At 47.7% G+C, this 57,671-nt stretch carries 40 protein-coding genes and 1 pseudogene (1 of these 41 running past the window's edge); 17 read left to right on the forward strand and 24 right to left on the reverse strand.

The window, feature by feature from the left end; all coding sequences use genetic code 11:
- Both COW15_RS11635 and COW15_RS11640 read left to right on the forward strand, forming a co-directional pair.
- A partial coding sequence (locus COW15_RS11635) for a NapC/NirT family cytochrome c (protein ID WP_293632726.1) occupies nucleotides 1-410 on the forward strand: 410 nt, incomplete at its 5' end.
- Nucleotides 411-584: 174 nt separating this feature from the next.
- Nucleotides 585-1,745, forward strand: coding sequence for a cupin domain-containing protein (locus tag COW15_RS11640; RefSeq protein WP_293632727.1), 1,161 nt, complete (start codon nucleotides 585-587; stop codon nucleotides 1,743-1,745).
- Between the two features lie 85 nt (nucleotides 1,746-1,830).
- On the opposite strand, the gene crr is transcribed toward COW15_RS11640, so the two are convergent.
- From crr to COW15_RS11665, 5 genes are all read right to left on the reverse strand, one after another.
- Nucleotides 1,831-2,340, reverse strand: coding sequence for a PTS glucose transporter subunit IIA (gene crr, locus COW15_RS11645; protein ID WP_198783324.1), 510 nt, complete (start codon nucleotides 2,338-2,340; stop codon nucleotides 1,831-1,833).
- 70 nt (nucleotides 2,341-2,410) lie between these two features.
- Entirely contained in the window at nucleotides 2,411-4,117 is a 1,707-nt protein-coding gene (gene ptsP / locus COW15_RS11650) for a phosphoenolpyruvate--protein phosphotransferase (RefSeq protein WP_293632728.1), read from the reverse strand.
- A 44-nt stretch (nucleotides 4,118-4,161) separates the two neighbouring features.
- Nucleotides 4,162-4,419: an HPr family phosphocarrier protein gene (locus COW15_RS11655; RefSeq protein WP_293632729.1), complete on the reverse strand. Its 258-nt coding sequence runs from the start codon at nucleotides 4,417-4,419 to the stop codon at nucleotides 4,162-4,164.
- Nucleotides 4,420-4,443: 24 nt separating this feature from the next.
- Nucleotides 4,444-4,839 carry an ACT domain-containing protein gene (locus COW15_RS11660; RefSeq protein WP_293632730.1) on the reverse strand — a complete coding sequence of 132 codons (396 nt, stop codon included), beginning with the start codon at nucleotides 4,837-4,839 and terminating at the stop codon, nucleotides 4,444-4,446.
- A 162-nt stretch (nucleotides 4,840-5,001) separates the two neighbouring features.
- Entirely contained in the window at nucleotides 5,002-6,639 is a 1,638-nt protein-coding gene (locus COW15_RS11665) for a methyl-accepting chemotaxis protein (protein WP_293632731.1), read from the reverse strand.
- Between the two features lie 350 nt (nucleotides 6,640-6,989).
- On the opposite strand from COW15_RS11665, the gene COW15_RS11670 reads away from it, so the two are divergent.
- The 4 genes from COW15_RS11670 (at nucleotide 6,990) to COW15_RS11685 (ending at nucleotide 10,967) form a co-directional block, all read left to right on the forward strand.
- On the forward strand, nucleotides 6,990-7,718 hold the full coding sequence (locus COW15_RS11670) for a DUF3334 family protein (RefSeq protein WP_293632732.1): 729 nt from the start codon (nucleotides 6,990-6,992) through the stop codon (nucleotides 7,716-7,718).
- A gap of 104 nt (nucleotides 7,719-7,822) precedes the next feature.
- Nucleotides 7,823-8,869 (forward strand): LacI family DNA-binding transcriptional regulator, encoded by a 1,047-nt coding sequence (locus COW15_RS11675; RefSeq protein ID WP_293632733.1) that lies wholly within the window; start codon nucleotides 7,823-7,825, stop codon nucleotides 8,867-8,869.
- Nucleotides 8,870-9,072: 203 nt separating this feature from the next.
- On the forward strand, nucleotides 9,073-9,429 hold the full coding sequence (locus COW15_RS11680) for a hypothetical protein (protein ID WP_293632734.1): 357 nt from the start codon (nucleotides 9,073-9,075) through the stop codon (nucleotides 9,427-9,429).
- Between the two features lie 362 nt (nucleotides 9,430-9,791).
- On the forward strand, nucleotides 9,792-10,967 hold the full coding sequence (locus COW15_RS11685) for a serine hydrolase domain-containing protein (protein WP_293632735.1): 1,176 nt from the start codon (nucleotides 9,792-9,794) through the stop codon (nucleotides 10,965-10,967).
- A gap of 182 nt (nucleotides 10,968-11,149) precedes the next feature.
- Here COW15_RS11685 and COW15_RS11690 read toward each other — a convergent pair whose 3' ends face one another.
- The 11 genes from COW15_RS11690 to rmuC form a co-directional block, all read right to left on the reverse strand.
- Entirely contained in the window at nucleotides 11,150-11,788 is a 639-nt protein-coding gene (locus COW15_RS11690; RefSeq protein ID WP_293632736.1) for a 3'-5' exonuclease, read from the reverse strand.
- A gap of 88 nt (nucleotides 11,789-11,876) precedes the next feature.
- Nucleotides 11,877-12,071 carry a hypothetical protein gene (locus tag COW15_RS11695; protein ID WP_293632737.1) on the reverse strand — a complete coding sequence of 65 codons (195 nt, stop codon included), beginning with the start codon at nucleotides 12,069-12,071 and terminating at the stop codon, nucleotides 11,877-11,879.
- A gap of 9 nt (nucleotides 12,072-12,080) precedes the next feature.
- On the reverse strand, nucleotides 12,081-14,195 hold the full coding sequence (gene recD / locus COW15_RS11700) for an exodeoxyribonuclease V subunit alpha (RefSeq protein ID WP_293632738.1): 2,115 nt from the start codon (nucleotides 14,193-14,195) through the stop codon (nucleotides 12,081-12,083).
- Nucleotides 14,192-17,980: an exodeoxyribonuclease V subunit beta gene (gene recB / locus COW15_RS11705; RefSeq protein WP_293632739.1), complete on the reverse strand. Its 3,789-nt coding sequence runs from the start codon at nucleotides 17,978-17,980 to the stop codon at nucleotides 14,192-14,194. The genes recD and recB overlap by 4 nt, the downstream gene beginning before the upstream one ends.
- Nucleotides 17,977-21,690 carry an exodeoxyribonuclease V subunit gamma gene (gene recC, locus COW15_RS11710; protein WP_293632740.1) on the reverse strand — a complete coding sequence of 1,238 codons (3,714 nt, stop codon included), beginning with the start codon at nucleotides 21,688-21,690 and terminating at the stop codon, nucleotides 17,977-17,979. The genes recB and recC overlap by 4 nt, the downstream gene beginning before the upstream one ends.
- A 124-nt stretch (nucleotides 21,691-21,814) precedes the next feature.
- On the reverse strand, nucleotides 21,815-24,007 hold the full coding sequence (locus COW15_RS11715; protein ID WP_293632741.1) for a DUF3488 and transglutaminase-like domain-containing protein: 2,193 nt from the start codon (nucleotides 24,005-24,007) through the stop codon (nucleotides 21,815-21,817).
- Entirely contained in the window at nucleotides 24,007-25,059 is a 1,053-nt protein-coding gene (locus tag COW15_RS11720; RefSeq protein WP_293632853.1) for a DUF58 domain-containing protein, read from the reverse strand. Before COW15_RS11720 ends, COW15_RS11715 begins: the two co-directional genes overlap by 1 nt.
- Before the next feature lie 66 nt (nucleotides 25,060-25,125).
- On the reverse strand, nucleotides 25,126-26,037 hold the full coding sequence (locus COW15_RS11725; RefSeq protein WP_293632742.1) for a MoxR family ATPase: 912 nt from the start codon (nucleotides 26,035-26,037) through the stop codon (nucleotides 25,126-25,128).
- A 138-nt stretch (nucleotides 26,038-26,175) separates the two neighbouring features.
- Complete coding sequence (locus COW15_RS11730; protein WP_293632743.1) at nucleotides 26,176-26,880, reverse strand: EAL domain-containing protein; 705 nt, start codon at nucleotides 26,878-26,880, stop codon at nucleotides 26,176-26,178.
- Between the two features lie 238 nt (nucleotides 26,881-27,118).
- Complete coding sequence (locus tag COW15_RS11735; protein ID WP_293632744.1) at nucleotides 27,119-29,044, reverse strand: transglycosylase SLT domain-containing protein; 1,926 nt, start codon at nucleotides 29,042-29,044, stop codon at nucleotides 27,119-27,121.
- Nucleotides 29,045-29,148: 104 nt separating this feature from the next.
- Nucleotides 29,149-30,741, reverse strand: a complete 1,593-nt coding sequence (gene rmuC, locus COW15_RS11740) for a DNA recombination protein RmuC (protein WP_293632745.1) — start codon at nucleotides 30,739-30,741, stop codon at nucleotides 29,149-29,151.
- 262 nt (nucleotides 30,742-31,003) lie between these two features.
- Here rmuC and msrP point away from each other — a divergent pair, with 262 nt between their 5' ends.
- Nucleotides 31,004-32,038, forward strand: coding sequence for a protein-methionine-sulfoxide reductase catalytic subunit MsrP (msrP, locus tag COW15_RS11745; protein ID WP_293632746.1), 1,035 nt, complete (start codon nucleotides 31,004-31,006; stop codon nucleotides 32,036-32,038).
- A gap of 28 nt (nucleotides 32,039-32,066) precedes the next feature.
- The gene (gene msrQ / locus COW15_RS11750) at nucleotides 32,067-32,705 is read left to right on the forward strand and encodes a protein-methionine-sulfoxide reductase heme-binding subunit MsrQ (RefSeq protein ID WP_293632747.1); all 639 of its coding nucleotides are present in this window, start codon (nucleotides 32,067-32,069) and stop codon (nucleotides 32,703-32,705) included.
- Between the two features lie 27 nt (nucleotides 32,706-32,732).
- Here msrQ and gloA read toward each other — a convergent pair whose 3' ends face one another.
- The gene (gloA, locus tag COW15_RS11755; protein ID WP_198783343.1) at nucleotides 32,733-33,143 is read right to left on the reverse strand and encodes a lactoylglutathione lyase; all 411 of its coding nucleotides are present in this window, start codon (nucleotides 33,141-33,143) and stop codon (nucleotides 32,733-32,735) included.
- A gap of 681 nt (nucleotides 33,144-33,824) precedes the next feature.
- On the opposite strand from gloA, the gene COW15_RS11760 reads away from it, so the two are divergent.
- The 4 genes from COW15_RS11760 to COW15_RS11775 all read left to right on the forward strand — a co-directional run bounded on the left by COW15_RS11760 (nucleotide 33,825) and on the right by COW15_RS11775 (nucleotide 38,824).
- Nucleotides 33,825-34,940 carry a cation diffusion facilitator family transporter gene (locus COW15_RS11760; protein ID WP_293632748.1) on the forward strand — a complete coding sequence of 372 codons (1,116 nt, stop codon included), beginning with the start codon at nucleotides 33,825-33,827 and terminating at the stop codon, nucleotides 34,938-34,940.
- Nucleotides 34,937-35,401, forward strand: coding sequence for a MarR family transcriptional regulator (locus COW15_RS11765; RefSeq protein ID WP_293632749.1), 465 nt, complete (start codon nucleotides 34,937-34,939; stop codon nucleotides 35,399-35,401). Before COW15_RS11760 ends, COW15_RS11765 begins: the two co-directional genes overlap by 4 nt.
- 573 nt (nucleotides 35,402-35,974) lie before the next feature.
- Nucleotides 35,975-37,600 (forward strand): phosphoethanolamine--lipid A transferase, encoded by a 1,626-nt coding sequence (locus COW15_RS11770; RefSeq protein WP_293632750.1) that lies wholly within the window; start codon nucleotides 35,975-35,977, stop codon nucleotides 37,598-37,600.
- A 195-nt stretch (nucleotides 37,601-37,795) separates the two neighbouring features.
- Nucleotides 37,796-38,824 carry a GGDEF domain-containing protein gene (locus tag COW15_RS11775; RefSeq protein WP_293632751.1) on the forward strand — a complete coding sequence of 343 codons (1,029 nt, stop codon included), beginning with the start codon at nucleotides 37,796-37,798 and terminating at the stop codon, nucleotides 38,822-38,824.
- A 28-nt stretch (nucleotides 38,825-38,852) separates the two neighbouring features.
- Here the strand turns inward: COW15_RS11775 and COW15_RS11780 are convergent, their stop codons facing one another.
- From COW15_RS11780 to COW15_RS11790, 3 genes are all read right to left on the reverse strand, one after another.
- Nucleotides 38,853-41,558 carry an acetate--CoA ligase family protein gene (locus COW15_RS11780; protein WP_293632752.1) on the reverse strand — a complete coding sequence of 902 codons (2,706 nt, stop codon included), beginning with the start codon at nucleotides 41,556-41,558 and terminating at the stop codon, nucleotides 38,853-38,855.
- Between the two features lie 155 nt (nucleotides 41,559-41,713).
- Nucleotides 41,714-44,638: a DEAD/DEAH box helicase family protein gene (locus COW15_RS11785; protein WP_293632753.1), complete on the reverse strand. Its 2,925-nt coding sequence runs from the start codon at nucleotides 44,636-44,638 to the stop codon at nucleotides 41,714-41,716.
- Nucleotide 44,639: 1 nt separating this feature from the next.
- Nucleotides 44,640-45,224 (reverse strand): methyltransferase domain-containing protein, encoded by a 585-nt coding sequence (locus tag COW15_RS11790; protein WP_293632754.1) that lies wholly within the window; start codon nucleotides 45,222-45,224, stop codon nucleotides 44,640-44,642.
- A 151-nt stretch (nucleotides 45,225-45,375) separates the two neighbouring features.
- On the opposite strand from COW15_RS11790, the gene COW15_RS11795 reads away from it, so the two are divergent.
- Complete coding sequence (locus tag COW15_RS11795) at nucleotides 45,376-45,831, forward strand: SRPBCC family protein (RefSeq protein ID WP_293632755.1); 456 nt, start codon at nucleotides 45,376-45,378, stop codon at nucleotides 45,829-45,831.
- A 412-nt stretch (nucleotides 45,832-46,243) separates the two neighbouring features.
- Here COW15_RS11795 and COW15_RS11800 read toward each other — a convergent pair whose 3' ends face one another.
- From COW15_RS11800 to COW15_RS11810, 3 genes are all read right to left on the reverse strand, one after another.
- Nucleotides 46,244-47,863 carry an ABC-F family ATPase gene (locus tag COW15_RS11800; protein WP_293632756.1) on the reverse strand — a complete coding sequence of 540 codons (1,620 nt, stop codon included), beginning with the start codon at nucleotides 47,861-47,863 and terminating at the stop codon, nucleotides 46,244-46,246.
- A gap of 246 nt (nucleotides 47,864-48,109) precedes the next feature.
- The gene (locus tag COW15_RS11805) at nucleotides 48,110-50,095 is read right to left on the reverse strand and encodes a phytase (protein WP_293632757.1); all 1,986 of its coding nucleotides are present in this window, start codon (nucleotides 50,093-50,095) and stop codon (nucleotides 48,110-48,112) included.
- A 26-nt stretch (nucleotides 50,096-50,121) separates the two neighbouring features.
- Nucleotides 50,122-52,950: a TonB-dependent receptor gene (locus COW15_RS11810; RefSeq protein ID WP_293632758.1), complete on the reverse strand. Its 2,829-nt coding sequence runs from the start codon at nucleotides 52,948-52,950 to the stop codon at nucleotides 50,122-50,124.
- A 668-nt stretch (nucleotides 52,951-53,618) separates the two neighbouring features.
- Between COW15_RS11810 and COW15_RS11815 the strand changes: the two genes are divergently transcribed.
- The 3 genes and pseudogenes from COW15_RS11815 to COW15_RS11825 form a co-directional block, all read left to right on the forward strand.
- The gene (locus tag COW15_RS11815) at nucleotides 53,619-54,584 is read left to right on the forward strand and encodes a GGDEF domain-containing protein (RefSeq protein ID WP_363700256.1); all 966 of its coding nucleotides are present in this window, start codon (nucleotides 53,619-53,621) and stop codon (nucleotides 54,582-54,584) included.
- Entirely contained in the window at nucleotides 54,584-55,738 is a 1,155-nt protein-coding gene (locus COW15_RS11820; RefSeq protein WP_293632760.1) for an AraC family transcriptional regulator, read from the forward strand. Before COW15_RS11815 ends, COW15_RS11820 begins: the two co-directional genes overlap by 1 nt.
- A gap of 244 nt (nucleotides 55,739-55,982) precedes the next feature.
- Nucleotides 55,983-56,366: pseudogene (locus COW15_RS11825) on the forward strand (hypothetical protein); the annotation flags it as partial.
- Nucleotides 56,367-56,381: 15 nt separating this feature from the next.
- Here COW15_RS11825 and COW15_RS11830 read toward each other — a convergent pair.
- Nucleotides 56,382-57,311 carry a hypothetical protein gene (locus COW15_RS11830; protein WP_293632761.1) on the reverse strand — a complete coding sequence of 310 codons (930 nt, stop codon included), beginning with the start codon at nucleotides 57,309-57,311 and terminating at the stop codon, nucleotides 56,382-56,384.
- 248 nt (nucleotides 57,312-57,559) lie between these two features.
- Here COW15_RS11830 and COW15_RS11835 point away from each other — a divergent pair, with 248 nt between their 5' ends.
- Nucleotides 57,560-57,671 carry the 5' portion of a PepSY-associated TM helix domain-containing protein gene (locus tag COW15_RS11835; protein ID WP_293632762.1) on the forward strand. It continues 1,058 nt past the right edge of the window, so 112 of the gene's 1,170 nt are visible here — the first part of the coding sequence; the start codon lies at nucleotides 57,560-57,562; its stop codon lies beyond the right edge, outside the window.

Raw genomic sequence — 57,671 nt, forward strand, 5'->3', positions numbered from 1 at the left:
ATAACGTCTACCAAGAGTTACAGACGACTATCCATTTCACTAACCGCAGTGGTGTGCGTGCGACTTGTCCCGATTGCCATGTGCCACACAATTGGACCGATAAGATCGCCCGCAAGATGCAGGCCTCTAAGGAAGTGTGGGGTAAAGTGTTTGGTACTATTAATACCCGTGAGAAGTTTGAAAGCAAACGTCGTGAACTGGCGGAGCACGAGTGGGAAAGGTTAAAGGCAAACGACTCTTTAGAGTGTCGAAACTGCCATAACTTTACCTATATGGACTTTACTCGCCAATCACCTCGGGCGGCGCAGATGCACTCCACCTCGCTGGCGAGCGGAGAAAAAACCTGTATCGACTGCCATAAGGGCATTGCCCACCATCTCCCTGATATGAAAGGGGTAGAAGGTTTCTAATCGCTTAGATATGAACCATTAAGACTAAGGCCAAGTGCATTCCACACTTGGCCTTTTTATTGGGGCCACGGTTATCAAAGGACTTAACACTTTGTTGATCCCATCGAGCTTTCTCCCCTTAGGTTCCTGTTAGCATTCATCATTATCAATCCCAGTTTTGTCCGTGAGTAATCCATGCAACTCGATATTAACGGTTTAACCCCCGCAGCGTTCTTAGCCCAGTACTGGCAGAAAAAGCCACTGGTGATCCGTCAAGGATTTAAGCATTTTCAAGATTTAGTGTCCCCTGAGGAATTGGCAGGCTTAGCGATGGATGAATTAGTCGAATCGCGGCGAGTTTACCAGCAGGCGGGGCAATGGCATGCGGAGTTTGGTCCCTTTGATTCCTATGAAAAACTCGGAGAGCGGGATTGGACCTTGATAGTGCAGGCGCTGAATAACTGGCTACCCGATGCCGAAGCATTAATACAATGCTTTGATTTTATTCCCCGTTGGCGCTTCGATGATGTGATGGTCAGCTATGCGACTCCAGGCGGTGGTGTCGGGCCGCATATCGATCTCTACGATGTATTTATCTGTCAGGGTTCAGGACGCCGCCGCTGGCGAGTGGGGGATCGTGGCCCGCACCGTGAGTTTGCCGCCCATCCTGCGCTGCTGCACACCGAAGCCTTTGAGCCGATAATCGATACCGAGTTATTGCCCGGCGATATCCTTTATATCCCCCCTGGGTTTCCCCACGATGGGATAACACTCGAAGAATCATTAAGTTTTTCGGTGGGTTATCGTACGGCTTCGGCAAAGGATATGGTCAGTGCATTAGCGGATCATTTATCTGAACATGATTTAGGTGCCCAGCAGATTGAAGATCCCGACCGCCAGCTTTCCAGCCGCAGTGGTTGTGTCGACAAGGCCGATCTTGCGCGTTTACGGACACAACTCACCCAAGTATTAAATGATGACTTGGTCAGTGAGTTTTCCGGCCGCTACTTAACCCAGTCAAAATGTGCCTTAGACTTACCCGATGAGCCGCTGGATATTACCCAGAATGAGGTGCTTGCTTGGCTAGACGAGCAGCCACTTATTCGCCTGGGCGGTTTACGTTGCCTGTATTTTGAGATAAGCCTTGAGCGGGGCATAGTGTTTATCAATGGTGAACGCTACCAACTGCCTGCTGAATTGGCTGACGTCATCCCGCTACTCTGTGATGGCAATCTGTTAAGTAAGGCGGTGCTGGCACCTTGGTTAAACAATGCCGAATTTCGGGCACAACTGACTGAATGGGTGAATTTAGGCTACTGGTATTTTGACGATTTGAGTGACGGAGAGGATGAATAGCCTGATCCAGCAATAGACCCCATGAATAGATAAGGGCGCAAATATGTGCGCCCTTTACAACTGTTTATGCTTCCCCGACGGAGAATTAAAGCTGTACCGTAAAGATCACATCCTTGCCGGCGGTCACGCTTCCCTGGGCTTTATCTAGGTATTTTACGTCTTCCATATTGGCGAGCACTACGGGGGTGAGCAAGCTATCTACTTGATCTTTTAGATAATCAATATCGAATGACAGGATAGGATCGCCCACTTTGACCTGCTGACCTTCCTCGGCCAAACGCTTAAATCCTTTACCCCTAAGTTCGACTGTGCCGACACCAAAATGAACGAATAATTCTAAACCTTGGGGCGATTCTATGCTAAACGCATGGTTTGTTTCGAAAATTTTACCAATAGTGCCATCAATTGGCGCGAGGATCAGTTCACCCTTAGGGGCGATGGCTATGCCGTCACCGACAATTTTTTCGGCAAAAACCACGTCGGGGACTTTTTCAATGGCCACTATGTCGCCACTCACGGGGGCATAGACCATGATGCCGCCGGCCAAATGGGCCTGTCCCGATACCAATCGCCTTATTCGGCTTAGAAATCCCATGATGTTGAGCCCCTTTTGCTTGTTTTTGTCATTGTTCTTTTGGTTTGTGAAGCAGCATAACGAATAAATTTCAATATTTATAGCTTGTTATACACTGCTGTAGGCTTGCAATGCGATCTTGTTGCAGCGCGGTGTGCGCCAGTTCTGAAAATTGTTCAAAATGACCTTGGCAAATGGCGGCCTTCACTTCTAGCAGTGAGTTTAAATTGACACTGAGTTCATCAAGCCCCATGCCGAGTAACAGCGGGATCATCATGGGCGAGCTGCCCAGTTCACCGCAAAGGGACACTTTTACACCCGCTTGCTTAGCTTGGCTAATGGTCATTTTGATTAAGGTTAAAATGGCGGGTGAGAGCGAAGGATAGTCCCGGGTGAGTTGTGGATTAGTGCGATCCGCCGCCATGGCGTATTGGGTTAAGTCATTGGTGCCAATACTGACAAAATCGAGTCTAGGTAACATGGAGGTAAGATTGAGCACGGCCGCGGGTGTCTCAACGACGATACCGTAACTTAGCTCGCCGTAGCCTTTTTCTTCCTCCTCGAGGGCATCCTGGCATTCGGCGATAAGCTGAAAAATCTGATCGAGTTCTTCTACTTGGTTCACCATAGGAAACATTAGCCGGATAGGGCCGTGGTTGGCGGCCCGCAGAATCGCACGGATCTGGGTCTTAAACAGCTCCGGGTGAGCTAAGGTGTAACGCACGCCACGCAGGCCTAAGGCCGGATTGTCTTCAATCTCTTGGCACAGGCAGGGTAATTCTTTGTCCGCACCTATGTCTAAGGTCCTGATGGTAAATGTTTTTCCCCCTAAGGCATGCAAGGCTTCACAATAGAGGCTGTATTGGGCTTTTTCATCGGGTAGGGTGCTGACGTTCATCAACATAAACTCGGTACGAAATAAGCCAATACCGTCGGCGCCGACATCACTCACATGGGTGATATCGTTTAGGTTGCCAACATTGGCGAGAAGCCCAATCTGGTGGTCATCAAGCGTCTTAGCGGGAACATCCCGATAGGCCTGTAATGCGGCGCGTCTTGCCTGCTCATGGTGCAGGGTGACAGTTAAGCGTGCCTGTTGCTCGGGATTTGGGTTAACGCATAGTTCGCCGTTGAGCGCATCGAGCACTAATGGCGTGCCATTGGGGATAAACTCGGCATCAAACTGACAGCTTAAAATCGCCGGTATGCCCGCGGCTCTGGCCAAAATGGCCGTGTGACTAGTTAAGCCGCCAGTTTTAAGGACGATACCGCTAATATGCTCCTTAGGTAACAGGGCAAATTCGGCGGGGGTGAGATCCTGTGCCAGCAGAATCGTCGGCGCGGTCAGTTTTTCTAGCCCTTGATCTAATCGGCCATTAATGGCGGCGACGAGGCGTTGCCCTAGGCAGCGGACATCCTGTGCGCGATTGGCAAGGTAAGGATCGTCTAATGATTCTAATTCGTTGGCTTGATGCGCAAAAATACGTTCTACCGCAACGCTTGCCGATAATTGCAGGGTGCGGATGGCCTCCTTGACTTGATCGTGGAGTTCTTCATCCTGCAGCAGTAACAAATCGGCCTCGATCAACTGAAAATTTTCACACCCACTCTCGAGTTTGGCTTGGCTGTGGCTGAGTTGCTGTTGAAGCGCTTGTAATGCTTTGACAAATTTGCTTTGCTGTTGCGGGATCCGTGACAGGGGAATAGGGCGATAATCGAGGTGATTTTCGGTGTGGTTAAGGTGCAGTGCCTGTCCAAAGGCAATACCCGATGACACTATGATCCCCGTAATCGACATATTTATTCCTACAATCGAGTCTTAGCTGCCAGTAACAGCAAAGTTTAACTTAAGGTAATTAAGAGTTCAGACACTTTTTCAACGGCTTCCTGTGCCTGCTCGCCATCGGCAAACACTCTCACAGTAACCCCCTGGTACAAACCTAAGGTTTGTAATTTAAACAAGCTTTTAGCACTGGCTTGTTTACCGTTGCATTCCACTAAGACATCGCAATCAAAGGTCTTAGCTTCTTTAACTAAGAGTGCCGCTGGGCGGGTATGGATACCATGTTTTGCGGTGATAGTGACAGATTTTTCGTACATATTGGATAGACTCTTATGGGCGTATTACGGTGCAGCTTCTGGCTCGATAATTTGGTAGCCCTGTTTTTTTAAGGCGGCAATCGCACTGGTTAAGCGATTCTTCTTCACGAGAATATAATCGGTATCGAAGGTTGAAAGCGCAAAAATACTGATTTGCACGTCCGCTAGGGTGCCTGAAACCTTAGAAAGAATGCCTGTCATTGAAAATCCCAACGGCCCTAAAACCTCTAAGCAGCACCAGTTTGGCTCCTGTTCGAGACTGTCGAGTTTAATGTCGCTGGAAATCACTAGGGTAAGGCCTTCCTCCGTCTTGCCGATAAAATACACGTCCTCTGCAAATACCTCACTGGGTAATTGGGCATTAGGGCTAAAACTATGGATAGTGTATTGCCGTGTGTGGACGGCTAAGGTCATGCGCATTGATGCTTCCTCAATCGGCACTGCAAGTTAGGCAGCCTAGTTTGAATTTGGTTACAGCATACCCTATAACAGCAATTCCAAGATAGGCAGCAGTGTAAACTAAAAGAAGGCGTCCTTAAACGCCTCCTTTTACTACATAAGTGTTTTATTGAGTATCGCAGATCAGATTTTGAATTGGCCTAAGGTATGTGACATATCTTGGCTAATATTTTGGAGTGATTGGGCGGCGCGGCTATTGCCTTCGTTCGCCGTGACTGACACTTCGGTCAACTCCGAGATATTACAAATGTTGCGATTGATTTCCTCGGTCACAAGGGATTGCTCTTCGGTCGCGCTCGCAAGCTGGGTGTTCATGTCGCTGATATGGGCAATAAGCTGTAAAATCGCCGCCATCGCTTTACCGGCTTCACGGGCCTGGGCCTGGAGTTCATCGGATTGATGTTGCGTTTGACTGTTGCTCTTCATCACTGAGCCGACACCGGTTTGAATTTCGGTGATGATTTTTTGAATTTCGTTGGTGGAGTCCTGGGTGCGATTAGCCAGTGCGCGCACTTCATCGGCGACAACGGCAAATCCTCGACCATGACTGCCCGCCCTTGCGGCCTCGATGGCAGCATTGAGCGCTAACAGGTTAGTCTGCTCAGCAATACCCCGGATCACATCGAGAATGCTGCCAATTTGCTCAGATGCAACCCCCAGTTTTTGGGTAATGGCCTCGGAGGCTTTGAGTTCTAGTACGAGTTTTTCAGTGTTGCGCACAGTGTTATCGATAACCACTTGGCTTTGCTCGGCTTGATCTTTAACGCTGGTGGCGGCATCCGCGGCTTGCTGAGTATTACTTGCCATCTCATGGGTGGTCGAGAGCATTTGATTGACCGCGGTGGCAACACTGCCCGTTTCTCTGTGGATATGTTCCGCACTTTGATTGGACTCTTTAACCGCCAGCATTAACTGTTTGGCATCGTTATCGAGGGATTGTCCTAGGGGTTGTAAATGGCCCACCATATCGCCAATTTTTTGCGCAAAGAGATTATAGGCGAGGGCAAGGTGAGCAATTTCATCTTTACCTTGGGTGCTTAAGCGTTGGCTCAAGTCACCTTCACCTTGGGCGATATCCTCTAGTGCGTCGATGGCAGCGTTAAGCGGCGAGGTAATCGAGTGGTTCAGCACAAGGAAAAAGGCAAAAATAGGCACTGAAATTAAAAACATAATAATCAGATAATCAATGATCACCGCCGTTAAGCTTTGCTTAACATCACTCAGATACGCGCCTGTGATAATAGTCCAGCCCCACTGTGGATAATAATGAGCGGTGGCCAGCTTATCCTCAATCACCTTAGTGACAGGGTTGACGATGGGATATTCTAAGGAGGTTTTTGACTGACTGCGGGCTAAGGACAACATAGTCGCTAACGGATTTGTGCCATTGGGTAAGCGATAATTGAGCGCCGATGTTCCGATAAGCTCGCGGGTTTCACCATGGGCCAATATTTGATTGGCATCATCGATCACAATAAAGTAACCGGCACCGGCATAGCGGGTTTGATTGATCAAGGCGGCAGCGGTCTTTTTGGCCTCCTCCTCGGTGGTTTTACCGTTGAGTGCATCCTGACGATATACATCAACAACACTTAAGATGCTGCCTAATTGACCATCAATTTGCAGCCATTTTTGATCGATTAAATTGCTGTACTGTTCTTTAATCGAGAAGCTCGCGAAGCATACAGTGCCAATGGCTGCCATGACTAACATCATCATCAGCCGTTGCAGTATGGTAAATCGACGCAAAAATGTGATCATTTGGGTTCCTTAGACGAGCAAGATATTGCGCCACAATATACCTGCGAATGTTTTTTAAGAGAATCGCGTATGTTCAAATTTCGTGTAAAGCCGTTAGGAATATTAGTGTTTTTTGATCTTAAGCAGGATATTGATAAGGCGAGGATGATGGAATCGCTTGCCAAGTGACCTAGCTTGTTATTAAGTCGTAATAGCCATCATTCAGTTGCACGGTGAATGATTAAATATCAATAGGTTATGGTATAGTTAAATTGCATCGCGGGCAAAACTCAGCTAATCAATTGTTTTAGTTTTGATTTTTTAGGTATTTACGCGCAAGATTAATTTACTGTTTAGTTTGAGAATCGATTATGACTACAAATACAATTGTCACTTCGGATGATATTTTACTGAAGTTATGCCACTCGGTAGCCCATGTGCTATCCCATACCAGCGCTAGCCATGTGAGCCATGCGGGTATGGTACAAAGCATCACTCGTACCCGCCTTAAACCCGATCTTGGCTGCTTTTCTATTTTTGATGGTGGATTTTCGGGCCTAGTTGTCATCAACTTTTCCGCCTCCGCCGCGATTGAAATCTACCGCCGTTATATGTTGAACATGGGGATGCCGGAAGCGGAATTGGCGTTTTCCCACACCTCCGATGAAGTCGGCAACGTGATGGGAGAGCTGATGAACCAGATCCTCGGTGATTTTATCAATAAAATCTCTAAGGAATTACAGACGTCCATCAGCCAGAGTCAGCCAAAAATGTTAACGATTAACAAAGAGTTGACCATTTCTATCGATGCCAATCTCGACGATCCCGTGGCGAGGCGAGTGTCTTTTAAAACCGAGAATAACCATATTTTTTACCTCGAATTCGCCATGGATAAAACTGAATTTATTAAGTTAGATGAGTTTGAATACGATGAAGAATTCGATCCAGATAGCCTGTTGGAACAACATGGTCAAAATGGCAACAATACTGCCATATCGAGCACAGTTTCACCCTGGACTAAGATGGCCGATAAGCCCGTAATCGCCAGCCAATTAAATGATGTTGACGCCGATGATCTGCTGGATCAGTTGGGCATTTAAGCAGATAAGTGCTTGTAAGACGAATGCTAAACCATTCGTCTATACAAGTTGATTGAACTGTTTTAGTATCGTCGCAAAATAATAACTAAGGTTAAAAACCCGCTATGGCATCGAAAGCGACCTCGATCGATATTGCTTATCGTGCTGGTGTATCCCAGTCAACGGTTTCCCGTGCCCTGAGAAACAGCCCGTTAGTCAATTTAGAGACCCGTCAGCGAATTCAAGCGATTGCGAAGGAGTTGAACTACAAAGTCGATAAAAATGCCAGTAATCTTCGCACCCAAAATAGCCATACATTGGCGCTGTTATTATGTGAAGATCCCACCAATGATGACTCATTAATCAATCCTTTTTTTCTGTCGATGTTAGGGTCTATCACCCGGGCAACAGCGCAGCAAGGCTATGATTTACTTGTTTCTTTTCAGCAATTATCCAGCGACTGGCATGCCGATTACGAGGACAGTAATAAGGCCGATGGCATTATTCTGCTCGGCTATGGCGACTATATGGACTACGAGCAAAAGCTCGAACGGTTATTGGCCCAAAACACCCATTTTGTGATTTGGGGGGCTGAACACAACAATAAGTCCGTATTGTCAATCGGTTGCGATAATCATCAGGGCGGTTTAATCGCGACAGAACATTTGATTTCCCTTGGACGTAAAGCATTTGCCTTCTTAGGCGATGCATCGAGCCACAGTCCCGAGTTTAGGGATAGATACCTAGGGCATGTTAAAGCCTTACACATGGCCAATATTCCCGTTGATAGCAGTAAACAAGTATCGGCCATTAGCACTGAAAGCTCGGGCTATGATGCGGCTATGTCACTGCTGGAACGGGGCGCGAAATTTGATGCGATTTTTGCCGCCAGTGATTTAATTGCCATCGGCGCTATTCGAGCACTCAAAGAAAAGGGGATAGCGGTGCCGGAACAGGTTGCCGTGGTCGGTTATGACGATATTCCCGTTGCCAGCTTTGCCAACCCACCATTGACGACCATTAAACAAAATACCCAGTTAGCCGGCGAAATTTTAGTGGAGAGTGTGCTTAAGCTGATCCGCGGTATCGAAGTCAGCCCACAACTTATTCCAACCACATTAGTGGTCCGTAGTTCCTGCGGCATAGACAGTACGCCAATAGCGGCGCTATAAATCTATTTTTAATCAAAACTGCTAGATGATTAATTATGTCAATACTGCCATATTCGATAGCGTAAGAGAGCATAAATTTTTATATCAAATAGCTGCAAAAGCGGCCAGTTTTATGGAGTTAAGCCGATGAGGCCATATTTAAAAGCGATTTATGCCCTGCAAACAGCGTAGCGCATAAAAGACATTAGCCGGTAGGAGGCATTTTGTTAATCATTGCGTCATTATTACTTATCTTATGTGGTTTAGTTCATTCGATCCTTGGTGAACGCTACATTCTGATCCGTTTGTTTAAGCGTGACAATTTGCCACATATTTTCGGAAGTGATCAATTTACAAAAGGTACTCTTCGGTTTGCGTGGCATATAACAAGTTTTGCTTGGTTTGGTTTTGCGGCACTCTTAGTGTTACTGCCTGATTCGAGAATATTACTTTTTACTGTCAGCATTATATTTGCTCTAAGTGGCGTTTTTTCTGCTTACTACACTAAAGGTAAGCATTTATCATGGTTGGTGTTTTGGGTTATCAGCGCATTAACACTAACGAGTGCGGTTAATGGCTAACAAATGCCAGCACAATGCGCCTTCGGCGCTCGACTCGCAGCAAGTTGCGCGCGTGCGCGTTTTCCCGGATGGCGTATTTGATGGAAAACTAATAAGTTCTTTGTAATACAGTTAGTTAACAATACGCGTTTATACTGGTCTAATGAAGTAAACAGTGCAGCGCATAAAAACTAAGGCGTTAGACCATGTCGATGGCTGAAATTTTAGCTCTTGCTCTTAGCGGCTATGGCCGCTCCCGTAACCTTCGAACAAGCTCAACCACTAGAACAGATGCTGGCGTGGGCCTCTGCACTGGGCAATCGGCTACCTTAAGAGCCCTGCCCACATTCCCCTTTAAGCGCCGACGCACGCAAGCAACTTCGATGACGACACGAAACAGGCAGTGGCTTAGCTACTTCGTGTTGTCTGTCGCGCTCTTGACCACGGGCTGTTCGGGTGAGCATGTGCCGACAACGAAAGATCTGGGGACGGAAATCGATGAGGTTGCCGCAACGCTGATCGAGCAGCCGTTGCTCCACTCGGCCTCGATCGGAGTTGTATATAGAGGCAAGGAATTTATCCGTCACCGCGGCGACATGGAAGCCGGAAAGCCAACTCCTCCGACCGATGAGACCCTCTACGAAATCGGTTCGTTGAGCAAGACCATGGCAGGAACCTTAATGGCCAATGCCGTCCTAGAGCACAAGCTGGGTCTTGACGACGATATTCGGATTTATCTGCAAGGAGCCTATCCGAACCTGCAGTACAAAGGCGAGCCAATTCGCATCCGTCACCTGCTCTCGCATACGAGTGGTCTGCCGAACATGTTGCCGGAACGCGTGAACACGGTGCTCGAGAACTTCACTGATCAGCGTACTCCCCTCGAACTCAATGCCGTTTATACGCACTATGGCAAGGCAGATTTCTTCAGGGATCTGCACGCTGTCGAGATCCGCCGGATGCCCGGAAAGGATTATTCCTACTCCAGTTCTGGGACTGAACTGACGGCGCATATTCTTGAAACGGTTTACAAGAGCGACTACGAATCGTTGTTACGCAGTTTTTTACGCGATTCTGCGGCGATGACTGACGTTAGCATCAGGCTGAATGATGCCGAAGCGATCCGGCTTGCGGTCGGCTATCACAGCGATAACCCGGTACCGACCACGCCGATGCCGCAGTTGCCTTGGGGGGCTTCCGGCAACGTGAAAGCGACAGTCCCAGAAATGGTGAAGTACCTTAAATTCCAGCTGGCCGGCGGACCCGTTGTGACGGAATCGCATCGCAGCCTCGTCGAATTCGATTCCGAGTTCAGCATTGGCTACTTCTGGAACATTGTCGGCGGCGATCGCCTGAAGGGCGTTTACTATGCTCATCATGGTGGAGTGCCCCGATCGCAGTGTTACGTCTACATCGTGCCGAAGTACGATCTGGGCATATTTGTTATTACCAACCAGAGTGGCGACCAAACTGCACGCGCCATGGAGGCTGCGATCGATACGCTGGTCGAGAAAATTGCCGCGCGAGAAAATGTCGCTGGTCAGGATCCATCCCGATAGCGTCAACAACCACTAGTCTCTTTTCCAACAAAACGGAAACCAAAAGGGGACATATATGGTCACCTCGGGGTTAGCAAGGCCAATGTCCTACTTTATTCAAACTAATTTGTGCTAATCGATAACTCACCTTTCACAACGGGGTATCGGTCATTAATGGTTCGCGGTCTTGTGACATGATTGGCTTATTTTCCCCCATATTGGCGCAAAAACTTAGGTACATCGGCTTTTGCCTTTTTAGCGATTTTTTGCAGTAGGCTAAATGGCGGGGCAGAAATAGCGAAATCACGTTGCAAGTCATCGAGCATGGCAAGCCACAAATGTCCGGCCATCTGCGCATCGGCTAAGGCGCGGTGAAAGGTGCCGTCGCTGGGGATTTGCTTATAGCGAACTAAGGTGGCAAGTTGATGATTGACGGCTAAGGGGTATAAACGCCTCGCCACCAGCAAAGAGCAACCAAATTGCCCCGCATATTGATGGCCTATATGGGCAAATTCGGCATCGAGAAAGCGTTGGTCAAATGCCGCGTTATGGGCGACTAGATGATGATTGCCGATAAAGTCAGCAAAACGGGCCATCACTTCGTGATTAGGCGCCGCATGCTTAAGCATCTGATTGCTGATCCCCGTGTAATCCTCAATAAAGGCGCTGATCTTAAATCCTGGGTTCATTAACTCTGAAAATCGATCTGTTATCACACCTTGTTCTATGAGCACTGCGCCGATTTCGATGGCGCGATCCCCTTGATTGGGAGACAGACCAGAGGTTTCAAAGTCGAGCACGACTAAGGTATTTGCGGGACTAAATGTGGGTTTTTTAGGCATAAATCTGTCTTAGGTTCGCTATTTTACTCAAGTGTTTGGCCCTTTAATGGGCCAAGGTGGATGCTAAGTTGTCTGCGCTTATCGGGGCTTAAATATCATAGTGCAGATCCATACTTATTCTAAGCCCTAAGTTATAGACCTGCATCGCATCGAATGCTGACCAGGGAATATACCGGGTCTTATCATAGTATTCTGCGGGCAAAATCGCCTCGGGCGCTATGGCAGCAAACAGGGCGGTAACCTGCTGTAAATTTTGAAGTTTAATTATGCCGTTATTGTTCAATGTTGGTCCTTATTCCCAAAGCCTAGCAGCAAGTCCTGATGCCCTTTGGGTGATTTGGCTGCTGGCACGCTCGAAAACGGGCTGGGTGCCAAGGCAGGTAAAATGCGCTTTTGCGCGGGTGATAGCGGTGTAGACTAATTCCTTGGTGAGTAACTGCCACTGGGCTAGGCTAGGATTAGGCGGCAACACTAAGGCTACTTGATTAAATTCACTGCCTTGGCTTTTATGCACTGTCATCGCATAGCAGGTTTCATGGCGTGGTAAGCGCGCGGGCAATACCTTAAGTTGGCTGCCGTCGGCCTTAATAAAGTGGGCCATTAATCGCTCGGGTTTGTCTTCGTCTTGTAAAATCAGTCCAATATCGCCGTTAAAGAGCCCCAAGTTATAGTCGTTGCTTTGGATAATGATGGGTCTACCGAGGTAAAACTCCTGCTGTGGCTGGATAAGTTTCGCCTTGGCGAGGGCCAAAGTGACATAGCCGTTGATCCCTTCGACCCCATAATTGCCCGAGCGCATGGCGCATAAAATACGGTATTGGTTAAAGGATTCGATAATATCAAAGGTGCTTGGGCGGGCGCCTTGGAGTAAGGGATTGAGATAATTGCCATAGAGAGTGACCGCTTGTTCAAGCAGCGCATTGAGTCCGCTGTTGTTTTCAGGCTCACTGATTTTGGCCTGGGTCGCATTAGTGTCCATCCCATGCTCTAACCAGTTAAGTTCGGCGAATCCCCGTTGCCATACCTGTAATATGCCCGGTAAATCGGAGCGATTGACCGCGCTGGCGAGCAGTCCAATTCCCGCATCGCCCTTAAATCTATGGCTATGCATTAACATGCACAGGCTGTCGCCAAGTTTGGGCGAGTCGCTGATATAGGGGCTTAAATCGAAACCCGTTAAGCGGCTAAGCCGGTTTGCCTGTTCCTTGGAATAGCGCATCTGCCAAGGAATGACTTGCTCGCCAAACTGCGTATCTTCACGCTTTAGTCCGGCGCAAATATCGGCGAGTACGGCTCCGGCTTCGACGGAGGCGAGTTGGTCCTGATCCCCAAGCAAAATTAAGCTGGCGCGTTCGGGTAGGGCGCTGAGCAGTTTATCCATCATAGGTAAGTCCACCATAGAGGCCTCATCGACAATCAAGAGATCGAGTCTTAGGGGATTGCCTGCGTGGTGGCGAAATTGGGCAGAATTGGGGATAACCCCCAGTAACCTATGGAGAGTTGAGGCTTCCTCGGGGATCTGATCTAGCGCACTTAACAGTGCCGCGTTATCCCTTAAGGGCGCCGTGCTGGCTTTAGGCAAAGTTAGCAACTCCTTTGCTAGGCGAGCCTTAGAGGCCTTAATGGATTCACTTAAACGGGCGGCCGCTTTGCCCGTTGGCGCGACTAGGCGAATTTCCCTAAGCTTAAGCATTTGTTGCAATAACAACAGTTTAGTCACTGTGGTGGTTTTTCCAGTGCCAGGGCCACCGGTGATCACCGCCAGTTTTTTACCGAGCGCCGTTGCCGTGGCCACTTTTTGCCAATCAATGGCTTTTTTTTCTTCAATACTGCCCGCAATCGCTGGGAACAATTGATCTAAATACGGCCCTAGATTGTCACTAAGCTCCTGTTCATTTTCAAGGCTCGATTGCTGTGAGAGCCGCACTAATGCCGCCGCGACTTTGGTCTCAAACTGGTAATAACGCTGTAGATATAACCTGCCATTATCGAGGATAAGTGGCTTATTACTACCTGCATGACCAATCGCATCAAAGGTTTGCAATCTGTCGTTGAGCGCCTCTAGGCTGAGGGTGAGTTTACAATGGCTATATTGTTCGGCCAGGGGATTGAGTGGCACTAGGTGGGCAAGCACTAGGCAACTGTGTTGGGAGGATAATTGCTGGCTCAGTAGGGCGCACAGCAGGATAAACAGCGGATCCTGTCGATCCTTAGGGTGTAACTGGGCCATTTCGAGGGCAAAATGGCGATCGAGCGGTGTCAGCAGCCTTTCCAATTCCCAGCGTTTGAGCAGTTCCTCGATGGGCGCGGTCAGTTGCACCGCACCATAGTCAAGCCAGTTTTCAGCGGTTTTAGCGTGGATGATACCCCGGTTTGAGGCTAGATTTGGCCCAAGTGTGGTGTTCATGCTATGGCTCCTGCCGCTTTGGGAGTTAATTGACTGCGCTTAAACAAAGCATCAAGGGCGAAAATAAGTGCCTTGGGGGGCTTATCATAATAGACGCCAAATCCCGGCTGCTTCGCTGACATTCCCCGTAAAAACAGATAGTAACAACCACCGATATGCATGTCGTAGTCGTAGTCTGGTAGACGTAAAGCCAGGTATCTGTGCAGAGCCAAGGAATAGAGAATGTACTGCAAATCGTAGCTGTGTTCGGCTATCGCCTGTTGCAGTGCACCCTGATGGTAGGCTTGGAACGAGTCACCTAAATGATTGGATTTATAGTCAGCTATATAGAACTTGCCTTGATATTCAAAGGTTAAGTCGATAAACCCCTTCAGCATGCCCTCAAGTTCGTCAAACTTGAGATTCGATTGGTAGCCATAGTGCAGCAACAGGGTATTGAGCTCTGTATCCTTAAGCGCACTTAAGGGCAGGTAAAATTCCATCTCGACTAAGGTGTCCCTTGGGGCGAGCTTGGCAAGGCAGAGCGGTGAAGCACTAGCATCCGATGGCACGGTTTCACTGGGGGGAAGTGTTAGCGGTGCATGCAACAGATCCAAATACCAAGCCTGCAGCACGGCTTGCCATTCTGGGGCAATAGCGTATTGCAGCATCGCCTTAGGTAAATGCTGTGCTAAATCGATTTCAGCCTTTGTAAAATCAATGAGTTCCAACACTAAATGCATAAAACTACCCGCATTGGCGCCACGCTCGAAGTTAAAGCGGCTCAGGGCGAGGGGATCTTGCTCTGCAGTTTGAGGATCGCTGGCGACTAGCCCTAATAGATTCGGCGTCGCTAGATCCAATGCAGCGCCACTTAGCTCAAGTGATCCAAGGGCCTCATCATCGGCGCCTGGTTTGGCCTTACCTTGGCTGGTATTTTTGACTAAGCCGGAATAACTGCCCACCCGCCAGGGCGTGAGATAGTGGCGGGTGACGGTTTTAGCGCTTAAGACCTGCGCCTCATCTTGGCTTGAGGGCAGTGAGCTTAGGTCGATATGCTCGGGCACTAGGGTAAAATTGATTGCATCAAGGTCTTGAGTAAGATGCTGCACCGCTTGGCACAGGCGGCTAAAGTCGCAGTTATCGTCATCAATGCCCAGCAGATAGCCTATGGCCGTTTCATGCAATTGACTCTTGAGCCCGTTTTTAAGTTGGCGGCTGTGATTGGCAACCGATAAATAACAGAGGTAAACGGGGCGGGTGAGCGACACATATAATAGACGCAGATCTTCGGCTAAGGTTTCCTGCTTGGCCTGCTCCCAGCCTTCGTCCGTGCCCTCAATATCCCATACCAATTCTTGCCCACCCTGGGCATTGGTTCTGTGGTAAAGCATAGGTGAAGGTCTGCGGCGATTGTCCCGCGCAAGACTGACAAAGGGGATAAAACAGACGGGGTACTCAAGGCCCTTACTCTTATGGATAGTGACAATCTGTACTAGATTCTGCTCACTCTCTAGTCGCAATTGCTGCTCGTCTGTGCCTGTATTATCAATCAGTTGCTGTTCATACCAATTGAGAAGGGCGCTTATGCCATCCAGTTCAGTGGATTTTTGCTGTAATAGCTCGGCAAGGTGACGAAAATCGGTTAAACGCCGTTCGCCGTCGATGTTGTCGGCCTGGGTATCTTGCCCATCCTCGGTACTCGAGTTGCCTGTGACTAATAGACGTTCGATCAGATGAGTGCTATTGGCGAGGCTTAATAGGGCGGGCATGATGCCGCGCTTTTGCCACATTTGGTGCAGATTAAAAAACTGCTCTAATAGTTGCTGCCGCTGCTCTTCATCTTGATTAAATGCGTGAATTTGCTCTGCGCTATAGCCTAATAATGCAGTTGCCAGTGCGCTACGTAGGGCGCGCTCATCCTTTGGATCGGCCAATGAGCGCAGCACCAACAGCATTTCCCGCGCCTCTAGGGTGTTAAACACGCTGTCACGGCTTAAAAACACCGCGCCAATTTGGCGTTTGTTTAAGGCGGTTTTCATCACCGCCGCTTCGTTACGGTCCCGCACTAGGATGGCGATGTCCTTCGCCACTAATGGCCCCTTAGGGGTGAGACACTCGCCATTGGCCGCATCGGTCAATAATCGAGTGATTTCTGCGGCCGCATCCTCCGCCAGTATTTGCCTAGCTAAGGTTTTATTGAGGCCATTATCGGTTTCACTGAGCAGCCTTAACCTGAGGGATGCCGCAGTCGGTATTTTCTCCGTTATGACCTTATGCCTGGCGGCACTGGGGGTGTTAACCGCTTCAAAGGGGATGGAATCACTGATAAAGGGATTAGGATGCTGGCTAAACAGATGATTTACCCCCGCGACCATATTGGCGCCCGAGCGATAATTCGTGTCTAAGTGATAGTGCTCGGCCGTGGCCCTGCGGGCCTCGATATAGGTATGGATATCGGCGCCGCGAAAGGCATAAATCGCCTGCTTAGGGTCGCCTATCATCAGTAGGCCAAGTGCCTTATCTGCCGTAGAGGTATCCTTGGAATGTTGCGAGCCATCTAGTTGGTAAATTTTTGAAAAAATTGAAAATTGTAATGGATCTGTGTCCTGGAATTCATCGATAAGCGCCACCGGAAAGCGGCTCGCCACGGCCCTTGGTAACGTCTGGTGGTTGGCGCGCAGCGCGGCCTCAAGGCTCGTCAGCAGATCATCGGGAGTCAGCACATTTTTTTGCTGCTTTTGCTTGGCAAAACGCGCGCTTATCCCCAGTTTGGCACTGTATAAAAAGGCCGGTTTGATCTCGGCGATAAGGGTGGCGAGCTGCTCTATATGCGCCATTAACGGCGCCTCTTCTGTACTTGGGATCACGCCGCCCTTATTGAGTTTTAGCTGTGACAGGGATAACGCCTCTAGGGCTTTTGGCGAAGGCAGTCCACGACCCGAGGCGAGCCAGTTGTCTAGGCTATCGAACATCTCGGCAAGTTTGGGGTATTGATCGCTCGCCTTACCAAATCGGGTGCCATTTAAGGGCAAGCTGTGGAGCAATTCGAGCAAACCATCGCGGCCACGGGGCCAGGCTAATTTAAAGCGCGCTAAACTTTGCTGCAGTGATTGGGCTAAGGTGGCAAATTTTGCCGTGGGCACCAGAGGCGTCGCTTGGCTCGCCCCGAGTAGCGGGCGCAATTGTTTGACTAAGTTATCGGGATCCGTAAATGCCTTGGCAATGATTTCGGCTAAGTCATCGGGCAGGGGATAACAGGTCTCACGCCAAAAATCCCGCACCGCATGGTGTAAAAACTCGCTGTCGTCTAAGGTAAAGTCCGACTCGAACAGGAGGGAAGACTCAAAGGCGAGATCCGCTAAAATCCGCTGACAGAAACCATGGATAGTAAAAATCGCCGCCTCATCGAGGGACTTTAATGCCAAATCGAAGCGCCTTAGGGCAATAGGACGCTGATCCTCTGGGGTATTTTGATAAAGCGCTTCAACGAAGGGGTCATCCACGCTTAGGCCTAAAAAGCACTTAAAGGCGACTTGAATACGGCGGCGAATACGATCCCTTAGCTCTTCGGTAGCGGCATTGGTAAAAGTCACGACTAGGATTTGCTCACAGGTGAGGGGATTGTCGCTGTCACCCATCCCATTGATATCACCTAGGAGTAATCGCAGGTATAGCCCTGAAATAGTGTAGGTTTTACCCGTTCCCGCGCTGGCTTCGATCAGGCGACTGCCACTAAAGGGCAGAGTTAAGGGATTGAGGGTCTGAACCTGTTGATGAGAGTTCAAGCCTGTAGGGCGACTCATGCCTGTGCTCCTTGTTCGCATTCTGGGTTGGCTCCTGCTGCGTGAGCGGCTAAATTCATGCCTTCGTTAAGGGCAAAGTCCTCCAGCTCTGCTAAGGTGCCCTTGTGATATAAGCTCACCATAGGTGCGTAAATGCGCTGCGCCAGTGCCCCAAAACCGGCTTGGGTAAAGTCCTTGGGGAACTGAAACAGTCTTTGATAGTGCGGCTCTGTGCCTTCGCCGATTTCGCCCTGTTCATCTAGCCATTCAGGCTCGGCCTCCTTCAATTTATCAACATGTTCGCCCTCGGCTTGGGCGTAGGCGAGGGAGGTTCTGGGCATAAAGCACAGGGGATGTTGCTGCCCCTCGAAGAATAAGTGCAGTAAATCCCTTAACCGTGCGTGGGCCTGCTCGGGATGAATGGGGGACAGTGCATGGAAATGCCCCATATCGAGCAGGTAGCTGGCCTGGGTGTGGCCCATCGCCATCAAGCATAAATGGCGAATATACAGGCGCAGCAAATCGCGGCCATGGGCACTGCCTGGGCGGTAATTGACCAGCCCCTTAGGGCTTATATCGTCGATTCTACCTTCGAGGAGAAGTGTGCGTATTTGGCCTAGGGGATTATCGAGGTCAAAGTGAAGCTTAATATCTCCATGGTGACTCGGCTGCTCTCCCTTAAGGAATAAGGTTCGGCCAATTAACGGTGAAATATCATGCTGATATTGGCGTAGCAAGAGTTCATCGAAGGGCCGCATGGGGAGATTCCCCTTGGCTTTAAGGCGCTCAATAAAATCGATATCGGCGACTGTAATACCTTGGCTAATGTTATGGTCCAGTAACTCGGCCTGTAGCTGGTAGCGTTCGAGGGCATCTAATCCAAAGGGTTCATCGTTATCATCCGCTTGAATACGAATGCTTAAATCGACTTTCAGGCTGCGGTTAAAGAAGTATTGCGCCGGATTGCGGAAAAAACGAATTAAGGCTGATACATCCACATGGGCTATCTCTAGATTGGCCATATCCACGGCGTTGTCGGTATCGGTAGGCAGGTATTCCAAGCTGTGGATCTGGGTATTGGCATCTATAAAGCGCTGACGAGGCAACAGCTTATTGGGTGGACACCATTGTTTGCTGTAGCTTTGCTTTATGCTGGCATCATTGGGCTTTTCACTGCCCGCGGCAGGTGCGCGGTACAGGCGAGGATCGAAGGGCTGCAATGGCTGGTGGCTGACAATCACGCCGTATAGGGCGGCTTCTGCAGCTTCAGCTGTAGTGGTGTCAAGCTCGGGCAATAGGTTTTCTGGTAGGTAACAAAGCTGACAATACTCAATCAGTTCAGAGACTAACATAGAGGCGATCCGCTCCGAATTGTCCCGTTCACTGCGGCCTATATAGCTGATATAGAGCTGCTCGCGGGCGGATAACAGGGCTTCTAAAAACAGATATCTATCATCGAGGCGGCGGGATCTGTCGCCTTTACGGGCCCCAAAGTGGGCCATTAAATCAAAGCCCACAGGGTGAGTCATCCTAGGGTAAACCCCATCGTTCATTCCCAGTAAACACACCACCTTAAAGGGAATCGAGCGCATCGGCATTAGCGTGCAAAAATTCACGCTCCCGGCGAGGTAGCGCTGGCCAACGCGGGACTCGGTTAAGCGTTGATTAAACCACTGCTGCAATACCTCAATGCTGAGGGTGAGTGTATTGGCGATAGGCAGCCCCATTAGTGCTTCTGACGACAGTGCCCCAGGCGACTGGACGGCTGGGGCGGCGCAGAGCAATTCTTGCTCTAATGCGGCGATGGCATCGCGGATCTCCTGTAATTGCTCGCGTTCATCCTCATCGGTGGCGTAGAAGGCATCGAGCATTTGGCTCAACTCGGCTAAACGTGCCGTCCCCGTTTGGGGGCGTTCAAATTGCTGCGCTGTGTTATCGAGGACTTCAATAAAGTTGAGTAATTTGCCGAGAGCTTGGGCTGACTGACCCTCAACGCCCGTGACTACTAAGTTGTCCAGATAGAGTGGCGCATCGTCACTGAGGGCATAGCCTAAAATTAACCGCCGGATCCCAAAGGCCCAGGAGTTTTGTTCGAAGGCGGGAACTCCTTGTTTAAGGCGACTGTGCTGATCCCGCCCCCAACGGACTCCGGCATCATCCAGCCAGCGGCGGATCAGTTGCAGCTCGTCATCATCGAGTCCAAAGCGGCGCAGAATCGCAGGCACTTCCAGTATGCTCAGAATATCGGTCAGGCCGAAGCGGCTCTGGTTGATGCCCAGTAAATTTAAAAAACTGTTGATCAGCGGTGATTCCTGGGCGGCGCCGCGGTCGGCAATGGCGTAGGGAATGTATTCTAACCCTTGCTTGGCGGCAAAGACGGCATCGATATAGGGGGCATAGGCGGCGACATCGGGCAGCATCACTACAATGTCTTTAGGTAATAGCGGCGTTTGGTCTTGGCTTAGGTTGTGGTTGTGGCGGTCGAGGAGATCGAGCAAGTGATCGTGCAGTGTTTCGACCTCCCGCAGTGGGCTGTGGCAACTGATGATACGAATCGATTCATCGTCCCGTTTGAGGATGCGTCGCGCACGGGTATTTTGGTAAAGCGCGGTATCTGGGCCGAGCACTCTATCTAAGGTTTGCATCTCTAAAATATCGTATTGCACCCCGTGGAGCATGCTGGCCCGACTCTGGGGATCATTCGGGTTATCACAGGGTTCACAATAAACATCATGGCCAAAATCACAGTGATCGCTTGGCAGTTCGAGCAGCATATCGAGCAACTCGCGGCCCATTTTGCCGTTATTGGCGAGCAACGGATTGCCCACCTCAAGTTTGTCTTCCCATTGCTCGGCCAATTGCCGTTTACCGGCATATTGCACCGCCATACGGGCGCGGTGACGTGGATCGACTATATCCCCCCAATAGTGCTGACAGGGGCTGAGCCCTAGGATGACAACATCGATGCGGCCTGCCAAATGATAAAGCACTTCAAGGGTTTGTGGCGCCATTGAAGAAATACCAAACACAAATAAGCGTTGGGGTAACTTGATAAGGGAAGTCGTGGGATCCCCAAGTTTAGCAATCAGGTCAGAGTGCAGGTTGGCCCTGTGGTAATGGCTTTGCTTGAGTTCATCACGGTTAAAGGCCACCAGAGCGCGCCATAACAGTGGCTGCCACGCCTGTTCTTCAGTGAGCTTAATGTCTTCGGGCTGGGTATTTTGCTCCCACGCTAACATCCAGTCGGGACGGTAGACTAAATATTGGTCGAAGATATCGGCGATACGGCCACAGAGCTGGTAGAGCTTAAGCTGATCTAAGGGATCATCGGCTTGGGTGTGTGTGTCGGTGCTCGGTTGCGTTAACTCAGGGGAACTTGACGTTAAATAATGCCTTAAAGGGCCAAAGGCTTCATCGGCTAATCGTCTTGGCAGCAGTTGCATCAGTTTCCAGGTCATGGCCGCCTTGGTAAAGGCATTATCCTTGGGCACATTGGGCAATAGCTCGTGGCAGAGCTGCCAGGTAAAACTCGATGGCAAAGGAAATTCCAGTGCGGCGGCGACGCCATTCTGCTTGGCTATTTCGAGGCGCAGCCAAGTTGACATGCCGGGACTTTGCACCAAAATATGCTCGCTTTGCAGTAGGCGTGCACTTGGCACACGCTGGCGAAGGTATGCGGCTAAATGGGCGCAGAGCACTTCCATTTGATTCGACTGGATTAACGTTAACATGTTCAACCCGTGATCTTGTGTCACTCAAAGGGTGACAATAGTGATAATTATGTGCTTAACAGCAATTCTATGTGTTTGATTTATAAGATTCAACAAGCCTTAGCCGTCGGGCTGAATTAAGCGCTTATTTTAAGTGCTTATTGGGGCGCATCAACAGCCAATGAAGTGCTTTGGCTTTGGTTTTAAATAGGGCTAATTGCTGCTGGTAAGCCTGAGCCGGCAAGTCCTGGTATTTTAGGGCGACGTAACTCTCGGTTAACTCGCTAAACAGGGCGCATAACTTGGGCGCTTTATGCCGATAGTCGCTTAGGATTTGCGCGGCAAAGTGGTTGGGGCCTTGGTTCGGACTGCGGTGGATCCCGTGTTTCGCTAGGCGTTTGCAAATACCTTGGTAACGCTCGCTGATGGGATCTTGCCCCTGTTTAACCCTGAATAAGCCCACACTGTAGGCAATGTACAATCCAATCAGGCCGATACATAGGCTCATAAACACGGCAACCTTTGTCTTAGTCACCTCCCCGAGCAGATTACTCAATACTTTATTTTGCCGTTCTTGGTTAAAGCCAAGCACCCATAGGCTCCAGTAATAATCTATGCTGGCAAACCGCTGCCTTAGCTCATTCAGCCAAGGGAGTGACTTTAAGCGCAAAGGGCTAAATGGGCTTTCTTGCAGGTAACTCTGCTCAGGATCAAATTGGGCATCAAAACCCAGTTCGATACGATTGGGGGCCACCATGGCGGTGGGATCAAACCGCACCCAACCTTCGCCCTCTAGCCAAATTTCTGCCCATGCATGGGCCATATATTGGTACACGCTTAAATATCCCGCCTGGGGATTGTATTCACCGCCCTGATAACCTGTGACCATGCGGGCGGGTAATCCGGTTGCCCGTGCCATAAAGATCAGGGCCGAGGCATAGTGCACACAGAAACCCGCTTTATTTTCAAACAAAAAATCATCTATCTGTTGTGGCCCCAGTGGTGGCGGTGTGAGGGTATAGAAATAAGGTTGACTATTGAAATAACGCATCATGGCCCAAAGGCGCTGCTTAGGGGCGGGGTACTGGCGGTTAAATTGCTGGGCGAGGGCCAAGGTGCGGGGATTGCTGTCATTAGGGAGCGTAAGGTTGAGTTCTCTTTGCCGTGATGTGAGCTGAAGATCCATGCGTGCATTGGGCCAGGACTCCACCCGATAGCTGATACGTTGATCGACATTCCGTAGGGCGTAGAGGCGATAATCGGGAAGATTGACTATGCCTTCATCCTGACTGTAGGCCAGATCTAAACCAAATAACCAAGGTTGGTGGCTGGATTCGGCAATCACCTGGTAGCGATAAACTTTTGTCTGCGGGTTAGGGGAAGCCTGGGACGGCGCGGCTGAGTTTACCTTAGGCTCCTGCGCCAATTTTGATTCTGCTAAGGTGAATTGCTCGGCAGGGTTGGGCCGAGAAGGGGGTAAAAAAAACGCATCCTGCTGCAGCTTTTTAATGCCGATTTCCTGACGCCACGTCAGGCCGTCATAATCTTCCAGTACCAGTGCCCGCCAGTAGAGGTCGGCATTACGCGGCCTGTTTCCTTGAAAACTGTTGCCTTGAGAATTGGTCCCTTGAAAGCTGGCCCGAAAGGCCAGTTCAGTGGAACGGGTCAGTTTAGTAATATCCCCCACAGACACAGTATCGGATAATCCGGTTTGCGTCTCTTTCATATTGGGCACCAACCACAGCGGTGCAAAGCGAGGCAGGACTAAAAATAATAATAATGCTAGGGGCGCACTCTGCAGCAGTAATTTGCCACTCATCCAGGCCGTATGTTGCCATGACTGCTTGGTTTGATACAGGGTCACCAGTACGCAGGTGTTGATCACTGTGACCCCCAATAAATGCACAGTGTTGAGCATAGATTGATGATCGATAAAGCTCAGTGCGATCAGAAAATAGCCTACAATGACCACGGCGCGTACATCTCGAAGACTTCGCATCTCAATGTATTTTAAGGCATAACCTAATATGAGCAGGTTGACTAAGGCATTCAGCAACCCAATTTCCCCAGAAACCAAAGCGAGGGTTACTGCAGCGCCAATGGCAAGGCTAGTGACTAAAAAACGGGGAGGTTTAGCGACTTTTCCCACATAAATGCCGATGCGCCACACGAGGCAAATGGCACAGATCCCCAGTGTCCAAGGCGTGGTTTTATCAAACTGGGGGCTCAATACCGCCAGATTGGTTAATAGCAACCAAAAGAGGGTTTGGCGGCTGATATTCTCCCCGGTCTGTGGTGAGCCTAGGTTGCTCGATATCTCCTGTTTCTTGGTGAACATTAGGACACATCCTCCACCGTGGGGATATCACGTCTTTTGCTAAACATTTTCCCGATAGGATGAGTGGTACCGCCAGATGGTTTGAATAGGACATCGATCTGGGGGTAGAGGGCTAATGCCTTCTGGCAGGCCACTCTATGGCTATTGCCTACGGCTGGGGCGAGGATAATGTCTTCCCCTTCAAGAGTGTGTAGCAGGAGACCAAAATACTGTTCGAGTTGCGAGAGTTTATTGACCTGCCAGCTTAATTGACTCAATTGGAATTCGAGCCGTTTGGGATCGGGCCTTAATCTTAACCAAACGGGATCTCCCTGTGGCTGCTCAAACTCCTTAGTCAATAACCCGCGTCCCTGTGCCCATTGTTTCCATGCCACTTGCTTTAAGGACTCACCGAGCACATAGGGTTTGAGTCCCTTAAATTCATCTATGCCGGCAACGTGTTTCCCCGCAAACTTGGGGGGCATTTCTTCAAGGCTGTCATCTGTGGCTTCAAGGTGAAGTGGCGCTTCGATGGGCGCGGCATACACTAAGTGGCGGGTATCAAGATCGATATGCGACCAGGCCCGACACAACCCTAGGGGGTAGAAAGATTCAATCTTAAGGCGTCCGGGGTTGAGTATACCGCGCTCCCCATGCTCGAAGGGAACTAGGGCCTGAACTTCGTCCGCGCCGACCTGTTTGATCATGAAGCTAAGATTCTGTGGGTAGCTCAAATTCACGTTATGACTCATGTGATTAGAACTGAGTAACACGGGAAAGGTGATGGTTTCCCCGGCATAGACTTCAGGCGGCGGAACGGCCCGTAAATGCAATCCTGCGAGATTTTTATAGCTGTAGAGAATACAAGTATTAAACAGGCTAAGGAGCAAAATACTTAAGCCTATGACTAAATTGTTCTGATAGTTGGTGCCAAACAAATACAAGAGCAGCACAAGTGCAAGCCAAATCAGGCCAAAACCGCTGGGCAGAATAAAGATGCTGCGGTGGCTGAGGGTGATCTCAGTGCTCGGTGGCAGGCGCCGTGCGAGCCAACGCTGCCATATTGGCGCCATCAATCGTTTCACTCTGGTTCACCATCTGGCTTCACCATCTTGGTTTCCTCCGATGATTTGCGCTTGCTACAAAATGGGATTAACGCTGGCGAGGATCCGCTCCGAAATTGCTTCTCCCTGCAGTTGGCTGCTGGTTCTGAGCCTATGTTCGGCGACGGCGCAAAACACCGCCTGCACATCTTCGGGGACCAGATAATGTCTACCCTCTAAAAAGGCCCAGGCCTTGGCGGCTTGTAAAAGCGCCTTAGTCGCTCGAGGTGATAAGCCAACACTTTCAGATTGTGTGCGGGAAAAACTCACTAGGGCCAAAATATAATTGAGCAGGGCATCGGAGGCGCTGATCCTGTCGCATTGCTCCTGCAACTGCATTAATACCATAGGTGTTAAGCATTGGGGCAGTTGATCGAGTGCGAGGTGTGAATGCTGATGCTTAAGCATGGCAAACTCAGCATCGTGGCTGGGATAACCGATGGAAAGCCGCATCATAAAGCGATCTAACTGGGATTCTGGCAGTGGAAACGTGCCAGATTGATCCGTGGGGTTTTGCGTTGCAATCACAAAAAAGGGACTCGGCAGTCTGTGGGTGGTGCCATCGACGGAGATTTGTTGCTCGGCCATCGCTTCGAGCAGGGCGCTTTGGGTTTTAGGGCTGGCGCGGTTGATTTCATCGGCCAAGATCATCTGTTTAAATATTGGCCCAGGGTGAAATACAAATTGCGCTTGATGTTTATCAAAAATCGATACCCCGAGAATATCGGCGGGTAACATGTCGCTGGTAAATTGCACCCTTTGATAGCTTAAGCCTAAGCTTTGGGCGATGGCGTGGGAAAGGCTGGTTTTGCCCATGCCGGGCAAGTCTTCAATCAACAGATGGCCGCGGGCGAGGATGCAGGCCAGAGCCAAACGGATCTGCCGAGGTTTACCCAGCAACACTTGTTCAAGTTGTTGTAATAGTTCGCTGATCCCAGTTTGTGCCACGGAGGACTCCTTGTGTCGTTCGCTTTATGACTATCACATTAGCACTCAAATCAATACTATCACTATGGTGGAATATACCGCGCTTATCCAGCGGATTTGTGTTCGTAAAGCGTTGGTTTTTGGCCCGAGGTGTGTTCGTTAGCCTAAACACAACGCCTGTGTACCGCTGGGGCGGATAAACCAAGGTTTAAATAAAAAGCCTTGCACGAAATCCACCCCAATGGATTTGGCGAAGGCGAGGTGTGCCTCGGTTTCTATTCCTTCCAAAATAGTTTGTTTGCCAGTACGTTTGGCAAACTCCACCAAGGCCGCGAGCAGTTGGATACCTTGGTGTTGCTCAATTAGGGTTAACCAGTAGCGATCAAATTTTAGGAAGTCCACATTCAGCATTAAATCCACCGACAGCAAGGAATGGGGCGCCCCTATATCATCGAGTGCGACGTTAATATTCGCTTCTTTGAATTGACGGAAGAGTTGATTGGCGAGATCCGCATCGCTGATACAGGTATTTTCAATAATTTCAACGGTAATGTGTTGATAGCCTGATAAGAGCGTGAGTAATTTTTCAGTATATGGGCCGTTCACTGCATGGGGGTCGACATTGATAAACAGTCGTTGCTCCCTTGGGGCATGTTGGAGTTGAAAGGCTTTGGCCTGATATTCCACCGCGGCTAAGGCCACACTCGACTCATGCAATTGCTCAAATACCAGATTGGGGGCGACCGCTTGGCCATTGGGTAAATAAAAACGGGCGAGGGCTTCGTAACCATCGATGCTTTGGTCATGCGGATTGACAAAGGGCTGATATTCACAACTTAGGGTCAGGGAGTGGAGATTGATCATTGGCCAGATACAAGACGTAATCTATGGATCGCTAATTAATTACATTTATTCCGTGGCAGTGCAATTAAGTTTACCTTAATGTTGTTTGATTGCTGATTTAATGCGCATCTTTATAATCATTTGAATTATATTGACTAATGTCAAGTTGTTGACTTAGGGACAGAGCGCGATCTTGACGGGTTAGCGTTTGAATTTAAGGTGGCCAAGGCCACCTTAAATGCCCATCCCAGTATGAGTGCTAATAGCTAAAATTAAGCTCTTTGTCACTAAAGAGCGGTTGAGGCTTTTGTTTTTGGGCCTCATAGATCAAACGATAGCTCAGCACGGCTTGCACATATTCCCGGGTTTCTGTGAAGGGGATAGATTCGATAAAGCTCATGGTATCTAGCTTGCCGTTCGATTCCGCCAACCAGCGACGCACGCGGGAAGGACCCGCATTATAGGCCGCCGTTGCGAGCACGCGGTTTTGGTTAAAGTCCTTCAGTAGCTGGGCATAGTAGGCGCTACCTAAGTTTAAATTTAACTCTGCCCCGTACAAATCCTTTGGATCTTTATATTTAGCACCGTATTTTTTGGCGGTTGCCTTAGCGGTGGCGGGCATGATCTGCATTAAGCCACGGGCGCCCACCCCCGATGTGGCATAGAGGTAAAATGCACTCTCGCGGCGGCTGATCGCGCGAATTTCATCGACATTGACCCTATGCTTTTTACTGGCGTGTTCAAAGCCAGTTTGGTGGGCCATAGGGAAGCGTAGGGGGATATCGTCCCACAGCTTACCTTGAATACTGGCTTCGACCCCAAAGTCATACCAACCCTGCTCGTGGGCATAACGGCCATAGCGGGCGCGCATTGGATTATCGCTGCGCTTGAGTAATGACACCCACTCATAGCGGGCATCGAAGTAACGATCCAATGCCATCAGTTCTTTGACTCGAACAAAACCGAGATCATCCTCTAGCTTACTGCTATTTTGATCGACCACAGGCTCAGGACTTTGGTTGAGCGATACGGGTTTATTCAATAATTGCGACGCCGCAAAACCATAAAAATTACGCTCATTGCTGATGGAGGCTAAGGCTTTAGTGGCACTGTCGGGGGCATTTTTGGCATTGGTTCGATATAGCCAATATTGCCAACGTTCCTTGGCGAGGGTTTCTGGCGCGAGTAAGTTCAAATAGCGGGCGATATGGGTGTGATCTTGTTCCCGTATTGCCCAACGCAGGCGGCGCTCAAACATGTCATCGCTTTTCATGTCGGGTAGTACGCTATCGACAAAGTCCTTAAAGTTGCCGTCTTGCTCAATCAGTACTCGGCGGACAAGGAATTTCTGCAATTGTTGTTCTTGGGGCGGGGTGAAGCGTTTAGCTTTTTGATACCGAGTATATAAATTGATGGCTTGGTCGAGATCCTTGCGGGCAAGGCGTTTTAGTCCAGCGGTGACGATATCGCCAACGATGGGATTTTTATCCTTAAATTTCTCGGTATGACGTAGGCTGTTGGGATCCTTAAACACGGCGACTAAGCGTTTGGCTTCGTTACTGTGGCTGGTGATCTTCTGGGATAAATAACTGAGCAAACTAGTTTCACCCTCATCGAAACTCAGTAGCATGCGGGCCCAAATCACATCCTGTGTGCGTTTTCCTGCCTTGGTCCAAGTGTTAAATAGGGGATCGCATTCCTTTGGACGAGAGCCTCCATAGACCCACAACGATTGCGCTGCATTGTAGGCTAACTGTGTTTCCCCCTTGGCGAGCTTGGCTTCATAAAAGTAACATTGCAGGCGCACATCCGTTGGGGCGTCCTTGGCGAGGGCAAGAAAGTCATTCCAGCGTTTTTTACTACCGGCATTGACTAAATACTTAGCACGCAGGCGTTGGTACATAGGCGTGGTTTGATATTTATCGATAAGCGCTTTAGCCGCCTCGCCCCGGAGATCGTTGAGTCTGCCTATATCAATATCATGATCTAAGTAGATCGCCAGTGGATAATCACCCAGTTTGGCACGTAGGGGTTTATAGACTTCATAATCTTGTTTCTTCAAGGCTTTTTCAGCATCGAGAAAGGTTTTTTGCGTTGGGGTTAAGGCCCAAGCCGCAGGGGCATTAAATGCCCCCGCGATGAGGATTGCGCTAGATAAAACCATATGTATTAATGGTTTGCACATGCAGTTTTTGCCTCCGGGCATCAAGGTTACAATCGACATATCCTTATCGATTCAAGGTGAAAGAGATTCAGTGTTTAACGTATGTGCTTAATTCATGTATGTGCTTAATAGTGTTCGAGTGCAGTGGCATCCTTAGACTCAAGTGTCTGAGCTGTGTCCCGCTCTCCTTCAGTTCCTTCGACATTGTTTTCTTCGAGATCATTTTGTTCGGCATCACTGTCGTCCAATGCCTCGTTGAGGGCTTTCTCAAGCAACATTTTATCCAATTGTTTGCTGGTATCTACCCCTAATTGTTGCATCAAGTGGGCTTGGCGGACTAAGTTGCCCTTACCTGAGGCTAACTTATTCATTGCACTATGATAGGTTTTTTCGGCGTTATCTAGGGCCCGGCCCAGTTTTTCCATATCTTCAATATAACCACAGAGCTTATCGTAAATACGGCCCGCTTGTTTGGCTATCGTCTGAGCGTGTTGGTTTTGGTATTCGTAGCGCCAGATATTGTTGATGGTACGCAGGGCGACCAATAGATTCGTTGGGCTCACCAGCATGATATTTTGCTCTAGGGCAAAGTTCACTAGGCTTGGATCTTGTTCTAAAGCCAATAAGAATGCGGGTTCAATCGGAATAAACATCAACACATAGTCTAGGCTTTTGAGTCCATGCAGGCGCTGATAGTCTTTCTGACTCAGCCCTTTGATATGATTACGAATAGAAAGTACATGCTCGTTGATGGCCTGTTGACGTAGCTGGGGATCTTCACTGTTAAAGTAACGCTCATAGCTTAGCAGCGACATTTTGGCATCGATCACGACATCTTTATTCTCTGGCAAATGCACTATGACATCGGGTTTAAAGCGCTTGCCATTATCATCCTTGAGATCCTGCTGGGTATGATACTCATGGCCCTCCCGTAGGCCACTTTCCTGCAGTACTCGGTCCAAAATCACTTCGCCCCAGTTACCTTGTTGCTTATTATCGCCTTTGAGCGCTTTGGTTAAGTTGATGGCGTCTTGGCTCATCTTAAGGTTCAGATCGCGCAGGTGTTCGAGTTGGTGCTTAAGGGCGCTACGTTCGGATTGTTCATGGGTGTAGGATTCTCGAATTTGCTGTCTAAATCCTTCTAATTGTTGCTTAAGTGGCCCAAGCACGCCCTCCAATTGACTGGCATTTTGGTGCTTAAAATTCTCACTGCGCTCCTCAAATATCCGATTAGCGAGGTTTTCAAACTGGGTTTGTAAACGCACTTCGGCGGTTTCGAGTGTGACAATTTTTTCCTGTAGTGAGGTTTGCTGGGCTTCGGCTTTTGCCTGAATGGTTTGTTGCATCGCATTGGATTTTGACAGGGCTAATTGCAATTCCAATTGGCGGCGCTGGCTGTCATTCACCTGTTGCTCTAAACTGGGCACGCGCTCGGCTAAGGCTTCGGCTTTGCCCAGTTGCTCAATTTTCTGCTCAAGTCTTTGCTGATATTGGCGCAGTTGGCTGTCCTTATCGTCGACCAATATTTGTTGCTGCGCGAGGGAAAGTTCGGCGTCTTCATTCACTTGACGCATTTCCTGTTCGAGTTCGTCCTTAAACTGTTGCCAGCGTTGGCGGGTTAAACGTTGATTGAGTAGGGCACCGATCAATAACCCCAAAAATGCGACGGCGAGCAGGCCGATGATGTCGGCAACGGAAAAAGATTGAGAAAATGGCATGGTCACTAGCACTCCTTTAGCTTTGGCGCTTAGGGTCGCATGCCCCCTAAAAGGCTTCAAGTGCTTTAATGAACAATCTGTTTGCGCACTGGCTTGAATGAGCAAGTCTTATACATTTAATTGGGAATGAAAGATTTTCCCGTATTCCACTGTCTATACCCATATGTGCTTTAGAACAATGCGCTACAGAATGGTACGCTTAGCCTAAAGTCACAGTGATCATGAACATAATGCAGCATTAATGTAATTGTAGAGGTGTCAATTGGCTAATCATTCCCGTTTTACACAAGGCATTCTTAAAAAAGCGCAGTGGCATCTTCAGGATAACCAAGTGACGCCCGAGTCGGTATTTCGCGCGCGTAGGCAAATTGTTAAAGCCATGGGCTTAGGGGCGATTGGTGCGAGTATTCCTGGCTATGTGCAGGCGGGCCTATTCGACCTTTTTGGCGAGCAACCTAAGTCTTCCTTTATTACCACGCCACTGACTTTTCAACCCAATCAGCGCTATGGCACCGGTGAAGTGTTAACGCCCTTTGATAAAGTCACGACCCATAATAATTTTTATGAGTTCGGCACGAGCAAGCAAGATCCCGCCGATAACGCCCAACACTTTAAGGTTGATCCTTGGCAATTGCGGATCGAAGGCGAAGTTGAACGGCCTATGACACTGGACTTTACTGACCTCACCAAACTGTTCCCCCTAGAGGAGCGAACCTACCGTTTGCGGTGTGTCGAGGCCTGGTCCATGGTGATCCCTTGGGTTGGATTCCCCCTTGCGGCATTGCTGAAAAAAGTCGGTGTGACCCACAAGGGCAAGTATGTCGCCTTTGAAACCGCCTTCGATCCCGAACAAATGCCGGGGCAAAAGAGCCGCTTAATGGGCGGTGGTATTCATTATCCCTACGTTGAGGGCTTAACCTTAGCCGAGGCGATGAACGAGCTGACTTTGCTGTCTGTGGGCTTATATGGCAAAACCTTACCCCCACAAAACGGCGCGCCGATACGCTTAGTGGTGCCATGGAAATACGGTTTTAAAAGCATTAAGTCCATAGTGCGAATTCGGGTAATGGATAAACAGCCGCCCACCAGTTGGAATCAATTAGCCCCCCATGAATATGGTTTTTATGCCAACGTTAACCCCGCCGTCGATCATCCCCGTTGGTCCCAGGCGAGTGAACGTCGGATAGGTGAAGGGGGACTATTTTCGGCAAAGCGTATCGATACCCAACCCTTTAATGGTTATGGTGAGTTTGTCGCATCGCTCTATGGGGATATGGATTTACGTAAATTTTATTGACCCAGTGTTGAGTTGGCGGGGATAACCTATGCTCAGATTGACAGCTAAGCAGCTGATTTTGCTTAAAACAGTTTTTCATCTCGTGGGATTGTTGCCCCTCGTCTTGCTCGTCTTCAGTGTCATGGCGGGGCGTGCCGGTGGCGATCCCGTGCAGTACATTATTCACTTTACGGGGATAGGCGCCCTCAATGCCTTAGTGGCAACCCTACTGATTTCGCCCGTAGCGAAGGCGTTTAAGCTGGGGTTTTTAATGCAGACTCGCCGCCTCGTCGGTTTATATGTGTTTGCCTACGCCAGTTTGCATATAGCGGCTTTTTTCAGTTTAGATTTGCTGTTTGCATGGGAATTGCTGCTGAGTGAAGTCGTGAAACGCCCCTACATCTTAGTGGGAGCCGTGGCTTATCTGATAGTCACAGCCTTAGCGGTCACGTCTTTTAAGGCGTTGATGCGTAAGATGGGGCGCCGTTGGCAAACACTGCACAATAGTGTTTACCTTGTAGCACTACTGGCGCCTATCCATTTTTATTGGTCGGTTAAATCAGAGATTATTGAGCCGAGCCTGTATCTTTTGGGCCTGAGCCTGTTGCTGTTGTGGCGTTTACCAACTTGGCATAAGAAGCGTCAGGCTCATCCGGTAGATATGATAGCTAAAGAACCTAGAACCTAAAATCTAGCTTCTCAAGCTAACGGTAAATTATCCAAGCCCTTGGGTGGCCGATTTCATCTGAATAAATTCAATCTTGTAACCATCGGGATCCTCAACGAAGGCGATCTCCGTGGTACCACCCGCAACTGGGCCTGGGGCGCGGGTGACTTTTCCGCCAGCCGCCGCTATGGCTGCACAACGGGCATAAATATCTTCATCACCAATGGCGAGATGGCCAAAACCTGTGCCTAAATCATATTTTTCTGTCCCCCAGTTATAGGTCAGCTCAACGACGGCTTGGCCAGTTGACTCCTCACCATAGCCAACAAAGGCTAAAGAGTATTGGTACTCTGGGTTTTCTGAGGTGCGCAGTAGTTTCATGCCTAGTACTTGGGTGTAAAAAGCGATACTGCGCTCTAAGTTACCGACGCGGATCATAGTGTGTAACAGTTGCGACATGGAATTATCTCGGTAAATGAATGGCGGAGCGAGTATATCAAAGATGTATAGCCAAACAACCTGAAGTATCTTCAGGTTGTTTGGCTATACATTCCATTGGTGGTTGCACTAGCGATACTGGGGGCGATTTTTGAACCAATGGGTTAATAGCGAGTGATAATTTAGCTGTTGCTCACAAAATGCGTAGACAAACATGGGCTTTTATCACTAGGTTGATAATAATGTCATCATACCCACTAGGAGAGTGAATGATGAACACCGAACTTAAAATGGCGCTAGGTACTACACTTGTAATTGCTTTATTTTTCAGTGCGTTCTTTGTCTCTATCTTTTAATCTATTGATATTGTCGCCGCTTGGACAAGTCTGAGCTAGGGCGTTGCAACGATTGTAGAGATAAGTCTTCTCAATTGTCCCCCCCCAAAAAGCCGCAGTAGCGGCTTTTTGCTTAGTTATCTTCCCCATCTGACCGCACCACAGTTCGCACTTTTAGGCTCGTTTTCCCAAAGGCGGTATTCCCGTTACCACAATGGCAGCATCCCATATAAAGGAGAGAGCGGGTGGTGAAAATTAGTTTGATTTTTAACTAATTTGATATTCATATATTTTGATTTTCAAACTATAATCCAATTTAGCATTTATCATTACATATCCAATTTTGTGCCGTGTAGGGAAAAATATAATGGAATCAAAGCACACTAAACAAGAATCCACATATAGCTCAGGTGTTGGGCATTCGGTTGCCCAGTGGCAACATGGCCATGGTTTTTCGAACCAAAATACCGAAGGTGAAAAAAATACCCGCTATGTGCTTTATCTGACTGTGATCACTATGGTGGCCGAGATTGTCGCCGGGACCCTTTATGGATCGATGGCACTCCTTGCCGATGGTTGGCATATGGGAACACATGCGGCCGCTTTTATGATCACACTCTTTGCTTATTCCTATGCCCGTAAACATGCTAATGACCCTGCGTTTGCCTTTGGCACGGGCAAGGTGAGTGTGCTCGGCGGTTACACCAGTGCGATAGCCTTGGGATTGGTAGCCTTAGTGATGTTGATTGAATCGGGAATGCGATTGATTAATCCGGAGCAAATTCATTTTAACGAAGCGATTTTTGTGGCGGTCATAGGCTTAACTGTCAATGTGCTCAGTGTGTTTTTGCTCAAAGATCACCATTCACATGATCATGGGCACCATCATGGACATGACCACGACGACCACGAAGATCATGACCATAGCCATTGCGGCCAGCAAGATTCATCCCATAATGCAGAGCATGAGCATGAGCATGAGCATGAGCATGAGCATGAGCATGAGCATTCTGCCCATAGTCACGGCGGACATGATCACAACCTACGCGCCGCTTATTTCCATGTCTTAGCCGATGCCTTAACTTCTGTGCTGGCGATTGCAGCACTACTCTTTGGTAAGTATATGGGATTGACTTGGCTGGACCCCGTTATGGGCATAGTGGGCGCCATCATTATTAGCCGTTGGTCTTGGGGACTCATTCAGCAAACGAGCCCCATTCTCTTGGACGGTGGGGTGAAAGCCTCTTTGCAACGTCAGGTGAGAGAAACCATCGAAGCCGTGCCCGATCACCAAGTGGCCGACTTGCATATTTGGCGTGTGAGTGCCGATCACCATGCTATTATGGTGTCAATCGTGTCCCACTCACCGAAAGAAGCCAGTTATTTTAATCAGTTATTGGCTAAATTCCCTGAGTTATCCCATATCACCATTGAACTGCATACTTGCCGCCAGCGCGAGTGTGTCATTAAGGATGACAAATGACTGTTGAGCAATTGCATGTAAGCGATCCGCATTTAACTTTGGCTCATTCAACCGATCAGGCGCTGAATCATGTGATTATTGAGTTTTATGAAAAACTGTCCTCTTGGGAACATGCCATCGTTCGTGATAAAGGGTTCAGTTTATCCCAGGTACACACGATAGAACTCCTCGGTGTACACGGGGCGATGCGGATGAAGGAACTGGCCGATAAAATCGGCGTGACGACAGGTACCTTGACAGTCCAAATTGATAAGATGGTCGAAGCGCAGTGGGTGGTTCGCCGCCCCCATGAAAGCGATCGGCGCTCGATATTAGTGGAGTTAACCGATAAGGGCCGAGCTTTGTTCCTCGAACATGATGCGCTGCATTTACAACTCACGACGGATTTGACCGCCAAAATGAACAGTGAAGAGCGCATAGTGTTACTCAATTTACTTTCCCGCATGAATAACGAATTTTAAGGCGGCGTTCAAACATTCAAACAGCGCCCCGTGGGCGCTTTTTTATGGTGCATTGTATCGAATCCTTTCATTCATTCTCGGTTAATCATCCGTCATTACAATCACTTATCTTTTGTTACATTCTTGTTGGATTAATAGTTGAACTGTCGGCCCATTAAGGTAATGTAATGGCAGAAATTTAGCCGGGGTTAGCTTAGAAATAAATTAATTGAATACGCACACACACACTCAGTGGCCATAGGACGGAAGATAATTATCAAGCAACGGAACTTAATCCACTGGCGTTTGCCTACTTATTACAGCGGTTAGGATAATTTTTACCTGTTAGATGCAACATGTTTACAAGTTGATGGTGCAACCGAGCAAGTCCCTATAGGTTGGGGAGCAAAAAACGGTCGAATTTTCAGGGATTCGGCCGTTTTTTTAGCGGGTTGTTGGCCGATAATTATGGTCAGGATCCATTTGAGCCATAGCGAGCCGCTTGGTACTATGGCGCAAAAATAGCAGTCGTAAGATTACCTTAAGGTAAATCAGTTAGCTTCGGCCAACTACTAATTTAAGAGAGCGTTATCAGTGTTAGCGAGATTGAAGACTCTGTCGGTGAATCGATTCACTTTCATCACTGCATTATTTTACGTGTGTATCTTTAATATTTCCCTCTTCGAAGTGATTAAAAAAGGCATTGAAACCCAGCCGGAAGTGGATCCGATTTTTATTGCGACCATGCCCTTGTTTCTGGCGTGTGCACTGAGTTTTGTATTTTCACTGTTTACGGTGAAATACTTGATAAAACCGTTTTTTATCATACTCACTCTGTTGTCATCGAGCGTGTCTTTCGCGGCTTTTCAATACAATGTCGTATTTGATTACGGCATGATAGAAAACACCCTTCAGACCAATAGCGCCGAAGCTTTGATGTATGTGAATTTCGCTTCGATTGCCAATATGTTGTTGACGGGGATCTTACCCTCATACCTGATTTATAAGGCCGATATCCAATACAAACCTTTCTTTAAGGAGTTGTCCCATAAAATTTTATTTATGGTGGTCATGCTGCTCGGCGTTGGGCTGATTGCCTTCTTCTATTTCCAAGATTACGCCGCCTTTGGTCGTAATAACGACCAAATCAAACGCTATATAGTGCCAACCTATTTTATTGGCGCCGCGGCGAAATACGTTAATGTGCACTACTTGCAAACACCCATTGAATATCAACAACTTGGTCTAGATGCAAACAATGTCAGCACTAATGCCAACGGTAAGCCTAATTTGCTGGTGCTGGTGGTGGGAGAGACGGCGCGCTCGATGAACTACCAATATTATGGCTATGATAAACCAACGAATGCCCATACTCAGGGCCAAGGTTTGATCGCCTTTAAAGACACCCATTCCTGCGGCACCGCCACCGCAGTGTCTCTGCCCTGCATGTTTTCCCGCATGGGGCGGGAAGATTATGATGCTCGCCGCGCCTATGCCCAAGATACGGCGGTAGATGTGCTCAATCATGCAGGCATTAAAGTGCAATGGTTCGACAATGATTCGGGTTGTAAAGGTGTGTGTGATCAGGTCGAGAATATCACCATCGATTTGAATAGTGATCCTGAGCTGTGCTCGGGGCAATACTGTTTTGATCAGGTTCTGCTCGATAAATTAGATGAAGCGTTAGCAAAAGCCGAAAGTAAAGATACTGTCATCGTTCTGCATATTATTGGCAGCCATGGCCCGACTTATTTCCTGCGCTATCCTGAGCAACACCGTAAATTCATTCCTGACTGTCAGCGTAGCGATATTCAAAATTGCAGCGCCGAAGAGTTGATGAACACCTATGATAATACGATTTTGTATACTGACTTTATTGTGAGTGAAGTAGTCAAAAAACTTAAAAATCAGAATGATAAATTTGATACTGCCATGTTATACCTTTCCGATCATGGTGAGTCTTTGGGCGAGTCTGGCATGTATTTGCACGGTGCACCCTACAGTATCGCACCAGCGGAACAAACTAGTATTCCAATGCTTGCGTGGGTTTCGGATGGGTTTAACCAAGATAACCATTTGAATATGACTTGTTTGGCCAAGGAAGCCGCTAAGGGTGGTTTCTCCCACGATAACCTGTTCGATAGCCTCCTAGGGTTAATGAATGTGAAGACACAGGCTTACCAAGGTGAGTTGGATATTTTTGCCCGCTGTCGAACTTGACCCCCAGTGATATAGATCTGAAACGGCCAGGTTAACCAGATAATTGCTTAACGGCCGAATTTCAAAGAGGATGGTGACATCCTCTTTGTCATTTTTGTGCCCAATCATAATATTTAGTTATTCCCATATCCAAATTGCGGCAGTTGAGTTAACTTAGTTTATACAAAAACATAACAAATATATGGTTTGTGATTTATGTCATCAATTGCAGAAAATAACGAACTCGAAGCTGCCGCACAGATCCTGCGTTTAGCGGTGCCACAAATGTCTGCCCTCGATATTCCCGTCACCCCCGAAAACTATACTGTGTGGTATGAATACTTTTCTGGGATGAATCTCGACTTAAATCGCGCCATCGATGGCTTTATTGCCAATGCTGTAGTGTTTACTAAGGAAGTTAATACCAGCCTCTATAAGAATTTTATCCAAGAGAAGTCACCCGAAGTCATTGAAAATGTTCAGATTGAAACCCAGATTTTGATCAACTCTCTGCTCAGTAAAATCGCACTGTTGAATCAAGGAACTGTGGCCTTTTCGGGATCCTTGACCGAATTTGGCATTAAGTTACAGTCAAGCCCAGATCTTAATACCCTAAATCAATTAGTCGATGGCGTGATGGATGAAATGCAAAGCCTGCTGCTCAATAACCAAAATATGGAGCAGAGTCTTAATGTAATGGGTCAAGAAGTGCAAAGCCTTAAATCTGAGATGGAAAATTTGAGTCTTGCCGCGATGACAGATCAATTGACCTCTTTGCATAATCGCCGCGCCTATGAGTTTGCCATCCAAGATCATGTTCACTGCGCCAAGGAACAACATACTCGTTGCAGTTTGTTATTAATTGATATTGATAGATTTAAGATTTTCAATGATACCTATGGTCACCAAATTGGCGATAAGGTGCTCGCCTATGTGGCGCTCGCCTTAAAACAATGTGTGCGGGGGGATGACTTTGTGGCTCGCTATGGCGGCGAGGAGTTTGTGGTGCTTTTGCCTAATACCCATTTTCACGACGCGCTGCAGGTGGCTGAAACCTTAAGGGAGCGGATCTCAGAGCGGCGGTTAACCATAGGTAAAGATAAAAAATTGTCTTTAGGTGCGATAACGGTTTCCATCGGGCTTGCATCACTACAGGAAGGGGACGATGCCGAAACCCTGTTTAGTCGTGCCGACAAAGCCCTCTACGAAGCGAAATCCGATGGTCGAAACTGTGTTAGGGGCTAAGCCGCTTATGTATTAGCGGCTTAGCCACCTAACTTGGCGAATTTTCCTTTAAGTCCATATGCATTTTAATCAAATGTTCTTCCATATCGAAACTCACTTTAAACCCTAAACTCTTGGCTAGGCTCGCCATGTTGCGATTCTCGAACATGGTAAAGCCAGTCAGTACTTGGGTGTCATTGGCTTGATAATACTTAATTAGCTTTTCCAGCAATAGCTTGCCTAAACCTATCCCTTGGTGATCACCGCGCACCGCCATGGCAAATTCGGCCTCGGTATTATCGGGGTCGATGGAGGCACGCACCGCACCTAGGGTGATGTCATCTCCATCTGGCCCCTTGGCGGTGGCGATAAACGCCATCTCGCGGGCGTAATCGATTTGGGTTAATACCGCCATTTCCTCATGGGTCATTTTCGAGCGTACCCCGAAATAGCGTTTATATCTGTCTTCATCGGAGAGTGAATTATCAAATGCTAAATGTTTAGGTTCATCCTCGGGCAGAATGGGCCGCAGCATGACCTTAAGGCCATTTTTAAGCTCGGCGATTTCTTCTAACTCCTTCGGATAGGGCATGATTGCCAGACGCGATGAATTATCGGCGTTGGCATCATGCAGCCGCATATTCACATCGAGCAGGGTGATATTTTCACCCGCGGCCAGTACAGGGTTTAAATCCAACGAGGCGATTTCGGGGCAATCGATAATGATGTGGGATATTTGCGTTAGCATCACGCACAGGGCGTTCATATCTAGGCCCAGCGGTAAATGCCGATCCTTGAGTTTGTGGGTCTTTAATGCCTGGATCACCATATAGCGGGCCAGCGCCATATTGAGGGGCGGCAGGGCGACGGCGGCATCATTCGTCGGGTCCCATTCAGAGCCGCCTTCACCTAAACAAATAGCAGGTCCAAAGACGGGATCGCTTATCACGGCAACACGAATTTCCTGCGCACCGGCGGTTAGGGCCATTTTCTGCACTATCATGCCTTCGATAATGGCTTCGGGATTGGCCTGATGCACCCTCTGGGTAATCGCGTTGGCCGCGTGGCGGATATCTTCGGCCGAGGTTAAATTGAGCATCACCCCGTGCACATCGGATTTATGCAGGATATTCGGCGATTGCACTTTAAGGGCTAAGGGATAACCCGCCTCGTTGGCAATGGCGACCGCTTCATCGGCATCTTTGACAAACCAAGTGTCGATAGTGTTCAGCCCGTAGGCCCGTAAAATGGGGCTGGCCTCGTGGGTTTCGAGTACTGATTTACCTTTAGCCTGGGCCGCCTGCAGTAATTTGCGCGCGGTTTGGCTATCGGTGGGAATATTATCGGGGATGGATTGCGGCACTTCCTGCAGTAACTTTTGGTTACGGCGATATTCAACCATGTGCATAAAGGCGCCAACGGCCCCTTCTGGGGTGCGATAGGTGGAGATCCCACCCTTAGTAAAGCGTTTGCGGGCCTGATAGGCCGAATCTTCGCCGCTCCAATTAGTTAAAATATTGAGGCGATTTCTTTTGGGATGGGCATGGATAACTTTTATCAGCGCGTCGGCGATCTCCACACTTTCCCCTAAGGCTGAGGGAGAATGCAGTACGAGAATCGCATCTAACTCGTCACAATCCATTAAAATGGTGAGAGCTTTAGCATAACGCGCCGCATTAGCATCGCCTATGATGTCGACGGGATTTTGCCGAGACCAGGTATTGGGTAGCACAGCGTCCAGTTGGGCAATCGTGTTTTCGGATAATTCCGCCAGTTTGCCACCCCGTAGGATCAGTTCATCCACGGCCAGTACCGCAGGGCCACCGCCATTACTGATAATGCCCAATCGTTCCCCCTGCAGGGGATTGGAGTGGGCGAGACTTTCCACCGCGGCAAAGAGTTCAATCAAATCGTTCACCCGCAGCATACCGGCGCGGCGAAATGCAGCTTCATAGACGGCATCGTTGCCACCTACGCCACCCGTATGCAATTTCGCGGCGCGGGCACCTTCGGCACTGCGGCCCGATTTGATCACTAGGATAGGTTTATTGCGGGAAGCGGCGCGGGCTGCCGAGAGAAAATGGCGCTTCTCATTTACCGAGTCGATGTAAAGCATGATGGCGCTGGTGCGACTATCGCGGCCAAGGTAATCGAGCAGCTCATCGAAATTGATATCGGTGGCGTCACCGAGGGAGATAAAAGACGAAAATCCAATGCCTTTGTTATTGGCCCAGTCTAATACTGTGGTGCAAATGGCGGCCGATTGGGACACGAAGGCAATTTTGCCCGGTAGTGCGCTGGCATGGGCTAAGCTGGCATTTAATCCCAGTGGTGGCAACAACATCCCTAAACTGTTTGGCCCCAAAATTCGCATGCCGTAACGCTTAGCGTGTTGCATGGTCAGCTCGAGTAGGCTCGTGCCATCTTCATTAAATTCCTGCGCCATACCCGAGGCCATAATAATGGCGACCTTACAGCCAAATTGCGCGAGGGTTTCAACAATGGCCGGGACTCGGCTGGCGCGGGTGCAGATAACGGCCAAATCCGGTTTAATCGGCAGGGCTTCGATATTGGGATAGGCGAGCACCCCCATCACAGCGCGATACTTTGGTGTGACAGGCATAATGGGCCCTGAAAAACCGCTGGAGAGCAGGTTTTTCATCAACACATTGCCGGCACGTTTGTCGGTGTTTGAGGCGCCGATAATGGCAACGGAAGTCGGTTTAAATAAGGAGTTTAACGTACGTTGACTCATAAGCGATCCCATCCCAATCAATGACTCTGACAGTGTAACCTAGGGTTTGCTGGCTGCACAGCTAAGTTTATGTATTATCAATATAAATTTGTTGGTAACATCATCATTAAGCACACAAAATAGAAAAAAAGTTACTGAATATTTACTCAACTACATTATTGAGGCGGTTTTATTATTGATTTGAGTCTTGCGAATGTGTGCATTTCTTCACTGGCAACTATAGCGGCATAATCTGGATTATTTGCAATTAATAGATAGCTACCATCTATTTGCTTACTTACTTTTCGTAATAAATATTGGTTATCACCACTGTCATCTTGGATTTCTATTGCTAATGTAAGTCCATTAATAGAGCCTGCATTGGTAGGAGATATTTTCTCCAATAATAAAAGGTCGCCATTGCAAACGGCTTGTTTCCCCCCATTCATTGAGTTACCGCTAGCTGGCGCGATAAAATGAATTTCTGGGTTGAGTTTCCCATAAATGTTGGCAATTTTTTTGGTAAGTGATTCATCACAATACCCAGATTTAAAATGACCACAGGCAATTTTTAAATTGGGATAATAGGTAAGCTCAATTTGAGATGGATGATCTTGTTTTTCAAAAATATTAATCACATTTTTCTTATCAAGTGTCGTCTTATGGTCTAATATTTTAGGTAATGATATGGTTGTTGTTTGACGTCTATGACTGTAACGAGCAAGTAACAAATCAGTGATTTCCATTACGAGTTCAGTCAATAAATCTCTATGTTCAGGCATAATTGCAATGTTGGCGATTAATTTGTTTTGCTCAATTTTGAACCAAGCCTGATAATCATTTGTGTCTTTTTTGCACAAAAAATTAATAGGATTTTTTTTCCAATACTGATGCCATCTAGGATCAGATGAACTTGTATCTAATAATTCAGGCAAAACATCTTGCTGCCAAAGCACTGGATAGCGTTTAAATATATGCCAACTTTGTTCGCAAATACTATCAAGTGTTGGTGGATAATTAAATCCATCGAGTGAAACAAATGTCTCTAATAAGATTGCTTTAAAACTTTTTGTCATTCTAGTACTTGAAATTCCCTTATTAAGGAAATCTAAATAAGGCGTTACAGTTAGCTTTAGATCCGGGTCTGTCTCCTCGGAAAGCACCAAATTAAACCAACCACCATATTGTCTGTTTAGCTTAGCTAGATCGTACTTTGAGTAAAAAAACTCGGTTGCTGTTGGTCTTCGACCTATTTGGTTTTTCAATTCATGATAAACATCGGCAGCTGTTTGATAACTCAGGCTTAGTTTGAGCCAAAAATCAATCAATTCAGGCGCAATATTAATAAAACAATTTTCATTTATTAATGGTTTAGCGATATTTTTTAATGCTTCTTTGGGGTTGTCCAATCCTTGTAATGCCATAGGTCGATTTAAGAAGCTAATGTGATTACCAATAAAATCAATAACAGTTAAATAGGATTTTCCCGTTGTTGTGGATTGTCTCAGTCCACGTCCTAATTGCTGAAGAAAGAGAATTTTTGATTCAGTGGGTCGGATGATTAATATTGTATCTATGGCAGGGAGATCTGTTCCTTCATTAAATAGATCTACTGAAAAAATAATATCTATTTCACCTGTTGATAATAATTCTAGTGCTTCTGAACGGCGAGTTTCAGAATGGCTATGTATTGCAACAGCTTTCATGCCATGCCGAATAAAATATTTTGCCATATATTCAGCATGTTTTTGTGAAGAACAAAATGCTAAGGTCCTTGTTTGCTTATGATGACGCCAGTATTTTAATATATGCTTTGCGCGGTTCTCTGTGGCAAATACATTATCTAATGCCGTCGGATCAAATTTCCCATTTCGCCAAGGTAAATCTTGATAATTAATGGTTTCATCATTGATGCCGTAATATTTGAAAGGAACTAAAATACCGCTTTCTATGCCATCGGTAATACGTTTTTCATAGATTAAATTGTTATCGCAAAGTGATAAAATATCAGCTTGATCTGTTCGTTCTGGTGTCGCGGTTAGGCCAAGTAGAAAATTTGGGGTGAAATAGTTGAGTAATTTTTTATAACTGATTGCACCTGCATGATGAAATTCATCAACAATAATATAATCAAAATAGTTAGGCGGAAAATTGTTCAGATGACTAGTTTTACCAATAGTTTGAATCGATGCAAAAACCATATTGGCATCTAGGTGTTTGTTTTGACCATTATAATGGCCTGTTGATGCATTAGGGATCAGGGTTAAGAAAGTTCTTTCTGCTTGTAATAATATTTCTTCTCTATGGGCGACAAATAATATTTTTTCTGATTGTGTCTGTAAAACATCGAAGGCTGCTAGCCAAGTTTTACCCATACCGGTTGCAAGCACAACTAATGCACGTTTCATTTTTAAATGGCGTGCATTATTGAGGGCATCTAGGGCTTCTAATTGCGCAGAGTTGGGGATCGGTTGCACTGGATTTTCGGTATCCGACCCCATATCTAATAGTTTTAAAGCATGTCTCACTGGTTTACGTCTTTCAATATATTCATCAATCCATTCTATCGTGAGTGCTTGTACTTGTGGATGTCTGAATATTTTACTGAACTCAGATTGTATATGTTCAAAATCACTATTATCCCCAATATGGCTATAGTCATGCCTTAAACACCATTCAACTGCATCTGTGAGTGCCGCTCTGCTAATATTATTAGAACCGACAAAAGCACAACCTTGGGAAATAGTTTCATTCTTTTGATGAACAAAGATATAAGTTTTCATATGAAAACTTTGTCCCTGCTTACAAACATAGACTCTAGTATCAGCACCTCTATTCTGTAATGCAGATAACTCGCGTAAAGCGATAGGATCCGTGATACCGAGATAATCAGAGGTTAAGATAGATACACTCGCATTTCTATTTAATGCATCGATTAATGCATCAAATATGAGCTTTAAGCCTGATTGTTGAATAAAAGAAACCGAAATTTGTATAGAAGTTGCGCGATTAATTGCATTGACTAGTTTGGGTAAGAATGGATCAGAACTGCCACCACTGGTTAATTTTTTTCCGTTCGAAAGTGAATGTAATAACGTCATATTAAGCAACTTTTACCAAGATAGCATTTAACCATTTTTCAGTTTCACGGCCTGGACGAACATCACTAGTTATCCAAGTATCATCAATTATCAATGGAGTGTTTTTCAACCATTCCTTTAAATACGCTTCATTGGCATCTGTAAAATAACGGCCATTTCTCATACCACTCGATGTACCATATTTAAAAGAGCAATAAAAAATACCATTGTTAACTAATTGTGCCGCTAAAACCTGAAAGGTTGATGGTAAGTCGATTGCGGCGACATGCAGTAATGAAGCACAAGCCCATATTGCATCAAATGATATTGACGTTTGAATATGATGGAAATCGCAAACTTGGATCTCAAGACCAGTATATTGATTTGCTGAGTAAGCTAATTTAGGACTTGCATCGTTTGCAATAACTCTAAAACCTTTGTCTAAGAATACTTTGCTATCGCGCCCAGAACCACAACCAGTGTCAAGGATCAGTGCGTTGGCTTTGAGTCTAGGGAGAAAATGGGCATAGAGTTCAGATAAATCCGCATTTATCGTTGATAGAAAAAAATCTTGAGCATTTTCATCATAATATTGCAGTGTGGACATTTCTGATCCTTAATATAATTTCAGAATAGTCTATCTAGATTAGTAGGCCTAGACAAGTTGATGGTTTGATTATTTAGGTAGAACAGCTACTTAGCCTCTTATTTTTACCATCCTAATCTAGGGTAAATTTTTTAAACAAGGAGATGGTGTTATGTCTGATAAAACAGGGACGGTTCGACTACATCGCGTGCTGCGTGCGCCTGTCGCTCGAGTGTATAACGCTTTTACGGATAAGCAGGCGCTTGAGCGCTGGTTGCCGCCCTATGGCTTTGTGGGGACGATTCACGAGTTCGATATCAAGGTTGGCGGTGGTTATCGAATGTCATTTACAAACTTTAGTCGTGGGGGCAGTCATTCCTTCAGCGTAATATTTACTGAGCTTATTCCCGGTAAGCGGATCTCCCATACGGATAGATTCGATGATGCCAATCTTCCCGGTGAAATGCAGGTGACGATTGATTTTACGCAGGTGTGTTGTGGTACGAGTCTCAGTATTGTTCAGCAAGGCATCCCCAGTGTGATCCCTGAGGAGATGTGTTACTTAGGTTGGCAGGAGTCACTCGAGCAACTGGCGCGGCTCGTCGAACCGGAGATCCCTAACGGCTAACGCTTAGGATGCCTGTTGTAAATAAATTCAAGCGGAACTGGCTGGGGATTATCAGTATATTGGTCGTTTAGTTGAGGATGTGCTGGTTGAAAAACGGGATAAGAAAGATTGTTAAGCCAACGTCAAATCACTAAAACGGCTTTTACTCACTGTTGCTGTATTCGTTTTGGTTGTCATGGGGACACTTCAAATAAGTGCATGCTTTATAGCTCTAGCCCATGAATAAACAGCAGTAAGCCGATTGAAATATCGGCAAAAACCAACCGCCTCCATCTAAAATTCCGGTCTTAAAAATCCATCATAACTCACAATAAAAAGCCGCCATGGTATTACTCATGGCGGCTCTTATGCTGATGGGATTTTGGACCCAAGACGATGACTGAATAGTGTCGCCTAGGTGTTTAGCCTATCGCTACCTTTTTTTCGCATCGAGCTCGGCCTGCGCTTGGGCTTGGCTTGCAAGGTACTCATCGAAGGTGCCTTGGAAGTTAATCAGCTTTCTCTCTTTAATATCAATAATCCGTGTTGCCAATGATGAAACAAACTCACGGTCGTGGCTGACGAAGATTAAGGTGCCTTCAAAGTCCTTAAGCGCATTGTTTAATGCTTCAATGGCTTCCATATCCATATGGTTGGTGGGTTCGTCCATGATGATGACGTTAATGTCTTGCATCATTAACTTACCGAAAATTAAGCGGTTTTTCTCACCGCCCGAACAGTTGCGGGCTTTTTTGTTGGCGTCATCTTCGGTAAACAGTAGTCGGCCAAGCATGGCGCGGACCATCAGGTCGTTATGCTTGGGTTGGCGCCATTGATCCATCCATTCCATGATGGTGAGATCGTTATCAAAATCTGAGGTGCTGTCCTGTGGGCAATAACCGATAGAGGCATTTTCGGACCACTTAATCACGCCTTGGTTATGGATGAATTCATTCACTAGGCAGCGCAATAGGGTGGTTTTACCTACGCCGTTTTCGCCGATAATCGCCAGTTTGGCGCCCGCTTCGAGGATTAAGTCGCCGCCTTGGAAGAGTAACTCACCGTCAAATCCATGGCCGAGATTTTCAAGAATTAAGGCTTGGCGGTGCATTTTTTTGCCCGCGGCAAAGCGAATGGATGGGGTGATCCGGCTCGATGATTTCACTTCATCTAGCTTAATTTTATCCATGCGTTTGGCCCGTGAACTGGCTTGCTTGGCCTTAGAGGCGTTAGCACCAAAACGGTTAACGAAGTCCTGTAATTCTTCAATCTCGGCGCTCTTTTTGGCGTTGCCCGCCAATAGCTGTTCCCGCAGCAGGGAGGATTGGGCTAAAAAGTACTCGTAGTTGCCGGGGTAAATGCGCAGTTCGCCGTAATCAATATCCGCCATATGGGTGCAGACGGCATTCAAGAAATGCCTATCGTGGGAGATGATGATCATGGTGCATTTGCGCTTATTCAGCTCAGTTTCGAGCCAACTAATGGTATGAATATCCAAGTTGTTGGTCGGTTCGTCGAGCAGCAAAATATCGGGGTTTGCAAACAGCGCTTGGGCTAATAACACCCGCAGTTTCCAGCCCGGTGCCACCTGGGACATAGGGCCATAATGGAAGGATTCTTCGATACCCGCTTCGATCAGGATTTCGCCCGCGCGGCTTTCGGCGCTGTAGCCGTCCATCTCGGCAAATTCACTTTCAAGATCGCCCACCCGCATACCGTCTTCTTCACTCATGTCGGGCTTAGCGTAAATGGCATCACGTTCCTGCTTGACTTTCCATAGCTGAACATCACCCATGATCACCGCATCGATCACTGAGTATTGCTCGAAGGCGAATTGATCTTGGCTTAGGGTGCCGACCTTTAATCCCGGGGTGATGGACACGTTGCCCGAGGTGGGGGCGAGTGTACCGCTTAAGATTTTCATAAAGGTGGATTTGCCGCAGCCGTTAGCGCCAATCAAACCGTAGCGGTTGCCGTTGCCAAATTTTGCCGAGATGTTTTCAAACAAGGGCTCGGGGCCGAATTGCATGGTGATATTTGCGGTAGAGATCAAGGGTATGTCCTAGGAGTAACGTCTTAATAAAAGGCTTAAACCGGCTGCGTTGCTGACAAACGCCGTTGCAACAATGATGGTTATGTCAGCAAAGTCTTGGCCAAGATAATTTGGCCGCGCAGTATAGCGATTTCATGCCCAAGATGCGAGTTACAAACAAAATCCTTAGGGATAAAAAATGAACCGAGCCCTTGGGCTCGGTTATGACCTGCCATAATAGCGGCTTATCGCACGGCTTTATCACCGCTAATGAAGCGAGATTTTTTCGACAATACTGCTCCAAGGTAACCATTTAAAAGATTGGTTATTATCGGGTAAATGGTTGTGCCCATCCTGCACGACTAACATCCCTTGTTGCCAAGCCCCTTTACCAACGGCAAGATGTGTCACCGCCAAACCATCGGTCTCGCTGCTGCCATCGATACTGGTTTCGCGGCCATTTTCAACACCGCTCATGTTCACTCCGATCCGAAAGCGTCCTACTTGGGCATAGGGCGGTTTGGTCTGATACAAGAGATAACTATTATTGCCTTGGCTTGAGACCACCAGCAGATCCTGTTTTTTACCTTGGATCTGAGCGCCTAAGTAGAGTGCAATACCTTCGACATCGGGCACTAAATCTCCTTCGGCTTTGATGATAAGCTCGCCTTGAGTATCGCCATTGGCCTTAGCATTAAAGCGCCAAATGCCTTTATCCTCTTCACCGATAAACAGCGCGTGTTGAGCTTCATCGACCACACAACCTTCGACTTGGCTTGGGGTATGGATATCTCGAAGGAGCTGGATACTCGGGCCATTGGCTTGCCAGTCGACACGGTACTGGGCAATGCGGCCGGATTTTTCATTCGCGAACACATAAAGATTGTCGGCATCTTGATACAAACACATGCCATAAATATCCACCAAGTCGGTGGCTTGATTGGGGTATTCAACAATCTTGCCCTGTGGATTGATTTCATAAAAGGCGAGACTGTCGTTATCCCTTAAGGTCGCGACAGCGATATCGCGCTTTTTACCGCCCAGCATGACCTGTTGACGTAAATCGACATTATTAATCCGCCCCGATGGCAGGGCTTGCATTTGCTCGCCGCGCATATTAAAGCTCAGTAGTCCCCAGCGTTTGTTGGTGCCGAGCACGAGACTTTGTTCAGGCTGTGTGGGATGTACCCAAATCGCGGGATCATCCATGGTATCGCCGGGTCTGTCCGATGGAGCGCTTTCAACCCAAGCAGGGATCTCGACGATCTGATCCTGAGGTTTTGTTTGGCTTGTGTTGGGCGCTGCGGGAAGCCGCATTTTAGTCAATAAATACTGATCGGTTTTATCATCATAGAGGGCAAACTGGATTGTCGTGCTGGTATTATTTTCGCTTAGATAGCCACTGAGTCCTTGTACCTTACCCAAGTCGTAGTTCGCAATCGCCTGTTTATCTAACGTCAGTTCACCTTTTTTATTGCTTAACAGCAACTTGCCATCAATTACCTGCATGCCTGTAATATCATTGTCAAGCGAGGCCAAGATCAACTTGGCACTGTTGTCGGCAAAGGGGCTGGCATCAAATTGCCAAACGCCGGCTTCGGGCTCACTGACTAATAGCGTATCGCCATCAATAGCACAACTGGTGCTGTTAACCGGAATCGCTTGGCTGCGCAGCTTTTGGGGGACAAAGTGGCCCGCATCACCCAAGAGCCACTGCTCGCTATAACCATCTTCACCACCAAACCAAGCGTAGATATTGCCATCCTGCAGCCTTGGCTGAATACAGATCCAATTGATTTCAAACTGGGTCATAGGTAACAGCGGCAACATATTGGTTGCAACTTTGCCTGCTATTTGCTTGAGCATTATCGGCCGGATCCGATCGGCGCGGCGATCGAGTGTTAAGACATAGGGATCGCTAAAGGCTAACAGCTCAAATTCACCTTTGACTAAGGTTGCGGCCGCGGGCAGCGACGTATTTTCCACTGTTGGCATCGTTTGTAGTATCAGCCCTTGTTTTTCACTGACCCAGAGCCAAGCTGGCGCGTTTGGGCTTTGCGGCGTTTTGGGTGTTGAACTCCCATTGGCGGCAAATATTAATGGTTGTGCTTGGCTGCCCTTATGGGCTGCGACCGAATAGGGCGCCTGCGCTAAGGCGCTGGCGTGTATACCCATAACACCGAACAACGCCAAGGTGATTTTTCGACTAATCGAGCCGTAATAAGCACGGAAATAAGTTAAAGATTTAGTCATTGCTTTCTTCTTTTATCAATAGGTTATTAGTAGTTTGTGTACTGCACGCCCAACTGGAAGGTGCGGCCATAGGACTCATATTGGGCGTTATAGGCGCTGTTACCCGTGTAGCTGTAATAGGGCTCGTCAGTCAGATTTACTCCTTTGAAATACAAGGTTAAATTGCTGGTTAGATGGGCTTTAGCGACAAAGTCCCATTGCAGATGATTGTCTTCATAGAGATCATAGCGCTCATCACTTAGCTCAGTGACTTCCTGTAAATATTCGGATTTATAGGCCGCCGATAACCAAACACTGGCGTAGCTATTTTCGTACCCTAACGAGAGGTTCGCGGTCAGATCCGATTGGCTTGGCATCGGGATATCGCGGCTGAGTAATTGGCCATCCTCAATCCAACTGATGCTGGCGCTGGAATCTGTGTAGGTGAGGTTGGAGTTAAGGACTAGCGCATTAAATGGCTCGGGTAAAAAGCTAAATTCCTGCACATAGCTAAGTTCCAGCCCGAAAATGTCGGCGCTGTCACCATTGACAAAAGTCACGGCGCTGTGGGCATCCAGGTAGTCACCACGGCCTGCTAAATCCGCCTGATAAATAAAATTTTCGATATCTTTATAGAAAAGCCCCGCCGAGACTAAGCCGATATTGCCGAAGTAGTGCTCCAGACTGATATCAAGGTTCATTGATTCAAGCGATTTAAGCTCTGGATTACCAAAGGCTAAGTCAATATCGCCATCATCCTCTTCGAGTAAATAACCAGGAGCTAATTGACCAAAGGTTGGGCGCACTAAGGTGTTCGTCCACGCGGCGCGCAGCACGGTATTTTCGGTGTAACGATAGGTGAGGTGCAGCGCCGGCAGCCAATGATCTTCATCGCGGGAATGATTGATATCGATAAATTCGCCTTTGGCGCCATCATAACCTGAGCCTGTAGAATCCCATTGATTTTGCTCGAAACGCAGCCCAGTTAATATTCTCAGCTTACCGATATCCATATGGCCCATCAGGTAGGCAGCATTAATATCTTCACTAATATCAAAATCGTTAATGGTGGACTCGACCTCATCGCGATTGCTGTTTGCATCAAGGCTGTCAATCACCTCCCACAATGGGGCTGAATTAATGCCTGCACCGAAGCGGCCTAAGCTATAGTCGAGTTCATTAGCCGCATAGTGGCTAAGGAACAGGGCATCATCGCTCACACCTTGATCGGCTAAGTCGCTGTAGATCCAAATATCTTCCCGATTACTTTTATCGCGGCGGCTCACTTTCACCCCTGTTTTGACTTCGGCGCTGTAGTTGCCAAGGGTGAGTTGGCGGCTAAGATCGACATTCACCGCATTGATAGTGTCTTCGGCCTTGGAGGCGGCGATTTCAATTTCATCCAGCTCAAAATTTTGGTTTTGGTAGTAGTCTTCGGGGGCGATAATCTGTGGCTGCTGTGTATTACTAAAGCCGATATTATCAATCTTGGCGACAAAGTCGGCGCCGGCAATATCCCGCGTTTTTTCGGCGCTGGCGGTGCTGTGGCTCGCTTGATAATCAAAGGTCCAACGGTCAAAGCGGGTTTGGCCGCCGAGCACAAAGGAGGTGATATTTTGGTTTTCGGTACGCGACTTGAGTGAGCGGGTGGTTTTACCTTGGCTGAGTTCGCCTGCTTGCAGCGGCGATTTCCACTTGGTTTTAGCACTGTTGCGGGTTTCGGTATCATCAAACTCGCTATAAAGTGTGCGCAGATATAAGTCGGTATCATCGCTTGGACGATAATCAAAGTTCACTCCGATACCTAAACGCTCACGATTGATTTCATAATCACGGGAATCAATAGATTCAAGGGCCGCGTCATCAAAGCCAGTATCATCCGCAAACGCCCAATTACCACCCGTTTCGACGTTATCAGAGCCAAAGTCGCGGTTATACCAACTGGTACCGATGGCAATACCAAAATTGTCGGCAATGATATCGCTGTAACTGGCCGCTAATTTAGGGTTGGTATTATCGGTTAAGGTATCTTGGCTCGCTTCGGCGCTAAGGTTGAAGTAAGTATCATCGCGATCGAAGGCGGAAAGACTTTTCACTTCAATCGCACCGCCTAGGGCATCGGCATCCATATCTGGGGTTAAGGTTTTACTCACTTCTACCGATTGCAGCAGATCCGATGGCACCACATCAAGTGCGACAGCGCGTCTATCGCTTTCGGGCGAGGGTAGGCGAGTGCCGTTCATCGAGACTGAGTTATAGTCTGGTGCCATACCGCGTACCCGCACAAAGCGACCTTCGCCCTGATCCCGCTCGATCGATAGCCCAGGCACCCGCTGCAGCGACTCACTGATATTACTGTCGGGGAAATTCCCCAGCACATCGGCGCTCACCACACTCAGCACATTATCGGCGCCGCGCTGGCGGTTCATCGATTTACTGAGGGCGCCTTGTTGCCCAACTACGCGGATATGCTCTACATCTTGACTGCTTAAGCCGATATCTTGCAGTGTGGTTTGTTTGTCACGGATGCTGACTCTATGTTCAGTCGGCATAGCGCCTAGGTAATTGACGACTAAGGTGTAATCACCATCTTGCACTCCCACAAAAAAGAAGCGGCCATCACGGCCAGCCTGCTGGCTCAGATTCAGTTCTTTTAAGGTCACTGTCGCGCCCGCAAGGGGTTGTTGACTGCTGTTATCGCGAATTTGCCCTTCCAGCTTACCCACGGCAAGGGCGTTAGTACTAAAACCCGCGATCATCATCGCTAAGCTTATCGCCGAAAGGCGTGACGAAATGGATTTGGACGCTTTTGGGATTAAGCGCTCTTTGCGTGGCGCAGAAGTCCCAGCTTTTAATGGTAATGTGCCAGATTGCATATAGTGGTTCCTATTGTTTTAAGGCTGATTTTTTAAGACAGAGTTTTAGGGATGTTTTGACTGCGTGCTTGCCATCCGTTAATGGCCGTCAAGTTAGGGGAGCTTAATGTCAGATTTGTGACGGGATTTTGTGGTTGCTGCTTTTGGGGATACTTAGGGCGTCCAAAATGGTGTTTTGATCGTGGCAATGAGCCAAAATGACTTCAAAAAATGGATCCGATAAATCGCCAAGAATGAGCCTTAAGATCTGACGACTTGAGAGTGAATTAGGTGTGATATATGGCTTAAAATACTTTTTTTATAAATGCTTATCGATTTTTAGCCATGTATGTCGATGCAAATTGAAATCAGATGCTTGATACATAGCGCCCGCAAGGATAGCGCGAAGCTAAGGACAAATCGGTGGGACTTATTCTGTTAATCAGCGTGTTTATCATGATCTTAAAAAATGCCTGAGCTAATTTGCCGCCCTAGGATGGGGGTGAGTATTATGATTTGCCTTATTATTGTTTTAAATTCAATTGATTAGATGGTTTTTATGCGTTTGGCACGATTGCTAATTAGTAAGCCGCGTCACGGATTTGTCATAAAAGCTCGCTAACTTGCACCCCCATAGCATTTTCACTGGAATTTGCCCCTTTAGGGCTTAACACAACAAGGTGTGTACTTTGGGAACCACTGCAAAATCATTACGCTTAGCCTGCGTCTACGGCTTAAGCCTGCTTATTATCTTTATTGTGCCGCTGTATCTCTGGCAGAGCAGCACGGCTAAACCCATTGCTGAGGTGGATTGGCTCGATGTTGCCACCGAAGGCGCCTTATTTGTGCTCGGCATGTGCTGGCTGATGGTGATAGTGTCGGTACGGCCTTCTGGTCGCGTTACCAATCTCTTAATTGCGGGTCTATCAAGCTATTGTTTAGGTTGCTATTTGGATCTGCTGGATGAGATATTTATTGTTAAAACCCTCCCTATATATAACTGGTTTGAAAAAATGCCCACGCCAGTCGGGTTGCTGGTGCTTACTGGCGGTTTATGGTTATGGCGAGATGAGCAAACCGTGGTCAATCGCCAGCTACAAACTCGGGAGCAATTTCACCGTGAGCATCAATTAACCGATAGTCTGACCTTGCTCAATGATGCCAAGGCCTTTGAGCATCACTTAGTAAAACAATTGTCACAAAATCAAACATTTGGTTTATTAATGCTTGATGTCGATAATTTTCATCAATATAACAAAATTAAAGGAGTAGAAGAGGGCGATAGGCTCTTATCTCAGTTGGCATTATGGCTAAGTTCAACCTTGCGAAATCAGGATTTGGTCTGCCGCTACGCTGGAGATCGCTTTGTTATCTTGCTTCGCGGGGCAATCCCGCCCTTAGTTAGCGTGATGGCAGAGCAGTTGCAGCAAGGGATTAAGGGGTTTAATTGTAGCGCGACAGTGGTGTGGACGCTGCCTTCACCCAAAGTGCTCCCTCAGCAGGAGAGCAAACTCACTGCCAAAGAAGAGGCCGCAGTATTACTGCAGTTATTGAATCAAAAAATATCACAGCAAAAAGAAAAACGAATGTCAATAACGGTCGCTCAGAACTCCTTTAATGCGCTGGATAAATCAGCCCTAAGCGAGCTTAACTAATGCGTGCGCTGGCCACTTGGCAGGATAAATGTATCGATAGCCAATTGCTGGTGGCAAGCCTTGTGGGACTCTTTAAACAACGGGAGCTTGATTGCGATAAGTTACTCCGGGGGACGGGCATTTTTGCGACGGATATTCGTAAACCCGATCACCTTATCAGCCCCAAACAGTTAGCTCGTCTTCTGGATAACGCATTAGCACAATGGCCAAGTAGTGACTTAAGTTTTTTACTGGGCCAGCTTTGGTTACCGTCCCAAAGTGGTGCACTTACGGCGGGTATGTTTTGCGCGCGGGATCTTAAGGCGCTTATTTATTTCTGGCATAAGTATCATTGGCTCACCCAGCCTTGGCTACAAACCTGGCGTTGGCAGGGGGAACATGAGTGGCATTTTCTGTTAAGCCTCGATTTAGGCATGCACAGACATAGGCAGTTTTTTATTGAGTTAAGTCTGTCGTCACTCGCGGCGTGTTGTAAACAATTGCTTGGACAAGCGTGGCGCGGCAGTATCAGTTTTCCCTATCCCGCGCCGGATAATTTGGCCCATTACTATAAATATTTCGGCACGGATTTAAGCTTTGATGCGCCGCTTTGCCGGATCTCTATGGCGAAAACCCTGTTGTGTCAGCCCTCGCTATTTGCACGCCAAAGTCTGCTTTATTCCCAATTTTATGATGTCGATATAGGTGGTTCTCAGTATCGGGGGGATATTCAGAAGCCTGCTGCTCAATCTTTTACGCATAATGAAAGCTGTCTTGACCACGATATTCAACAGCCGCATTCACCATTAAGGTCGCAACTCAATATGGCTAAGAGTGCTCGCCAAGCATTATTTGCGCAGGCGTTTCGACTTGGATTAACGGCGGGCATTCGCCTAAAACTGATGCGCAAAACATTGTCCCTACCCGAGATGGCGCAACTGCTTGAAGTCAGTCCTGCGACATTAAAACGCCGTCTCGGTGAGATGGGGTTAAGCTACGGGCAACTTGTCGATGAAACCCGTTTAATTCGGGCGCTGTATTTTCTGGCCGAACCTGAGCAGGATGCTAACAGTATCGCTACGTCTCTATCCTTTAGTGATGCCAGTAATTTTCGGCGTTCATTTAAGCGTTGGACGGGCCAACTGCCCACATATTTCCGCTATTGGTTAGCCTAGTTTGCCCCCTAAAGCGTGGTTTTTCACCAACGGATGAAAAACTCACTGTATTTATTTACTTTTTGAATCAGTATTCATTAATTTGCATAATCGTTAGCAAAATCTCCGGGGTTATATTTCTATTTATGCAAATGTTGGCATAAATATTCCAAAGATCCCTGGGCATTTGGGCTAGACTGTAAATGCATTCAGCTTTCACTTAAAATGGCCTTCATGCATTACTTACCAGCGATTTTAACGGATTGTGCTAATCCATCAACAGTATCACCGTCATGGCCCTGATTACCGCTTCGGTGAGCAAGTGACATTTCTCGATATCAAACAAACCTTTGGTTTTAGTCATGTGCGCGTGGGGCGCTGGGTGACGCGGGAAGAGTCCCGCATTGCGGCTAATTTAGTGTTTGATTCTTTGGCCGATCTCGCTTTTATCCTAAAACTGCCGCCGTTAACCTTAGGATTACGGCAAAGTTTAAGCCTTGCCTTTGGTCATGGCGGACAAAAGGGTGTGCAGGCCCATTATGCCCCAGTTTCGCGGGAATTAGCCTTAGCGAAAAATGCGGGAGCAGGCGCCTTAGCCCATGAGTTTTGGCATGCATTTGATCACTATGTCGCCGATAAAGCTTTTGAACCCTTAGGGATAGCGCTAGGGAAATAGTACCGAGTCTGCGACTTGCTGGCAGTAGGCTAACTGATGTCGAATGCTATCTAAATACTGTGAAGCTTCATAATCCATTAAAAACCAATAGCTTGGTTTTATCTCCGGCATGTGATTAAAAAATAAGGATTCGTAGTCGCTTAAGTCGGTCTCTTGAGCATAATGCAGCCAAGTGCTGGTGGGCGTTTGCGATAGGGCCACTAGCGCATTCAACTGCTCCTGCCTGACTTGGAGACTGGGTTTTGCATCCACAGGGTTTTGCCGCAGGATATCCAATAGGAGAAAGGGGTTATCATTGCCTATGGTGTGGGATGTCTGAACCTCTACTGGTAATAGGGTAAATTCATCCCAGGCTAATCGATGCGAAAACAGTGCTTTTGCCAGTCTTCTTTCCCCTAACCAGTTATGCACCATACAGGGTAGAGGGCGAGCAATCGCAAGTTCTTCCGGCCGCTGAAGGCTAGGGAGTAAGGACATGCGCTGTACTGTCACTGTATTGGCGAGTCGTACCATTAAGGCAATGGTGGTTAGCCCAGATGAGGGCCAACAACCAAGCAGTGGAGTAAGTTCCGTTGCCACTTGGGTTAAGGCTCTGGCGAGCAAAGGACCTTGTTCATGGCCATGTACCACAAAGGCATATTGGGAGTCGGCAAAGCCACCATTGGCAATATTGAACAGTTGGGAAGCGTGAGTCTGTGCTCTCTCCAAGTTAGCCTGTGCTTGCTGATATTGAGTCCCATTGAAGATAAATGTGGCACCTAGTGCGGCGGGCTGCCAAGCACCGGGTGCATTACCTATGATAGTGACTCGCTCAAAGCGAATTTGTGCCGCGAGTTCAGCCAGATCTATCCTAGGTTGTGGCTTAGATAAGTGGTTAAGCATGTGCGTATGGGACTGATGCTGTTGGATTTTTGGCATAAATTATCAAATATACTGTTGCTTAGGAGGCAACCTTAGGCATACAAAGTGGGCGCAGTGGCTGTGCGTGGTGTCCTATTGTAATAGATATCCCCTTGTTGCTAAAGGTGTTATATGTTCATCGCTTCCCATCATTGTTTTCTGTGAACTGCATTTTAATTGAAACATTATTCCCAAGATATCGTATTGATAACAATTCGCATTACCTTTACACTCAGCGAATTATAAAATTGCTGGGAAAATCACAGATGGCGAAGGTGAGTAATCGATTTTGGTTTATGTTGCACGGTTGGGTATCACTGCCTATCTGGTTACTATTCTGTTTTATCTGCTTAACGGGCACGGTTGCGGTATTAAGCC

Origin of the sequence: Shewanella sp. CG12_big_fil_rev_8_21_14_0_65_47_15 (assembly GCF_002783505.1) — a bacterium.
Lineage (GTDB): Bacteria > Pseudomonadota > Gammaproteobacteria > Enterobacterales > Shewanellaceae > Shewanella.

Bases quoted from the DNA above. Each gene is read 5' to 3' on its own strand.
- recB (WP_293632739.1), bottom strand. From the start codon at position 17,980: ATGAGTCGCCCTACAGGCTTGAACTCTCATCAACAGGTTCAGACCCTC.
- COW15_RS11720 (WP_293632853.1), bottom strand. From the start codon at position 25,059: ATGGCGCCAATATGGCAGCGTTGGCTCGCACGGCGCCTGCCACCGAGC.
- COW15_RS11785 (WP_293632753.1), bottom strand. From the start codon at position 44,638: ATGACGTTATTACATTCACTTTCGAACGGAAAAAAATTAACCAGTGGT.
- COW15_RS11780 (WP_293632752.1), bottom strand. From the start codon at position 41,558: ATGAGTCAACGTACGTTAAACTCCTTATTTAAACCGACTTCCGTTGCC.
- gloA (WP_198783343.1), bottom strand. From the start codon at position 33,143: ATGTCGCAACTGTTACACACTATGATCCGCGTCGGTAACTTAGAGCGC.
- COW15_RS11670 (WP_293632732.1), top strand. From the start codon at position 6,990: ATGACTACAAATACAATTGTCACTTCGGATGATATTTTACTGAAGTTA.
- COW15_RS11655 (WP_293632729.1), bottom strand. From the start codon at position 4,419: ATGTACGAAAAATCTGTCACTATCACCGCAAAACATGGTATCCATACC.
- COW15_RS11795 (WP_293632755.1), top strand. From the start codon at position 45,376: ATGTCTGATAAAACAGGGACGGTTCGACTACATCGCGTGCTGCGTGCG.
- COW15_RS11690 (WP_293632736.1), bottom strand. From the start codon at position 11,788: ATGCCTAAAAAACCCACATTTAGTCCCGCAAATACCTTAGTCGTGCTC.
- COW15_RS11765 (WP_293632749.1), top strand. From the start codon at position 34,937: ATGACTGTTGAGCAATTGCATGTAAGCGATCCGCATTTAACTTTGGCT.
- COW15_RS11675 (WP_293632733.1), top strand. From the start codon at position 7,823: ATGGCATCGAAAGCGACCTCGATCGATATTGCTTATCGTGCTGGTGTA.
- rmuC (WP_293632745.1), bottom strand. From the start codon at position 30,741: ATGCCATTTTCTCAATCTTTTTCCGTTGCCGACATCATCGGCCTGCTC.
- msrQ (WP_293632747.1), top strand. From the start codon at position 32,067: ATGCTCAGATTGACAGCTAAGCAGCTGATTTTGCTTAAAACAGTTTTT.
- ptsP (WP_293632728.1), bottom strand. From the start codon at position 4,117: ATGTCGATTACGGGGATCATAGTGTCATCGGGTATTGCCTTTGGACAG.
- recC (WP_293632740.1), bottom strand. From the start codon at position 21,690: ATGTTAACGTTAATCCAGTCGAATCAAATGGAAGTGCTCTGCGCCCAT.
- COW15_RS11735 (WP_293632744.1), bottom strand. From the start codon at position 29,044: ATGTGCAAACCATTAATACATATGGTTTTATCTAGCGCAATCCTCATC.
- COW15_RS11715 (WP_293632741.1), bottom strand. From the start codon at position 24,007: ATGTTCACCAAGAAACAGGAGATATCGAGCAACCTAGGCTCACCACAG.
- COW15_RS11790 (WP_293632754.1), bottom strand. From the start codon at position 45,224: ATGTCCACACTGCAATATTATGATGAAAATGCTCAAGATTTTTTTCTA.
- COW15_RS11660 (WP_293632730.1), bottom strand. From the start codon at position 4,839: ATGCGCATGACCTTAGCCGTCCACACACGGCAATACACTATCCATAGT.
- crr (WP_198783324.1), bottom strand. From the start codon at position 2,340: ATGGGATTTCTAAGCCGAATAAGGCGATTGGTATCGGGACAGGCCCAT.
- COW15_RS11820 (WP_293632760.1), top strand. From the start codon at position 54,584: ATGCGTGCGCTGGCCACTTGGCAGGATAAATGTATCGATAGCCAATTG.
- COW15_RS11805 (WP_293632757.1), bottom strand. From the start codon at position 50,095: ATGACTAAATCTTTAACTTATTTCCGTGCTTATTACGGCTCGATTAGT.
- COW15_RS11760 (WP_293632748.1), top strand. From the start codon at position 33,825: ATGGAATCAAAGCACACTAAACAAGAATCCACATATAGCTCAGGTGTT.
- COW15_RS11685 (WP_293632735.1), top strand. From the start codon at position 9,792: ATGACGACACGAAACAGGCAGTGGCTTAGCTACTTCGTGTTGTCTGTC.
- COW15_RS11830 (WP_293632761.1), bottom strand. From the start codon at position 57,311: ATGCCAAAAATCCAACAGCATCAGTCCCATACGCACATGCTTAACCAC.
- COW15_RS11775 (WP_293632751.1), top strand. From the start codon at position 37,796: ATGTCATCAATTGCAGAAAATAACGAACTCGAAGCTGCCGCACAGATC.
- COW15_RS11640 (WP_293632727.1), top strand. From the start codon at position 585: ATGCAACTCGATATTAACGGTTTAACCCCCGCAGCGTTCTTAGCCCAG.
- recD (WP_293632738.1), bottom strand. From the start codon at position 14,195: ATGAACACCACACTTGGGCCAAATCTAGCCTCAAACCGGGGTATCATC.
- COW15_RS11810 (WP_293632758.1), bottom strand. From the start codon at position 52,950: ATGCAATCTGGCACATTACCATTAAAAGCTGGGACTTCTGCGCCACGC.
- COW15_RS11730 (WP_293632743.1), bottom strand. From the start codon at position 26,880: ATGATCAATCTCCACTCCCTGACCCTAAGTTGTGAATATCAGCCCTTT.
- COW15_RS11665 (WP_293632731.1), bottom strand. From the start codon at position 6,639: ATGATCACATTTTTGCGTCGATTTACCATACTGCAACGGCTGATGATG.